This window comes from Devosia sp. XGJD_8 (genome assembly GCF_046614475.1).
Classification (GTDB): Bacteria; Pseudomonadota; Alphaproteobacteria; order Rhizobiales; family Devosiaceae; genus Devosia.
The window spans coordinates 1910532-1967533 of the sequence record NZ_JBKJHF010000001.1 but is presented as its reverse complement, the minus strand read 5'-3'; the positions used below and the strand labels follow the sequence as shown (position 1 = coordinate 1967533).

Genomic DNA, 57002 nt, shown 5'->3' with positions numbered 1-57002 from the left:
GCGACGCCCTTCCTGGCGGTGATGTGGTCGATGGGGACCGTGATCCTGTTCTTCGGGTCATTCTCCTTTCTCACCATCATCGTCACCACGCTGGTGCTGGTCATCAGCTTTGCCGAGTCCATGTTCTTCATCTTCAACTGGCTGGCCTATTGGCGCGACGGGATGGAGCCCAACAAGGCCGTCGACGCGACGGTCAAGCTGGTGGGGCCGGCCGCGGCGCTGACCATGCTCACCACCTTTGTCAGTTTTGCCTCGCTGGCGCTGACGCCAGGCCAGGGGGTGCGCGAATTCGCCATGGCGGGCGCGATGGGCACCTTCCTGCTGTTTGTCTGCCTGATGACCTTCATGCCGCTGATGCTCAAGGCGGTGATCCGGCTGGGCTTCAAACCGCCGCGCCGCAGCAGCCTGGTGCTGACGGCACCGCTGCCCCTGGCCTGGTTCATCGCCAGCCGCTTCGGCCGGCCACTATCGATCGCGGCGATTGTCGTCACGATCCTGCTGCTGATTCCCTATGGGCTGATCCAGCCGCGCTTTTCCTTCGAGGACATGCTGGCCAAGCAGTCCAACGCGCTTACCACGGCCGAGCAGATCGATGATGGCGTGGGCGGTGTGGCCCCGCTCTATATCCGCGTGCCGCTGGCCGGGACCGACCCCAATGTCGATGACGCGGATTTCGAGACGATTCGCCGGGTGCACGAAATCCTCGAGAGCCATATCGGGGAGAACAAGGTGATCTCGGCGGCCAACCTGAGCAATTATACCGAGACGGGGTTCAGCCGCGAGGAGGTGTTCGACTCCGTTGGCCCCTTCATGCGCAAGCGGTTCATCACCGATGACGGCAGCCAGGCGCTGGTGACCGGCTTCATGCCGACCATCATCAGTTCCGCCACGCTCAAGCAGCTGGTGCAGGATGTCACCACCGAGATGGAGGCGGCCGGCATTGTCGGCGCCGAAATCGGCGGGCTGCGGGTGCTGACCACATTCGGCACCGACCAGATTGTCAGCGGACTGCAGCTCGACCTGACGCTGTCGGTACTGGTCAATCTGGGCTTGATCGGCTTCGCCTTCCAGTCGTTCCGGGTGGCGCTGGCTTCGGCCATTCCCAACCTTTTTCCAGTGCTGGGCACCGAGGCCTGGCTCTATTTCACCGGCCAGGGGCTACAACTGACGACAGTGCTGGCGCTGACCATCGCCTTTGGCATTGCGGTGGACGACACGGTGCACTTCCTGTCGCATTACCTGCATTCGCGGCGCGAAGAGGGCCGCACACATATGGATGCCGTCAAGCACACGCTGGACCGGATTGGGGGCGCCATCGTCGCCACAACGATTATCCTGTGCTCGGGCGTGGTGATCGTCACCTTTTCCGAGCTGCCGCAGGTGGCGCTGTTCGGGACGCTCTTCGTCTCGACCCTGGCCTTCGCCGTGATCGGGGACCTGTTCATCCTGCCGGCTTTGCTGGCGGCGGGCGGGAAGTTCTTCCAGCCGCTGGGCCGGATCCGCGTGCGGACCGCCGATCATGACGCGACGCCGGATGATCCCACCGGCGACACCATTACCGGCACGGGTGGCACCGAGGGCCATTCCCAGCCGGGCTGAAGCGGGCGCTTGTGGACCACTCAAATTGTTGAGAAGGTTCGCGGCGAGCCGCGGGATTTGCTATCGATTTGCGGCGCCGAATCAGCCGGGGGCATGATTCGCTGGAGGCTTGATGCAATGACCTTTCTCGGAACCCTGTCGCGTGCCATTCCCATGGCGGCCCTCCTGGCTGCGGGTGCGGCCGCGCCGGCCATGGCCGCGCCGGAGGATGTCGCGCTGCTGCAATCCTATGTCGGGGACTGGCGCGGACGCGGCGTACTGATCGGCGCCAATACCGAGACGGTGGTGTGCCGGCTGTCGCTGACGCAGGGCAATCAGGACAAGGTCAACTACAGCGGCCGCTGCTCGCTGGCCGGGACGCAGCTGTCGGTGGCCGGGACAATGGCCTATGTCGAGGCCAACAAGCGCTACGAAGCCGCCATGAGCTCGAATGCGACCTTCACCGGCATTGCCGTGGGCCAGAAGCGCGGCGACGGGCTGGTGTTCAACCTGCGCGAGCGCGACGAGGACGAAGAGGGTAAGGACCTTACCATCTCGGCGCAGATCAGCCTGCGTGACGAGGCCATCGATGTGGTTTTCGAGGTGGTCTATGTGGATAGCGGCGACAGCCTGCGCGCCGAGGTTCCCTTCTCCAAATAGGGTGTTCACCGAGAATTGTTCGGCTTTGCGATGCTGCTGGCTGGTGAAGTCTTAACCCCACCCTGCTAGCCTCCCCGCTCTATACAGGAGCGCCGAATTGCGCAGCCTTGCCTACTCCATCCGGAAGCCGCCAACAGAAGTGGCGGATTCGAATGACGATACCGACTTTGGCACGCGCCTGGGGCGCTTGTGTGACCTGCTCGGCATTGCCGGCGCCCAATTGACCACGGTGGCCGACAATGGTTTGTCGGTCGTGGCGGCGGTCGGCCCCCTCGCCGACAATCTGGCACTGCTGCAGGCGCGCGTCCTGGATGGCTCCTGCCCGCTCGTGCTGGCCGACACGGGCGCTGAGGGGCCTTGCGCCGCGCGGTTCTATGTTGGCCTGACCCTGCCCGCTGCCGCCGGATGCCCGACCCTGTTGCTGAGCCTTTACGATTCCAAGCCGCGCCCGTCCCAGATGGCGGAGCGGATTGCCGGGCTGGCGCAGGAGCTGGTCACCGATGCTACGGTCGAGCAGCTACGCCAGGTCATCGAAGCGCAGGCGAAGGTCATTGCCGAGAGCGTCCGCGCGGAGGAATTGCGGCGGGAACTGTTCGAGCGCGCCTCGGCCACCGCCAAGATCGGCGTCTGGCAATGCGACCTGGCCGACAACAGCCTGCAATGGACCAATGGGGTCTATGATCTGTTCGAGATCGAGCGCGGCACCCAGGTCACCCGGGAGCTGTCGCTGTCCTGCTATACCGAGGCGTCGCGGCGGCAGATGGAAGCGGCCCGTGCCCATGCCATCGCCACCTGTACCGATTTTGCCTTGACGGTGGAGATCATCACGGCCCGCGGCAACCACCGCTGGATGCGGCTGACCGGGGCGGTGGAGAGCCGCAACGGCGTCGCCACCCGCATCTTCGGCATGAAGCAGGATGTCACCGAGGAAAAGCTGATGGCGGACCGCACCCGCTATCTGGCCGAGTTCGACGTGATGACCGGGCTTGCAAACCGCAGCCAGTTCCAGGCCCATCTAAGTGCGCTCGACGCGACTGGCGGCAATGGCCCAGGTGCGTTGCTGCTGATCGACCTGGATGGGTTCAAGCAGGTCAACGACACCTATGGGCACGTGCTGGGCGATGAGTGCCTCAAGGAGGCGGCGCTGCGGCTGACGGCAAGCTGCAGCAGCGCGCAGCTGGTGGCCCGCATTGGCGGCGACGAATTTGCCGTCTTGCTGGGACCGGACACATCGGCCGGTGCGGCCGAAGCCCTGGCCGAGGGCATTGTGGCGATGATCGGACATCCCTTTGTGCGGGGTGGACACACATTCCGGCTCGGCGCCTCGGTTGGCGTCGCCCACTATCGCGGCGGCTCGTCGCAGGACCTGTTCCGGCAGGCCGATACGGCACTCTATGCCGCCAAGGATGCGGGCCGGAATACCAGCCGGACCTATCGGGCTGAAGCCCGCTGACACCGATGCCGCAAAGCAAAAGGGAGGCCGCCTGAGCGCCCTCCCCCTCATGCGATACGTGTAAGAACGCCCTAGAACGGGATGTCGTCGTCCATGCCGCCTGGCTCGAAGGCCGGGGCATTGGCCTGCGGGCGACGGGCGCCGCCGCCGGCCGGGGCGTTGTCGCGTACGCCGCGGAAGCCGGTGTCGTTGCCGCCACCAAAGCCGCCGCCGGCACCTTCGCCCTCACCGCGGCCGTCGAGCAGCGTCAGGTTCGAATTGAAGCCCTGCAGCACGACTTCGGTCGAATACTTGTCAGCGCCGGACTGATCCTGCCACTTGCGGGTCTGCAACTGGCCCTCGAGATAGACCTTGCTGCCCTTGCGCAGATAGCTCTCGGCGACGCGGGCCAGGCCTTCCGAGAAGATCACCACACGGTGCCATTCAGTCTTTTCGCGGCGCTCGCCGGTATTCTTATCTTTCCAGTTCTCGGAGGTGGCGACACTGAGGTTGACCACCTTGCCGCCGCTGGGAAGGTTGCGCACTTCCGGATCCGCACCGAGATTGCCGACCAGGATCACCTTGTTGACACTGCCTGCCATCGTTCATTCCTTTCGATTCAGTCCCCGGCCGCAGCCGCGGGACGCTCACTTACATAGCGGCGGCATACTACTCCGCGGCGACGGTCCCCGCCCGTGCTTTGCCAAGTTGTGAACAGCTGTCTATTATGTTCCCTTTATGTTCCGTTTTGTGTTAGCCGTCAAGCGCGGCATTCCGGGCCTTTGCTCGGCCGCTGCTGACATGGCCTGTCAGCAGCCCTGCTCCAGATCAGCCGGCTTGTTTTCGACGGAATGGTCATGGACTACGCCCAGGCGCTCTGGATCTATCTCGTCCTGCTGTTCGGCATCATCGTGGTGCCGGGCATGGACATGTTTTTCGTCATCGCCAATGCGCTGACCGGCGGGCGCAAGGCGGGCTTTGCGGCGGTTGGCGGCATCATGGTGGGCGGCGCGGTGCATACGCTGTTCGGCGCACTTGCGGTCGGCGTGCTCACGCGGCTGCCCACGATGGTGTTCCAGGCAATGATCCTGGTCGGTGCGGCCTATATGGCCTGGATCGGCTATACGCTGCTGCGCAGCTCGATCACCGTGGAGGCCATCGGCAGCGCCAAGACGCGCTCGCATTGGGTGGCGTTTCGCCAGGGCATGGTCACCTGCCTGCTCAATCCCAAGGCCTATCTCTTCGTGCTGGCGGTGTTCCCGCAGTTCATGCGGCCTGAATATGGAACGATCTGGTCGCAGGCGCTGGTCATGGGGGTGATGACCGTGACCATGCAGTTCCTCATCTATGGCGCCCTGGCGCTGGCCGCCGGCAAGGGTCGTGATGCCCTGATCGGCAACCCGCAGGCGACGATCTGGATCGGTCGGGGCGCTGGCGCGTTGTTCGTCGCCGCAGCCCTGTTCACGGCCTGGCATGGAGTGACCCAGCATGTGGGCCCTTGACCGAATCTGGATTGTTCCGCTTATGTTCCAGGCAGCCAAAGGTGCTTTGGCAAGCCTTGAGGGACACGCTAAGGTGACCGCACAGCCGGGCGGCCATGCGCGGGGCCCGCTTGCGGCGGGGATGGACCGTGCCTATTTGTGTGCTCTCCCCGAAGCCCTATTCCGACTTTGCCGCCGGGCCGCCGATGGCGCACCGAGCCATGGACTGAAATGATGACGCCAAAGCCCAGCCAGAACCGTGAGATCATCGTACGCGGCGCCCGCGAACACAATCTCAAGGGGATCGATCTCAAACTGCCGCGCGACAGCCTCATCGTGATGACGGGCCTGTCCGGCTCGGGGAAATCGTCCCTCGCGTTCGACACCATCTATGCGGAAGGCCAGCGGCGCTATGTCGAGAGCCTCTCTGCCTATGCCCGGCAGTTCCTCGAAATGATGCAGAAGCCCGATGTGGAACACATCGAAGGGCTCTCCCCTGCCATTTCCATCGAGCAGAAGACCACGTCGCGCAACCCGCGCTCGACGGTTGGCACTGTCACCGAGATCTATGACTACCTGCGGCTGCTGTTCGCGCGCGTCGGCGTGCCCTATTCGCCGGCCACGGGCCTGCCCATCGAGAGCCAGACGGTCAGCCAGATGGTCGACAAGGTGCTGGAGCTACCGGAGGGCACAAGGCTCTTCCTGCTGGCGCCGATCGCGCGCGGCCGCAAGGGCGAATACAAGAAGGAACTGGCCGACCTGATGCGCAAGGGCTTCCAGCGCGTCAAGATCGACGGGGAATATCACGAGATCGAGGATGCACCGGTCCTCGACAAGAAATTCAAGCACGATATCGAAGTGGTGGTGGACCGCGTCGTGGTCGGACCCGACATTTCCGGCCGCCTGGCCGAAAGCTTCGAGACGGCGCTGAAGCTGGCCGACGGCATTGCGCTGGTGGAATATGCCGACGAGAAGAACGAGGACGGCAGCCCGCGCCAGGCCACCTTCTCGGAAAAATTCGCCTGCCCGGTTTCCGGCTTCACCATTGCCGAGATCGAGCCGCGCCTGTTCTCGTTCAACAACCCGTTCGGCGCCTGCCCGGTCTGCGATGGCCTGGGCACCGAGCAGAAGATCGACCGTGACCAGATCGTGCCGGATGTGACGCTGTCGGTACGCGACGGCGCCATCCTGCCCTGGAGCAAGACCAGCGCACCCTATTACCTGCAGACACTGCAAGCCGTGCTCAAGCACTATAATGCCTCGACCGGTACGGCCTGGAACGAGCTCAGCGACGAAGTGCAGGACGCAGTCCTGTACGGTACAGGCAAGACACCGATCAACTTCGTCTATGACGATGGCCTGCGCCAGTACAAGACCACCAAGCCCTTCGAGGGCGTCATCGGTAACCTTGAGCGTCGCTACAAGGAAACCGAAAGCGCCGGCATGCGCGAAGAGATTGAAAAGTATATGTCGGCCAAGCCCTGCATCGCCTGTGGCGGCTATCGCCTGAAGCCGGAATCGCTTGCCGTCAAGATCGACGGACTGCATGTCGGTCAGGTCACCGAGAAATCCATCCGCAGTGCGGCCGAATGGTTCGAGGCCCTGCCGGAAAAGTTCACGCCCAACCAGAAGCTGATCGGCGAGCGCATCCTCAAGGAAATCCGCGAGCGGCTGAATTTCCTCATCGATGTCGGGCTCGACTACCTGACCATGGCGCGCAATTCGGGCACGTTGTCGGGCGGCGAAAGCCAGCGTATCCGTCTCGCCAGCCAGATCGGCTCGGGCCTGACGGGTGTGCTCTACGTGCTCGACGAGCCGAGTATCGGCCTGCACCAGCGCGACAATGCGCGTCTGCTCGAGACGCTGCAGCGGCTGCGCGACATCGGCAATACGGTGATCGTGGTCGAGCATGACGAAGACGCAATCATGACGGCCGACTATGTCGTCGATATCGGGCCCGGGGCGGGTGTGCATGGCGGCCATATCGTGGCCGAGGGAACGCCACAGGACATCCTCAACCACCCCGACTCGCTGACCGGCAAATATCTGTCCGGCCGCCTGGGCATTGCCATGCCGGCCGAGCGCCGCCAGGGCAAGACCGGCAAGACCCTGAGCGTCAAGGGCGCCACCGGAAACAACCTCAAGAATGTCTCGGTGGATGTGCCGCTGGGGCTGTTCGTTGCCATTACCGGCGTGTCCGGCGGCGGCAAGTCGACGCTGATGATCGACACCATGTATCAGGCCATTGCGCGCCGGCTGAATGGCGCGCGCGTGGTCCCTGCCCCGCATGACAGCCTGACGGGGCTAGAATTCCTCGACAAGGTCATCGATATCGACCAGTCGCCGATCGGGCGCACGCCGCGATCCAATCCGGCCACCTATACCGGGGCCTTCACCCCGCTGCGCGAGTGGTTCTCCGGCCTGCCGGAAGCCAAGGCGCGCGGCTATGGACCGGGACGCTTCAGCTTTAACGTCAAAGGCGGGCGCTGCGAGAAGTGCCAGGGCGATGGCGTGCTCAAGATCGAGATGCACTTCCTGCCCGACGTCTACGTCACCTGCGACGTCTGCAAGGGCAAGCGCTACAATCGCGAGACGCTTGAAGTGCAGTTTAAGGGCAAGTCGATTTCCGACATCCTGGACATGACCATTGACGAAGGCGTCGAGTTCTTCTCTGCCGTGCCGGTGATCCGCGACAAGTTCGCGACGCTGCAGCGGGTGGGGCTGGGCTATGTGAAGGTCGGGCAACCTGCCAATACGCTCTCGGGTGGCGAGGCGCAGCGCGTCAAGCTGTCCAAGGAGCTCAGCAAGCGCGCCACCGGCCGCACGCTCTACATGCTGGACGAGCCGACCACGGGCCTGCATTTCCACGACGTGGCCAAGCTGCTCGACGTGCTGCATGAACTGGTCGAGGGCGGCAATACGGTAATCGTCATCGAGCACAATCTCGAAGTCATCAAGACCGCGGACTGGGTTATCGACCTCGGTCCTGAGGGTGGCGATGGCGGCGGCGAGATCGTGGCCATTGGTACGCCGGAAGACGTCGCGGCCAATCCGCGCTCCTATACCGGCCAATTCCTCAAGGAAGTCATGGCGCGACGCCCGCAGGTTGCCACCAAAGCGGCGGAGTAAAATCCGCCGGCGGGCTGCGACAAATACGCCAACCAGATGCCGGTGTGCCTGCAGCAAGTAATACTGCAGGCAGAAAGCACTGTTCCAAGCCCCGCTATTCGCTGGGCTTTTGGCCATATGCGACGATAGCGCGAAAATGCCATGCGTCCTGCGCATAATGCGGTTGACGCTTGCGGCATGGTGAAGTCCGCCAAATCACCCCATGTTCGCGCCGTCGCTAAATATCCCTGAAGGGAGTAGGACGATGTTCGTTCGTGCCGTGTGGCGCCTCAAGCGCCTGGTCGATATCAAGCAGACTTTGCGGGAGATGGATGTTCCCTCGACCCGTGACGCCGACCTGCTGGGGCTTACCGGCCCCGACTTCTCCAAGATGACGCGGTCGCTGTTCGACCGTTGAGCGTAATGCCATCGCCCGGGTTCAGTCGGCCGCCAGATGACCAACTGGCGGCCTTTGCTTTGGCAGCAAGCCTTAACCGAAGATGAACCATACAGGCCGAAGCCCTGCATCAGACGCATAACCCATTTGATCAATCTCCCACTGCTCATCTGGGAAGCACTGCCCTAAATATAAGCTCGTAAACGAAAGGAGACTACCAAATGGACATCCGCAAGACTTTCAAGAAGTGGGCCGCATACCAGCAGACCGTTCGTGAGCTCGCCGCTCTCGACAATCGTCAGCTCAACGACCTGGGCATTTCGCGCACTGACATCAATCGCATTGCCCGCGATCATGCCAGCCTCGTCTAAGATTTACTGCTCAGACGCCTGCGTCCCAGTAAACCGAACAGCCGCTTCTCTCTGAGATGCGGCTGTTATGCTTTTTGGCCCCCTGCCAATCAGAAGGCTAGTTTGCCGACCAGCTCGGCATAACTGACCATGACCACCTTGCGGAACGCTTCGCGCTGCTGCAGCCGCAAGTACCAGTTCTCGACTCCTGGCATTGCCGGCCGGTCGATCTCCATGGTGAACCAGCGATAAAGCGCCACGCCGGCTGCGATATCGGCATAGCTCAGCGCATCCCCCGCCAGAAAATCCCGTTCAGCCAGATTGGCGTCCAGCAGCCGCAGCGCCGCGACCGTCCGGGCATGGGCGGCGGCGATGGCCTTGGCATCCCGCTGCTCGGGAGGCGTGCGCACAAGGAGCCAGAACACCGATATCCAGGCGGGTTGGAAAGTGGTGGCGGTCCAGTCTGCCCACTGATCGACAATGGCCCGCTGGCGGGGATCGTCGCGCCAAAGGGTTTCTTGCCCGTAAGTTGCCGCCAGGTAGCGCAGGGTGGCGTGGCTTTCCCACACCGTCAAATCGCCATCCTGCAAGGTCGGGACCAGGCCATTTGGATTCAGTGCGCGATAGGCCGGATCATCGAGACCGCCATAGGAGCCGCCCACCTGACGGTGCTCATAAGGCAGGCCAAGTTCTTCCAGGGCCCAGAGCGTTTTCTGCACATTGGCAGAACTGGCACGGCCCCATAGCGTCAGATTTCGACTCAACGACATGTCCCCAATCCCGGCCGCCATGCTAACGGCCGGCCGCCGGACTGCAAGACTGGTTGCACCGCGGGGCGGCGCTTGCTATCTGCCCGCCATGTCCACATCAGAACCTATTCACATCATCGGCGGCGGCCTCGCCGGCTCGGAAGCCGCATGGCAGGCGGCGGAAGCCGGCGCCACCGTCATCGTGCATGAAATGCGCGGCGTGCGCGGCACCGACGCGCACAGCACCGACAGCTTTGCCGAGTTGGTCTGCTCCAACAGCTTTCGCTCCGACGACCACGAGCAGAATGCCGTCGGCCTGCTGCATGAGGAAATGCGGCGCCGCAATTCGCTGATCATGCGTGCAGCCGACGAGCACAAGCTGCCGGCTGGCGGCGCGCTCGCGGTGGATCGGCACGGCTTTTCCGACGCAGTGACCCGCGCGATCCACAACCATCCCAAGATTACGGTGATCCGCGAGGAAATCGCCGGCTGGCCGCCGGAAGACTGGCGCAATGTGATCATTGCCAGCGGGCCGTTGACCTCCCCTGCCCTGGCCGATGCCATCCTGGTCAAGACCGGCGAGGATGCGCTGGCCTTTTTCGACGCCATCGCGCCGATCGTCCACAAAGACAGCATCAACATGGACATTGTCTGGGCGCAGTCGCGCTATGACAAGGCAGGCCCGGGCGGCACGGGCGCCGACTATCTCAACTGCCCAATGGATAAGGAACAGTACCTGGCCTTTGTGGAGGCGCTCAAGGTGGCGCCGCTGCACGAGTTCAAGGACTGGGAAAAGGTCCCCTATTTCGACGGCTGCCTGCCCATCGAGGTGATGGCCGAGCGGGGCGTCGAAACCCTGCGCCACGGGCCGATGAAGCCGGTGGGCCTCACCAACCCGCGCAACCCGACGGTCAAGTGCTATGCCATCGTGCAGCTGCGGCAGGACAATGCCCTGGGCACGCTGTGGAACATGGTCGGCTTCCAGACCAAGATGCGCTATGGCATCCAGGCCGATATCTTCCGCATGATCCCGGGATTGGAGAATGCGCAGTTCGCCCGGCTGGGCGGGTTGCATCGCAATACCTTCCTCAATTCGCCGAAGGTGTTGGGGCCGGACCTTAAACTCAAGGCTGATCCCCGGATTCGCTTTGCCGGCCAAGTGACGGGCGTCGAGGGCTATGTGGAGAGTGCCGCGGTCGGCCTGATCACCGGGCGTCTCGCAGCAGCGGAGGCGCGCGGGGAGACAATGGCGACGCCACCGAACACCACGGCGCTGGGCGCGCTGGTGGCCCATATCACCGGCGGCCACATTGAATCCGAAAGCTATAGCGGAGCACGCAGCTTCCAGCCGATGAATGTCAATTTCGGCCTGTTTCCGCCTGTCACCATCGTCAAGCCGGAGGGCGCTGGCCGCTGGCGGGGCAATGACAAGACCATAGCCAAGCGCAAGGCGATCACGTCGCGGGCGCTGGAGGATCTGCAGGCCTGGGCATGACCGCAGCGGAACTCGAAACCTACCTGCATGACCATATTCCGCTGTCGCGGGCCATGGTGGTGCATGTGGTTTCGGTGGCCGATGACCGGATCGTGCTTGGCGCGCCGCTGGCGCCCAATATCAACCACCGGGACACGGTGTTTGGCGGCAGCGCCGCGGCGGTGGCGACGCTGGCCGCCTGGTCGCTGCTGCATCTGCGGCTGACGGCAGCAGGCCTGCCCAGCCGCGTGGTGATCCAGAGCAGCAGCATGGACTATCTGGCGCCGATGGCCGCCGATTTCATCGCCTCGGCGGTGCTGGACCCGGGGGCGGACTGGGATGGCTTTGTTCGCATGCTGGCGCGCCGGGGCCGGGCACGGATCGCGCTCCAGGCCGAGCTGACTTGTGAGGGGCAGACGGCTGGCCGGTTCCGGGGCGAGTTTGTCGCCTTCGGCAAGGATCGCCTCTAGCGGTTGCGCCACGTCCACCAGGCGAGCCGGGCAATCTTGCGCCAGTCGGCATCGTCGGGCACCGGGGCAAAGAGGCTGGACTGCCGGCGATTCAGGGCGGCGAGCTGGGCCTTCACAAGGGCAACACTGGCAAAGGCCGGCTTGAGGCGGCCGGGCAAGGCGGCGATGGCCCGTTCGGCCTTGGCCAGGTGCTCAGCGGCCATGTCGGCTATCTGGCCCAGGGCCTCCGACAGGCCCTCGCTCTCGGTGCCGGCAAAGATCTCGCCCTCGCGCACGCCATTGGCCTGGAAAACCGACCACGGGAGCATGATGCGTCCCTGGGCCGAAACGTGGCCGAAGGCACGCAAATGGCCGATCATGGCATGGGCGACGCCGAGATGGCCGGCAGCATCACCGGTTTCGATGGTCTCGCCATCGTTCAGGATCATGGCCGCCAGCTGATAGAGCGTTGAGACCGTCTCGCCGGCATAGCCCTCAAAGCTCTCAAGGTCGGGCATGGGATCGTCGTAGAGGTCAAAGCGCCGCGCGCCGATCAGGCGCAGCAAGGTGCCAGCGGGGATCTCGTAGCGCGCCATGGTGTCGAGCAAAGCGTCAGCGACGGGGTTCTGCCGCACCGCGCCATGGCCTTCCCCCTCAAGCGCATCGCTCCACCATTGCAGGCGGATTTCGCCCGGCGCCGGATCGGAGACGCGTTCGCGAATCGAGGCCACATCAGCATTGAAGGCATAGAGCGCGATGACGGCATCACGGTGCGCGCCGGTCAGGACCAAGGTCGACAAATAGCGGTCGCGGTCCCCCTGACGCAGCGCCTCGGCGGCATGGGCGAAGCTGGCCTCGGCCATCTAGCGCACCTTGTCGACGGCGATCAGCGCTGCGGCCACTGCGCGCTCCTCGGCCAGCAGGACATTGTAGGTGCGGATGGCGCTGCCGGTATTGATGGCCTCGACAATGACGCGCCGTTCCCGCAGCGCCTCGCGCAATTCGCGCGGGATGGCGGCGATGTCGGGACCCACGCCGATCAGCAGCACATCGATGTCATCGGCAACGGCAAAAACCGGCGCTAGTGATTCCATCGTGATCTCTGCGGGCACGGTGACCGGCCAGGCAAACATGCCGGTCGGCAGGCACAGCAGGGAGCCGCGATGGGACATGCCGGCAAAGCGGAAGCCGCCATTGCCATAGGCATCGATGCCTGCCTGCTCCGGATAGTGCCCGTCGCTGCCGAGATCACTCACCGGTCACACTGCCGGGCTGTCAACCGAACCGGTAGGAGTCGCCTTCTGGTCGCCGCGCTCCTTGAGGCCGAGATTGACCAGGATCGGCGCGGCGATGAAGATCGACGAATAGGTGCCAATCAGCACGCCGAAGATCATCGACAGCACGAAGCTCTGGATGATCTCACCACCGAATACCGCCAGGGCCAGAAGCGCCAGCAGCGTGGTCGGCCCGGTCAGAACCGTGCGCGAGAGCGTGGAGTTGATGGCGCGGTTAAGCAGATCGACAACCGGCACCTTGCGGTATTTGCCCATGAATTCGCGGACGCGGTCATAGACCACCACGGTATCGTTGAGCGAGTAGCCCACAATGGTGAGGATGGCCGCGATACTGGACTGGTTGAACTCTATGCCGGTGACCGCGAAGAATCCGAGCGTCATGATGACGTCGTGCAGGGTCGAGACGACCGCGCCGACGGCAAACTGCCATTCGAAGCGGAACCACAGGTAGATGAGGATGGCGAGGATGGCCAGGCTCAGACCGATGGTGCTCGACCAGGCGAGTTCGGACGACACGGTGCCGCTGACGGCCTCGGTGCGGCGGATCTCGTAGTTTTCGGCGGCCAGGGCTTCACGCACCTGTTCGACGGCGGCCTGCTGCGCCTCCGGGCCGCCCTCCTGCAGCTCGATGCGGATCAGCACGTCTTCGGGCGTGCCGAAGCCCTGGACCTGGACGTCGCCCAGATTGAGTTCACTCAGCGCGCTACGGATCAGACCCGTATCGGCCGGGCCACCCTGATGCTGGACCTCGATCGAGGTGCCGCCCTTGAAGTCGATGCCCAGATTGAGGCCGTGGATACCGAACCAGCCGATGGATGCGAGCGACAGTACGATCGAGGCCACGATCGCGATCTTGCGCCAGCTCATGAAGGGAATGGTGGTGTCGTCCGGCACCAGCCGCATGAGCTGCACCTTGAGCGTCTTGGGGCGGACCCAGTCGTACCAGCGGGTGACGATCATCAGGGTGACGAAATAGGCCGTGAACAGCGTGGTGATGATACCGATGGCCAGCGTGACCGCGAAGCCCTGTACCGGGCCTGAGCCCAGGAAGAACAGCACGACCGCCGCGATGAAGGTGGTGACGTTCGAATCCAGGATGGCGCTCATGGCGTTGCTGAAGCCGGACTGGATGGACTGGATGTTGGACCGCCCGGCGGCTTTCTCCTCGCGGATACGCTCGAAGATCAGCACGTTGGCGTCCACCGCCATGCCCATGGTCAGCACGATGCCGGCAATGCCCGGCAGGGTCAGCGTGGCGCCCAGCAATGACAGCGTGCCGATGACCATGCCGACATTGAGAATGAGGGCGATATTGGCGAAGACACCGAAGGTGCCATAGGCAATGAGCATGAAGAGGACGGTGCTGATGCCGCCGATGACGCCGGCCGTAACACCGCCGCGAACGCTGTCCGCGCCCAGGCTGGGGCCGACGGAACGCTCTTCGACGATGTCGAGCGTGGCCGGCAGCGCGCCGGCGCGCAGCAGCACGGCCAGGTCGTTGGCGCTGGCGGTGGTGAAGCTGCCGCTGATCTGACCCGAGCCACCGGTGATCGGCTGCTGGATGACCGGCGCCGTGATGACCTGGTTGTCGAGCACGATGGCGAAGCGCTGGCCGACATTGGCGGCCGTGATCTGGCCGAAAGTGATGGCGCCGCGGGTGTCGAAGCGGAAGCTCACGACGGGCATGGCACGCTGCTGGTCGTAGCTGGGCTGCGCATCGACCAGCGACTCGCCGCCAATGGCGACGTCTTCATAGAGCAGTTCCGAACCGCCATCCTGGCTGGGGACGATCATGGTGCCGGCCGGCAGGCCCTGGGCCTCGGCCTGCGTGGCGGTCATGCCGGGATAGACCATGTGGAAGGTCAGGCGCGCCGTCTGCGAAATGATGGCCTTGAGCCGGTCGGAATCCTCAAAGCCCGGCACCTGCACCAGAACGCGTGTGTCGCCCTGGCGCTGGATGGTGGGCTCGGTTGTGCCCAGCTCATCGATACGGCTGCGGATGACCTCGATGGACTGTGCCACCAGCGAACTCATGCGCTGGGAGATGCCATCTTCCGTCAGGGTGATGGTCAGCTTGCCGTCGGCGGCTTCACCGAACGAAAGCTCGTTGACGCCAATGCCGGCGAAGAGAGAGTCGCTGAGTGTATTCTGCAGCGTCTCGATAGCGGTCTGTGCCGCGGCCTTCTGCGCCGGGTCGGTGAGTTCGATGGCAATGGAGGCACTGGCCTCATCGGTGGTGATCAGGTTGCCAATGCCGTTGTCGCTGGCCAGGACATTGCGCGCATCGCGACGCAGGTCGCGCAGGCGCTCGGTCACAATGCCTTCGCGGTCCACCTCGAGCAGCAGGTGGGAACCACCCTGCAGATCGAGCCCCAGCACCATGGTCTGCTTGGGCAGCCAATCGGGGAGACTATCCACAAAATCCTTCGGCAGAAAATTCGGCGAGGCAAACAGCAGGCCGAACAGGGTCACGAGAAGGACGAGCGTGGTGCGAAGGGGCGAGAACTTCATTTAGGGTATCCTGAAAACAAGAACCGGCGCCCATGGGCGCCGGCAGCATGCGGAGCGCTGCAATCAAGCAGGCTTGTTGTCGTTCACCGGCTCTGCCTTGGAGCGCACATCCGCCACCATGCCGCGCACCAGCTTCACCTTGACGCCCGTGGCGATCTCGACCTCGAGATCTTCGCCATCGACAGCCTTGGTCACCTTGCCGACGATGCCGCCGGTGGTCACGACCGTGTCACCGCGACGGATGGCAGCCAGCATGGCCTGCTGGGCCTTCAGGCGCTTCTGCTGCGGGCGGAAGATGAGGAACCAGAAGATCACCACCAGCAGAAGGATCGGCATCAGCTGGATGAAGATGTCGGTCATGCCACCTGCGGGGGCGGCACCGGCTGCCTGGGCATAAGCGGGCGTTACAAACATAAGGCGAGGCTCCTATCGTTTCTTCTTGGCTTGTGGAGGGCGGCGCCAGAGACCAGCATCAACGTTGCGACGCTACTGGACGCATATGGGGCTCGTTGCACTTGCAGCCCGGACAAAATCGGGCGGACTATACATTTGGCCCCTAGCGATTGCAAAGGCATTCCGGGGCTGCAATTTGCCGCGCCGAGCATGAGGACGAACCACCTTGAAGAGCAAAGACTACCTCGCCGAAATCGCCGCCTCACTGGGGCAGATTGCCCGTTCGCTCGACGCCCTGGCGCCCTCTGGCGCGGACGCCGACGGGGGGCTGGGCACGGCGGACGCCTATCACTGGGACGGCGATGCCGGGCAATTGATGGCGGTGCCCAAGGTAAGCCGCGTGGCACTGAGCATGCTCAAGGGAATCGATGCCGTGCAGGACATCCTGCTGCGCAATACGGAGCAGTTCGCCCGCGGCCATGGCGCCAATAATGCGCTGCTATGGGGCGCGCGCGGCATGGGCAAGAGTTCGCTGGTCAAGGCAATCCATGGCGACATCATTGCCCGGCGGGATGAGGGCTTCCACCGGCTGGTGCTGATCGAGATCGCGCGGGAGGATCTGGAGACCCTCCCTGCCCTGATGCGGCGGATCGGCGGAGAAGACGCTCGCTTCATCGTGTTCTGCGACGATCTCAGCTTCGACAATGGCGAGACCAGTTACAAGTCGCTCAAGACCATTCTCGACGGCGGGCTTGAGGGCCGGCCGGAAAATGTCCTGTTCTACGCCACGTCCAACCGGCGCCATCTGATGCCGCGCGACATGATCGAGAACGAACGCTCGACCGCAATCAATCCCGGCGAGGCCGTAGAAGAGAAGGTGTCGCTGTCAGATCGCTTCGGGCTGTGGCTGGGCTTTCACAATTGCGACCAGCCGACCTTTCTCACCATGGTTCGCGCCTATGCCGACCATTACGGGCTGGACCTGGACGACGAGACCCTCAGGGCGCGGGCCATTGAATGGTCGGCGACACGCGGGGCCCGTTCGGGCCGTGTGGCCATCCAGCTGGTGCGGACGCTGGCTGGCGAGATGGGCAAGCCGCTGTAGAAAGCAAAACCCCCGCTTTCGCGGGGGTCTTTTTTTGGATTTGCGAGGGGCTGGATCAACTTGCCAGCAGCGGCAGCGGATCAACCGGGGTAGCACCCTTGCGGAGTTCGAAATGCAGCTGCGGCTTGGTCACCGAGCCGGTCATGCCGGCGGCGCCGATCGTGTCGCCGCGGCCGACCACGGCGCCCTTGGCGACGTTCATCGACTGCAGGTGGGCATAGGCCGAGACGTAGCCATTGGGATGGCGGATGAGCACGAGGTTGCCATAACCTTCAACGCCCGAGCCGACATAGATCACCGTGCCGTTCTCGGCTGCCTTGACTGCGGAGCCTTCGGGCACCTCGATATTGATGCCGGTGCCCTTGGACGAGGCAAAATCGACCAGGACGCGGCCGCTGGCGGGCCAGCGGAACTTGTCGCTACCCGACATTGCGGGCTCGGCGGCTGGCACGCTGGCCACCTGGACCGGCGCAGGCTGGGCCGGAGCGGCGGTGGCTGCAGGTGCTGCGGCGGCAGGCGTGGTGGCGGCCTGGAGCGTATTGGGTGCGGCGGCAAGGGTCTGCTGCGCCGGAGCGGGCGCGGCCATTGGCGTAGTGCTGGCGACCTGGGTGGCAGCCGGCGCCTTGGTGGCGAGCAGGTCGGCGCGACCAGGAATGATCACCTTCTGGCCGACGACGATCTTGTCGGGCGAGGAGAGATTGTTGGCCTGCACGAGAGCCTGGGTGGTGACTTCATAGCGGCGGGCGATCGTATAGAGCGACTCGCCGCTGGCGATGGTGTGGGTGAAGCCGCTCGTGGCGGCACCCGAGGCGGCCGGCGTCGCCGAAGCGAGCGATGGCACCGAGCTGTTGGTGGGCAGGCTGCCGAGAACGGCGGGAGACGGCATCGGGGCCGAAGCGATTGAGGGCTGGGCTTGCATGGCGGGCAGGGATCCCTGGGAAGACGGGTTACGCAGTACTGGAAGGTCTTGGGACTGGACGGAAGGAGCGGCACTGGCCGTGCCAACCGGCGCCATTGGCGCGGTATATCCGGCCTGGACCGACGGGTTCCAGGCAGGCTGGGCTGTGGGCTGGCTGTTCCAGCTGCCACCAACATTGGCGGGAGGCAGGAACTGGCTCTCTGCCGTCATGGCCTGCGGCGCGCCGAGGCTGGAGGGCATGGGCTGGCTGTAGCTTTGGGGAGCACTCTGGGGGAGCGAGCCAGTGGTCGTCGGATCGCCGAACGTCCGGCTACCGAGACTGGAACACCCAGACAGTGCTACGGCGGTGGCGACCAGGCCAACCATCGCAATGGCACCTTTGGGCGCCCGACGGGATAGGCGGATACTCATCAGCTATACTCGTACGCAGGTACTCAACACAAATTTGAGACTAGGCCGGTAAGGTAAAGACGAGTTTAAAGCCGATGCGATTTGAGCAAAATCGTCAGGGGCAGATTCCGGGTTGAGTAAGGTTAAGACACGGAGGGCCCATAATTCTCCCCGCCGGCGGGCCAGCGCAGGACGGGTCTAGACCTATCTCAGAGCAGCAGGGTACCGCGCAGGCGCTCGACCACCATGGTGTCGGTCTGTTGCAGCAGCATGGGGGTGACGGTCACATAGCCATCCTGACGCATGACCTCGAAATCGGCCCCCCGGTCGAGCGGCTTGGGCGTATCGGGGATGGCGATGAAGAACTTGCCGGCATTGTCGCTGGGATAATAGCGGAAGGGCGAGCGCGAGAAACGCTGGTGCGGCACCACGGCTATGCCCTTGGTTGTATCGGGGTCGCAAAAGGGAAAATTGACGTTGTAATAGTGCTCGCGCCCCTGGGCGGCCGCAATGATGGCGCGTGCAACGGCGACACCATGCCGGACGGAATTGGACCAGTTCACGTCGCGGCCATGCTCGTAGTTGATACCCTGGCTCATGGCGATGCCGATGGCGCCCTGCAGCGCACCTTCGCGGGCGCCGGCAGCCGTGCCCGAACAGTTGATGATATCGCCCAGATTCTGCCCGGCATTCACGCCGGACAGCACCACATCGGCGGGCCGGTCGCCCAACAGGTGGGTCATGCCGGCGACGACGCAGTCGGCGGGGGAACCGCCGACTACGGCAAAGGTGCGCTCGCTGTGCCGCTCGAACTGCAGTTCGCGGCCCAGGGTGAAGCGGTGCCCTGCCCCCGACTGGTTGCCATCGGGCGCGACGATCCAGACGTCGTCGCTCAGCGCGCTGGCAATGTCGGCCATGATGGCGATGCCAGGCGCATCCACACCATCGTCATTGGTGATGAGGATGCGCAGGCCCATCAACGACCACCGATCGACTTGAGGCCGCCCATATAGGGCTGCAGCACCTCGGGCACGAGGACGGAGCCGTCTTCCTGCTGGTAGTTTTCCATCACGGCGATCAGGCAGCGGCCGACAGCAGTGCCGGACCCATTCAGGGTGTGCACGAAGCGGGGCGCCTGTTTCTCACCGGATGGGCGATAGCGCGCATCCATGCGGCGGGCCTGGAAATCGCCGCAGACCGAGACCGAGGAAATCTCGCGATAGGTATCCTGGCCGGGAAGCCAGACTTCGAGGTCATAGGTCTTCTTGGCGCCGAAGCCGATATCGCCGGTGCAGAGGTTCATGACGCGGTAATGCAGGCCCAGGCGCTGCAGCACGGTCTCGGCGCAGGCCAGCATGCGCTCATGCTCGTCCACCGAGGTCTCGGGCGTGGTGATGGACACCATCTCGACCTTGTTGAACTGATGCTGGCGCAGCATGCCGCGGGTGTCGCGACCGGCCGAGCCGGCCTCGGAACGGAAGCATGGGGTGAGGGCGGTCAGGCGGAGCGGAAGCTCTTCCTCCGACAGGATCGATTCCCGCACGAAGTTGGTGAGCGGAACCTCGGCCGTGGGGATGAGGGCCAGCCGGCCTTCGCCATGCGGCGTGAAGAACAGGTCTTCCTCGAACTTTGGCAGCTGGTTGGTGCCGAACAGGGCATCGTCCTTCACCAGCAGCGGCGGCTGGACCTCGGTATAGCCGTTTTCATTGGTGTGCAGGTCCAGCATGAACTGGCCCAGCGCGCGTTCGAGGCGGGCCACCTGCCCTTTCAGCACAACGAAGCGGCTGCCGGAGAGTTTGGCGGCGATCTCGAAGTCCATGTCGCCACGCGCGGCAACATCGATCTCGTAATGCTCCTTCGGAGCGAACGAGAAGCTGGGCTTGGGCGCGCGGGCCTTGGCGGCGGTGGCAGCCGAGCCATTGGGGCCGAAATACTCGACATTGCCGCTCTCGTCGGCGCCGTCGGGCACGTCTTCGAACACCAGGTTTGGAATGACCGAGAGGGCATTGCGCAGCTCGAGCTCGATGGCACGCTCGTCGGCTTCGCCCTGCGGGATGGATTCCTTGAGGCGGGCGACTTCGGCCATCAGCTCGGCGGCCCTGGCTTCGTCTTTCTGCGCCTTGGCCTGGCCGATCTGCTTGGACAGCGCATTGCGCTTTTCCTGGGCGTCGTTGAGCTTGGCAATGATCTCGCGCCGACGGTCATCGATGGCAAGCAGATCGGCGGAGCGAACGGAGACGCCCTTGCGCCGCGAAACGGCGGCATCGAAGGCTTCGGCGTTGGCTCTGATCCACTTGATATCGAACATCGGTTGCTACGGGTCGCTGCCCGCCTCTGGTTGATTGCGCTAGCTTGTCTAAGGTCGATGGCGGAACGCCGCAATCCCAAACCCACCGGGTCATGCCGGCGAAGACCGGAATCGAGGCCCGTTGCGCTCACCCGGCAGCCTCATCCTGAGCCTGTCGAAGGACGACGCGTGGCACTGCAGCACGACCTCGTGGCTCGACAAGCTCACCATGAGGTCTGCTTGTCAGTCTATTCGGATGATGAGCGGGCGAGCTCGGCTTCCTGCGCGGCCAAGGCGGCTGCGCGGCGCTTTTCGATCATCCGCACGGAAATGATCGAGAGTTCGTAGAGCAGGTACATGGGCAGGGCCAGGCCGATCTGGGAGATCGGGTCGGGCGGTGTGATGAAGGCGGCAAAGATCAGGATGCCGACAATGGCGTAACGGCGCCCCTTCTTGAGCAGGTCGACATGCACAAGGTCGATCTGGGCCAGCAGCGTCAGGATGACGGGGAGCTGGAAACAGATGCCGAAGGCCAGGATGAGCAGCATGGCCAGGCCAAGATATTCGCTGACGCTGGTCAGCATCTCGATGTCGACCGTCTGCATGCTGGCGAAAAAGCTCAGCGCCATCGGCAGGACGACGAAATAGACCAGGGCGGCACCTGCCACGAAGAAGATCGGGGTCGCGACGAGATAGGGCACGAAGGCCTTGCGCTCGTGCTTGTAGAGGCCAGGCGCCACAAACATGTAGATCTGGGCGGCGATCATTGGGAAGCCGAGGAAGATGGCGCCGAACAGCGCCACGTTCAGGTAGGTGAAGAACAGCTCCTGCGGCGCCGTAAAGATCAAGTTCGCGCCGGGGACCGAGCGCTTGTAGGGGATCAACAGCCAATCATAGATCGTGCTGGCAAAGATGAAGCAGAAGGCCATGAGCACGACGATGGTGACCGCCGAATAGATCAGGCGCTTGCGCAGCTCGACCAGGTGTTCGAGCAGTGGCGCTTCGCTGCCGGCGAGTTCATCCTCGGGCGCTTTGCTCTTGTCTTCGATCTGCTTGGCGTCGGCCATGGTCTATTCGTTCCCGGCTTTCGCGGTTGCGGTCTTGCGTGGCTGGCGCGCACGCGGCGTCTTGGTGGCCGGCGAATCCGCCGGTTCGGTGGGCAGCGTCGGTACGGGCTTTTCGGCCACGACCTTGGGCGTGCGCGGCTTGCGGGCGGGCTTGGCGACCGGCTGCGTCTCGGCAGGCGCCGGAACAGCCTCGATCGGGGCAAGCTCGGCGGTGACGACCGGACGCGTGGGGGCAGCCTTGGCCGCCTTGACCGGCGCCTTCTTGACCGGGACCTTGGCAGGAGCGGGTGCCGGCTTGGCGGCCTTGACCGTGGTCGGCGCCGGACCGGCCGGCTTGAAGCCGGATTCGGCGGCGATCTGGTCGGCCGTCTTGGGCAGCGTCTTGGGCGCCGTCATGCCGGCCTTGGCCTTGATCTCGTCAACCACGCTTTCCGCATTGGGATCGCTCGGCTTGATGACGCCACTCGGCTTTGGGCCGGTGGGCGTCATGGCGTTGAATTCCTTGCGGATTTCGTCGGAGGTCTTCTTGAGCGGAGCGGTGATCGAGTTGCGCAGGTTGCGCACCTCGTCCAGCCCGGTCGTCTTGTTGATCTCGCGCTGGAACTCACTGCCCATGCGCCTGATCTGCCCGGCAACCTTGCCGATGCGGTTCATCACCACCGGCAAGTCTTTCGGCCCGATGACGATCAGCGCGATAACGCCGATCACCAGCATCTCTGTCCAGCCCAAGCCGAGCATAGTCCTATTCCTTCAAAGCAGCAGCAAGGCCGGAAGATACGTCCTCAGACGTCCTTCTTCTCCGGCTCACGGACTTCGGCATCGGCCGTGGTCGCGACGCGCTCCACCGGCTTGTCGTCGTCCTTCATGCCCTTCTGGAAGGCTTTGATACCCGAGGCGACTTCACCCATCATGCCGGAAATCTTGCCGCGACCAAACAGCAGGATGACGACGACGGCGACAACGAGAATGCCCCAAATTCCTGGCGCGTGCATTTTGATCTCCCTAATATTCTTCAGAACGCGTTACACGCGAAAGATAGGCCAGAAATAGGTTCAATCGCGTGCAAACACAAGAACGTGTTCCGGATTGAGCGTCACGAAGACATCTTGTCCCACGCTCAGACCTGCATCGGAGGGCTGGCGGATGCCCAGAGGCTGATCGAGCCCCTCGACGCTCACCTCGCAGATGTCGATGCCGATGGCGTCGCGCTTGCCCACGATGCGGCCCGGCGTCCCCGGTCCCTCGATGGCCATGCGGGCCCCGCCCGCCGGCCGGATAGCCACGGTCACCTTTGTTCCCTCCGCAAGGCCCGGTGTCGCCACCATGCCCAGGGGCGTCCGCGCCCCGCCGCCGGACACCACGCTCTCGACTTCGCTGAGCGGGGAGAAGAAGCGGGCGGCGCTCAGATCGATCGGCTGGCGGTAGATTTCCGCAGCCGTGCCGATCTGGGCGATACGGCCGTGGCGGAGCAAGGCCACGCGATCGCCGAGCACCATGGCCTCTTCGGGGTCGTGCGTGACGATCAGGCTCGTAACATGGGTCTCGCGCAGCACGGCTAGGGTTTCCTCCCGCACGGTCTCGCGCAGGCGGGCATCGAGGCTGGAGAATGGCTCATCGAGCAGCAGCACGCCGGGGCGCGGGGCGACGCTGCGCGCCAGGGCCAGGCGCTGTTGCTGCCCGCCCGAGAGCATGTGCGGATAATCGTCTTCGCGGTCGGCCAGCCCCACACGACGCAGGGCGGCGCGCGCCTGACCCAGGGCTGCCTCGCGACCGAGCCTGCGCAGGCCGAACAGCACGTTCTGCAGCACGGTCAGGTGCGGAAACAGCGCAAAGTCCTGGAACATCAGGCCGATGCCGCGACGATCGGGCGGCGTGTTGATGCCGGGCGCGGAGACGGTGGTGCCATTGATGCGCACCGCGCCGCCATGCACCGGCTGGATGCCGGCGGCGACACGGAGGGCGGTCGACTTGCCCGAGCCCGACTCGCCGAGCAGGCAGACGATCTCGCCGGGCTTGAGGGTCAGGCTGAAGTGGTCGAGCACCACCCTGCCCCCAAGCTTGACCTCGACTTCATCGAATTCGAGCGTCGCCGCGAAGCTGACGCCGGCCGTGCCGCGCAAGCCCCAGCCGGCGCTGGATGTATCAGTCATCAGTCCTGGTCCTCGTCAGTGCCGAGGTCATCGGGCTCAAGCGGATCTTCGTCGTCGCGCAGGGCGCCATCGAAGGGCAGCGGAATCTGCATGTCGGGCGGCAGGCGGCCCGACAGCAGGCCGGACCCCTTGAGTTCGTCGAGCCCCGGCAGGTCGCTGAGGCTTTCGAGCCCGAAATGGTCGAGAAACGCCTCGGTCGTTCCATAGGTCACCGGGCGGCCCGGGGTCCGGCGACGGCCGCGCATCCGGATCCAGCCCGCTTCCATCAGGAGATCGATCGTACCCTTGCCGGTGGCGACGCCGCGCACTTCCTCGATCTCGGCACGGGTGGAGGGCTGGTGATAGGCAATGATGGAGAGCGTTTCGAGCGCGGCGCGCGAGAGCGGGCGGGTCTCCTGCTCCTCGCGGCGCAGCAGGAAGCCCAGGTCTTCGGCGGTCCGGAAGGCCCATTTGTCGCCGCGCTGCACCAGATTGACGCCGCGGTCGGCATAGCGCTGCTGCAGGGTGGCGAGCAAGTCGCCGACGCGCACTCCCTCGCCCAGATAGGTCAGCAGCTGGTTGGCCGATAGCGGCTCGGATGAGGCGAACAGCAGGGCCTCCAGAATCCGCAGGTGGCGTTCGGCGACCTCGCCATGCTCGTCACGATCGGTCACTGCTGGTCGCCCTTGCGGCGGCGCATGAAGAGCGGACCAAAGGTTTCGGTCTGGCGGATGTCGATCTGGCCCTGCCGGACCAGTTCGAGGCTCGAGGCAAAGCTTGAGGCACGGATGGTGGCGCGTTCGCTCGGGGTGGCGAGATATTCAGCAAGATAGAGATCCATCGGGATCCAGTCGAAACTGTCGCCGATCAGGCGCTGGAGGATGTCGCGCGCATCCTGCAGCGACCAGACCGTGCGTTGAATGGGCGAGTAATCCGTGGAAATGCCCCGCTCGCGCTGGCCGGCATAGGCCTTGAGCAGATCGTAGAGCGAAGCCTCCCAGAGGCTGCTGCGATTGACCTCGATCGGCTCGGGCATGCCGCGGGCATAGACCTGGAAGCCCAGCCGGGGCCGGTTCATCAACTGGCTGGCGGCGCGGCGCATGGCCTCCAGACGCTTCAGCCGGAACTGCAGCATGGCCGCCAGCATCTCACCGGTAGGCTCGTCGTCCGATGGCGCCTGGGGCACCATGAGCCGGCTTTTGAGATAGGTCAGCCAGGCCGCCATCACCAGGTAGTCGGCAGCGACCTCGATGCGCTTCTCGCGCACGGTTTCGATGAAGACGAGATATTGTTCGGCCAGGGCCAGTATGGAAATGGCGGCCAGATCGACCTTCTGGCGCCGGGCCAGATCGAGCAGCAGGTCGAGCGGCCCCTCGTAGCCATCAACATCCACATACATGACGTCATCGGCCGCGGGCTGCACGGGCGTGTCAAACCAGTCGGTCTGGGCAGTCGTCATGAAATCAGCGCCGCACTGCAGGAACGTCGCGCCATCCTTGGCCGCTGGGTCGCGACGCGTCAAGCGCAGAGCCGAGGGGAATGGCGATGTGCACCGGTCGCTTGCGGACCGATGCTTACTTACATGGTGAAGCAGTCGCCGCCCGCAGCCTTGACGTTGGTGCAGATGGAGTTGGCTTCCTGCAGGGAATTGGCCGGCACACGCACGCGGTAATAGATGCCCCGCTCGCCCAGATCGACGCGCTGCACTTCGAGATTGGCGCCACCAAAGAGCGGGCCAAACCGCGTCACCATGGCCTGGGCCGAGGCACGGGCGTCCGCTTCGCTGCGCTGGGAGGCAAGCTGCACATAGGCTGGCGCGTCGTTGGGCAAGGCGTCGACCTCGATGGCCTGCGGCAGGGCGGCAGGCGCAGTGGATGCCGTTGCAGCCGCGGGCGCAGCTGCGGCCGCAGCAGGCGCAGTCACGCTGCCGAGCGTGTTATTGGCGGGCGGTGGCGGCAGGACATTGCCGCCAGAGGCTGGCGGACTGATGACGGCATTGACCGGCGAAGTCGGCGCAGCCGCGGAAATGCCCGGACCAGACAGGCCAGCCGGCCGGGTCATCGGAATCACAGCCGTCTTGCCGGCCAGAGGATTGCCGGCGGCATCGACGGCCGGAACCGTGGCACCCGGCGTTACCGGCGTGACCGCTGGCTCGGGGGTCACCGTTGCCTCGGGGACAGCGGGCGCAACGGCAGCTGCCTCGGGCTCGACGCTGGCCTGAAGTTCTGGGCTGGCAGTGGCAGCGCCGGGGACAGCAGGCACATTCGGGCGATCAACCGGTAGGATGGTGCTGCCTGCGACGCTGTCATCGCCGCTGACGATCGTGCCATCCGGACGCACCGTCACAGTCCGCACCTTGCGGTTGGCCAGGCCCTCTTCGCTCAAGTCGGTCGCTGCGGGGATCTGGGTGACCTCGTTGACGTCGGCCTGATCGCGCGAGACCAGCTGTTCTTCCGCACCGGGAACAACGCCGTCGATTTCGTTGAAGACCACAGATTGCTGTGCGGCGGTGGCCTCGGGTTGGGCGGCCGGAGTTTCCTTGACCGGGCTGGCATCTGCCGTGAGCAGCGGCGCCGGACCGGGCTCGCTGCCCAGCCCAAGCACCCAGTAGAGGCCAAAGCCAGCCGCCAGCAGCAGCGTAATCGCCACCAGGGGACCGGCGAAGGCCCGGGTCATGCCGATGCCACGGGGGCCCCGACGGCGGGGTGCGGCGGCAGTTTCAGTTTCCGCTTCGGGGGCATCGACCCAGCCGATCTGCACGCCGGTGGCCTCAGCGGCGGCCAGAATGGCCTCGTCCGCGCCGGAAAGTGCGCGGGGCGACTGTCCTGCGCTATCGGAGGGAACCAGAATGGTCGGCGTCGCAAGGCTGCGCAGTGCGGGGCTGGGTGCGGGACGTTCGGCCGCAGGAGACGGCGGCGCTGATCGATCGAGTTCAACCCGCATGGCACTGCCGATGAGGCTCTCGATCTCGTCGATCGGATCGCGGCCCATGCCGTCGTCGTCCGTTGCGGGCGCAGTATTGGTCGAGACGGCCGGCGTGGGCTGCTGCCAGGCGAAGGCTGAAGTCGACGAACTCGCGGTGGGAATCGTCACAGCCGGGCTGGTGCTGACCGTCCGGTCGATGGTGGAGGCCGGCTGCGACGCGAGGCCGAAGACCGGAGCGACCTTGAAACGATCCTGCTCAGGGCTTGCCGGGGGCTGCAGGTTGGGCTGGCGCAATGCACCGTCGGGCGTGCCCGTGCTCACGGACGGGGCAGAAACAGATGGTGCAGCCGGGCGCGGACTTGCTGCCATGGCGGGCGCAGGAGCTGGCTCGGGCGGCGTTTCAAGCACCGGCTGTTCCGCCGACAACTCGGCAGCGATCAGGTCGGCAATGCTGTCGTGATCAGCCGGAGCGTCGGAGATGTCTGGCTTGACGTCGGCCGGGGCTGAAGCCGCAGATGTTGCCTCGACGGACGACGGTTTTGCGGCATTGAGGTCAAAATCGAAATGGAAGGGCTCGGGGGCTTCCGGGATCGCGGCGGAACGGGGCACCGGCGAGGATGCTGCAACGACAGGTGCATCGCCGGAAGCGGCGGAAGAGCGCTCGAAGTCAAAGCGGGGCGCCGGCGCGACGGGGGCGTCGCCACCAGGGATGCGAACGGGCACGACAGGGCGAGACGCCTGCGCCGGACGATCGCCCTGCGCGTCCTGCGCCATGAGCTTTGCCAGTTCAGCGATCAGATCATCAGAGGCGTCGGATTGTCCGGCCATCGGCTGCGGTTTCGCTGTCATCAAGCAGCGCCCTCTCGGTTACGACTACGGTGCCCAAGCAAGAGCATTGTGCCGCGAGTCATCACAGTATTGCGCCCGAATTATGAAAGTTCCTCGGGTGCGGAAACGCCCAGAATTGCTAGTGCGTTGGCGATGACCTGGCGCACGGCATCAACCAGCGCGAGTCGCGCCAAAGTCAGCTTTGGGTCGTCAAAGTTAACAAATCGTAACTGCGGGTCATCCTTGCCCTTGGCCCAGAAGCCGTGGAAGGCCGCGGCAAGCTCATGAACATAGAAGGCAATGCGATGCGGTTCGTGGGCGACAGCCGCCGCGGTGACGGTCCGCGGCCATGCCGCGAGCACCCGGACAAGGTCCAGTTCCGCCGGCGTGACGATGCGATCGATCTCGGCATTGGCCAGCGCAGAAGGGGACACATCGAGGGTGGGCAGGTCCCGCGCAGCGGTCTTGAAGATCGAATGCGTGCGGGCATGAGCGTATTGCACGTAGAAGACCGGATTGTCCTTGGTCTGCTCCTTGACCAGGGCAAAGTCGAAATCCATCGCCGCGTCGTTGCGCCGGTACATCAGCATGAAGCGGGTGGCGTCGGCACCCACTTCCTCCACGACATCTGCCAGCGTCACCAGGTCGCCGGAGCGCTTGGACATCTTGAATGGCTCGCCGTTCTTGAGCAGGCGAACGAGCTGGCAGATACGCACATCCATGTCGGCAGCATTGAGCGAGACGGCCTTGGTGGCCGCCTGCAGGCGCTTGACGTAGCCGGAATGGTCGGCGCCTAGCACGTTGATCATGTGCTTGAAGCCGCGCAGGAACTTGTTGCGGTGATAGGCGATGTCTGCCGCGAAATAGGTGTAGGAGCCGTCCGACTTGACGAGCGGCCGATCGATATCGTCACCGAAATCGGTGGCGCGGAACAAGGTCTGCTCGCGATCTTCCCACTCCTCGGGAGTCTTGCCCTTGGGTGGATCCAGCCGGCCCTCATAGACCATGCCTTTTTCGCGCAGCCAGGCCAGGGTGGTTTCGATGTCGCCCCCTGTTCCGTGCAGCGTGCGCTCGGAGAAGAACACCTGGTGATGGATGTTGAGCCGCGCCAGGTCCTGCTTGATGAGTTCCATCATGGCGGCCAGGGCCGCTTCGCGGGCGATCAGGACGGCCTCTTCCTCCGGCTTGTCCAGCAGGCTGCGGCCGTGTTCGGCCGCCAGCGCCTGGCCGACCGGGACGAGATATTCGCCCGGATAGAAGCCGGACGGGATCTCGATGGTCTCGCCCAGGGCCTCGCGATAGCGCAGAAAGGCCGAGCGACCGAGCGTGATGGTCTGCCCGCCGGTGTCGTTGATGTAATATTCCCGCGTTACCTCGAAGCCAGAATAGGCCATGAGGGCAGCGAGCGTATCGCCGAAGACGGCGCCGCGCGTGTGGCCGACATGCATCGGGCCGGTGGGGTTGGCCGAGACATATTCGATATTGACGCGCTCGCCCTGCCCGAGCGCGGAACGGCCATAGTCTTCACCCTGCTCGGCAATGGAGCGCAGCACCTCATGCCAGATGGGGGCTTCGAGGCGGAAGTTGATGAAGCCAGGACCGGCAACCTCGACCGACTGCACGTCCTCGTCGTGGCGGAAATGTTCGACCAGGGCGGCGGCAACGTCGCGCGGATTCTTGCCCAGGGGCTTGGCGACGATCATCGCGGCATTGGTGGACAGGTCGCCATGGGACGCATCGCGCGGCGGCTCGACCACGATGCGGGCGAGCAGGTCGGCGCCGACTTCGGGGTAGAGAACCTGCATCGCATTGCCGATGCGCGCGGAAAACAGTGCAAAGACGTCCATGATATACCTGAAGGCTAAGGTGGGCCGGGGTTAACGGAATTCCGGGCGAGCGTCAAACAGCCGGGCATATTCGTCGAGTGCGTAGGGGTCGGTCATGCCGGCGATGAAGTCGGCAACGATGCGGGCGAACTGGTGATCATCGCTCGCGGCTTGAGCATAGCCGCCCCAGCGTCCGGGCAGGTCGCGCGTTGCCATGTAGCGTTCGAACAGGTCGTGCACCACGGCCTCGCTGCGGCGGACCGGCGCCATGACGGTTTCGTGGCGATAGACGCGGTCAAACAGGAAGGCCTTGAGGCCGCGCTCGCCTTCGGCAGCTTCGCGCGAGAAAGTCACCTGCATGCTGCCAGCCAAACGCACGCTTTCTGCCGACGTGACGCCTGATGCTGCGATATTAGCGGAGGTGGTGGCGATCACGTCCTCGATGGTGCGAGTAATGAGCCGGCGCTGCACTTCATGGGCCTGCCGCTTGGGGGCGACATGGGGATAGAGCTGCAGCACTTCGCGCACGATGGGACCGGCCAGTGGAACCTCGACCATATCATCCAGCCTGATCAGCCCGGCACGCAGGGCGTCATCGATGTCATGGGCATTATAGGCCACGTCATCGGCAATGGCGGCAATCTGGGCCTCCAGCGAGGGATAACTGGAGAGGCGCAGGTCGGCGACAGCGGGAATATCATCAAGCCCGGCTGGCAGCCCCTCCGCCGCATATCGGCCAGACGGCGTGCCATCGGCATGGATCAACGGCCCATTATGCTTAAGTATCCCCTCAAGCGTTTCCCAGGTCAGATTGAGCCCGTCATGCTCGGCATAGCGGTTTTCGAGGCGCGTTACGACGCGCATGGCCTGGATGTTGTGATCGAAACCGCCATAGGGTGCCATGCAGGCATGCAGCGCCCGTTCCCCGGCATGGCCGAAAGGGGTGTGGCCCAGATCGTGTGACAGGGCGACAGCCTCGGCCAGGTCTTCATCGAGCTGCAGCGCGCGCGCCATGGAGCGGGCCATCTGGCTGACTTCGAGCGTATGCGTCAGCCGGTTGCGGAAGTGATTGCCATCGTGGTGCAGGAAGACCTGAGTCTTGTGCTGCAGGCGACGGAAGGCCGTGGAGTGGATGATCCGGTCACGGTCGCGCTGAAACTCGGAGCGCGTCGGGCTCGGTCCGGTGCCGTAGAGGCGCCCAAGGGACTGCTCGGGTTTGCTGGCGTAGGGAGCGGTATCGCTCATCGTTCTGACAAAGCCCTTTTCATTCTCGGCAAGAGTTACTATTTTAGCCCTACCGTTATGACATTACGAACGGCACGGATTCCCAGATGACCGATACCGCACTCGCGCCCACCGAAGTCGTTCTCACCGATCGCGCTGCCAAGCGCGTGTCCCGTATTCTGGCCAAGGAGCCGGAGGGCACAGTGTTGCGCATCTCGGTTGCCGGCGGTGGTTGCTCCGGATTTCAGTATGAATACAACCTCGTACAGGAAAAGCCGGCCAGCGACGACATCGTTTTGAGCAAGGGCGACGCCGTCGTGCTGATCGATTCCATGAGTCTTGAATTCATGGGCGGGGCCGAGATCGACTATGTCGACGACCTGATCGGGCAGAGCTTCCAGATCCGCAATCCCAATGCGGTTGCCTCCTGCGGCTGCGGCACCAGCTTCGCGGTCTGACCGACCAACACTTCCAAACACAAATGCAGGGGCGAATATGGGCATGCATGTCGATGCAGTGATGGACGCTGCCATCGCGGGACAGAAGATCGTCGGCGCTGAGGTAATTGCCTACAAGGACGGTGCATTGGCGCTTCGCCGCGTAGCGGGCCATTTCGACCGCGAGGCCGGCACGCCAATGGTTGAGAATGCCATTTATCGCCTGGCGTCGGTCACCAAGCCCATCGTGGCGGCGACGGCGCTGGCAATGGTCGACAAGGGCCTGCTGCAACTTGACGATCCGGTCAGCCGGCACCTGCCCTATTTCACGCCCTCCCTGGCGGATGGATCGCCCGCACGCATTACCATCCATCACCTGCTGACGCATACCGGCGGGCTGGCCTACGCCTATCCGGCGGATCCATCGATCTCCACTGGCCTGGGACCCAGCGACAAGGGATTCGAGGACAATTTCAGCCGCGTCGCGCGGCAACCCCTGCTGTTCGCGCCGGGTACCGCCTGGACCTATTCGGTTGCGATCGACGTGCTGGGCGCGGCGCTTGCAGCCATTCATGGCGGTTCACTGGAAGCGGCCGTGCGCCAGCATATCAGCGGCCCACTCAGAATGGCGGAGACGGGCTTTTTTGTTGCCGACATGGGTCGCCTGGCCAAGCCCTACGCGGACGGCACACCGCCCATGCCAATGGGCGATCCGCAAATGGTGCCGAACGAAACCGGCGAAGGCCCGACATTTTCTCCGTCGCGGATTTTCAGCGCGACGGCCTTCCAGTCCGGCGGGGCCGGCATGGCGGGTACCCCCGAGGATATCGCGACCTTTCTCGAGGCCATGCGTCGCAATGGCGGCGGCGTGATCCGACCCGAGACGGCCGCGCTCGCCTTTTCCAACCGCATCGGGGACGTTCACCGCGAGGAACCCGGCCAGCGTTTCGGCTATCTCGGCGCCGTCATCGATGATCCGGTTGCCGCCAATTCGGCCTCGGCCAGAGGCACAGTCAATTGGGGTGGGGTCTATGGCCATTCCTGGCTTGTCGATCCTGCGAACGGCATTACCATAGTGTCGATGAGCAACACGGCGCTCGAAGGATGCACGGGTCGCTATCCCAAGGACCTCATCAAATCCGTCTATGCCGACCTGAGCTGAGGACATCCCATGGCACTTCGTATCGCCACCTGGAACATTGCCGGCATCAAGGCCCGAATTGAGCCGCTGCTGAAGTGGCTGGGCGAGGAAAAGCCCGACATCGTCGTGCTGCAGGAGATCAAGACGGTCGACGAGGGGTTCCCGCGGCTGGAGATCGAGGCGCTGGGCTACAATGTGGAAACACATGGGCAGAAGAGCTGGAATGGCGTTGCCATCCTTTCACTGCTGCCGTTTGACGAGGTTTCTCTGCGCCTTCCAGGCGATGACAGCGACGAGCAGGCGCGCCTGATCGAGGGGGTGTTCTCGGTCGAGACCGGCGCGATCCGGGTGTGCGGCATCTACCTGCCTAATGGCAATCCGGTCGACAGCGAGAAATTCCCCTACAAGCTGGCCTGGATGCGGCGACTGGAGACCTATGTCGAAAGCCGGCTGGCGCTCGAGGAGCCCTTCATCCTCTTGGGTGATTTCAACATCATTCCGGCTCCCATCGATGCGCATGATCCCGACGCCTGGTGGGGCGATGCGCTCTATCGGCCGGAAAGCCAGGAGCGCTGGCGCACGCTGATGAACCTGGGACTGACGGATGCGCTGCGGGCGACGACGGCGGAGCCAGCCTATACCTTCTGGGACTTCCAGGCGGGCGCCTGGCGGCGCAATGCCGGCATCCGCATCGATCATCTCCTGCTGTCGCCGCAGGCGGCGGATCGGCTTGAAGACGTCACCGTGCACAAGGATGTGCGCGGCTGGGACAAGCCGAGCGACCATGTGCCGGTCGAGGGTCGCTTCACCTTCTAGGCGTCAGAACGCTGCGAACTGGGGCGCGACGCTTTCCGCCAGGGCGAAGGCTTCGGCACGCTGCTCAGGAGCCGCGACGGAAACCGCGCGGTTGAGCAATTCACCTATCCAGGCGGCGTCGCCGGTGGCGGCGCAGCGCTGCTGGGCGATCACCATCCACATCAGGCCTTCGACCGGCTGCGCCTCGATGCCTTCGACACCGTTGAACAGCAAATCCCCAAGCTGGGCCTGGGCCGGGCAGTGACCCTTGCGAGCGGCCAGGGAGAACCAGCGGGCACTCTGCAGCGGATTTACGCCCATGCCGCTCTCGTTCATGTAGAGCAGGCCAACGCGGTATTGTGCGTCCGCATCGCCGAAATAGGTGGCGGCATGCAGCAGCAGGGCATGCGAACGATCGGCGTCAGCGGGAATGCCGGCATCGGGCAGACCCTCGCGGTAGTAATCGCCAACCTTGACGAAGGACTGCGCCACGATATCAGCCTCGACACCCTTGGGTGCGGCGTCGGCATGCTGATTGGCGATCTGGGCAAAATAGCCGAAAGCCTTGACCGGATCCCGGTCCACGCCCTCGCCATTCTCGTACATGGTTCCCAGCTGCCACATGGCCATGGGCTGACCGGCCTCGGCTGCATCTTCGAGCGCCGCGAGCAAATCATCACCCGACACGCCACCCCCTGCCCCGTCGAGCATGTTGGCCATGTTGAGCGCGGCATCGGCTGCCGTCTGGGCGTGCACAGGCAGAGCCGACGCCATCAGGGCGAAGAGCGCTGCCGTTGTCACGGAAATCAGGGAGTGGTCCCTAATGGTCCGCATCATACTCCTTCTTGCCCGCTGGGCAGCGGGCCAATTTGCTTCCCGGACCCGGTATCCGGGTTCCGTAACGGCGCGCCGACATGATCGGCAGCACCTGCGATTGCCTTGTCCGATCTGCCTGCCGCGAATGCGAAGGCCGGACGTTAAGCAATCAGTAACCTCCGTTTGTGACCGCATTTCAGCCGGACCCATCACAAGATGGCGTTCGGTCAATTTGCCTGCCGGACCGCGTTTTGCGGCTTGCCGACAGAGCGGGCGGACACGTCGTCGATCTACCTCCAACTTCGGCCAAACCCGCATGCCAGCAGCTCTTGCGAGACTTTGGCGCACCTGTCTGACCGACGGCTTTGTATCCGGGGTTGAAAAACAGCAGGCACGCGGACCTTGCCGCGGTGCTTGCAGGCCATCCGCCCCCGAATGCCTATGCCGTCTGGTTTAGGGTGAGATTGTGGCGACAAACATCGCCAAATCGTTGCCAGAGCCCGGCGCGAAATCGAATCCGGAACGCTGTTGCGGAATCAGCACAGAGTCCGCGGTGGAGAGGCGTCAGCGCGGCGTCAACCGTTGTGCCACGGCGGCGCCAGACGCATAGTGACGCAAGACCGCGAACCGAGGAGCGAAGAGATGAAGACCCTGTCCACAGCGAAAGGAGACAAGTTTCAACAGGACATGACCATCCATGCATTCTCAAAATCCGCGGCCGGAGCAGCGCAGCGACGCAGGCCGTAACCACGCCCTTCCAGAATTCATCGCCAGACTGATTGCGGGCCGGAACGGCGATCTGGACCGCACGCTCTCGCGTGCCCGCAAGTTCCTTGGCTACTACAGGCCCTATGTACCGTTGCTGCTGGCCGACCTGGCCTGCGCCGTGCTCGTTGCGGCCAGCGCGATAGCCCTGCCGCTCTGCGCCAGCTACATCACCTCCCGCCTACCAGAACTGGCCGCAGCTGACGACGCGCTACTGCAAATCCTCAGCATGGGCGGGATCATGCTGGGTGTGTTCCTCGTGCAGTCGCTGGCGACCTATTTCGTCGACTATCAGGGCCACGTGATGGGTGCACGCATCGAGGCGGATGTGCGCCAGGAGCTGTTCGAGCACTGCCAGAAGCTCAGCTTCGGCTTTTATGACCGGCAGCGCGTGGGCCAGTTGATGAGCCGGATCAGCAATGACTCGCTGTGGCTGGGCGAGCTGTTCCACCATGGCCCGGAAGACATCGCCATCAGCCTGCTCAAGTTCGGTGGGGCCATGGCAGTGCTGACCATCATCGATCCTGTACTGGCGGGGCTGATTGCCCTGCTGGTGCCGTTTGCCATCGTCTATGCCCGGCATTTCAACGGCAAGATGAATGTGGCGCTGCGCTCCAGCAAGGAGCGGATCGCGGCGGTCAACGAGCGGGTGGAGGACGCGCTGGGCGGGGTGCGGGTCGTGCAGTCCTTTGCCAATGAAGCGGTCGAGATGCGGCGCTTTGCGGTCGAGAACCAACGCTTCCTGCAGAGCCGCCGGGATGGCTATCGCAGCGAGGCCCTGCTGTGGGTGGGCATGGATGGCTTTGCGCAACTGGTGACGATCATGGTGATCGTTGCGGGCGCCATCCGTATCCTGACTGCCGACCTCACCGTGGCGGACATGCTCACCTTCCTGCTCTGTGTGGGCGTGCTGGTGGATCCGGTACGGCGGCTGGATAACTTCATCCGGCTCTGGCAGGAGGGTGCCACCGGCTTTGTGCGGGCCATGGAGCTGCTGGAGGAGGAACCCGATATTGCCGACCGGCCGGGCGCCGTGGATATCGGCCCGGTGGCGGGTGCTGTCCGTTTCCGTGATGTGAGCTTCGGCTATGGCGAAGGCCATGGGCCTGTCTTCAACGGGCTGTCCTTCGACATTGCGCCGGGTGAATTCGTGGCGCTGGTGGGACCGTCGGGCGTTGGCAAGAGTACGTTGTGCGCGCTCATTCCGCGCTTCTACGACGTGACCTCGGGGGCAATCACCATCGACGGCAAGGATGTCCGCGACGTGACGCTGGCGTCGCTGCGGCGCAGCGTGGGGGTGGTGCAGCAGGATGTGTACCTGTTCAGCGGTACCGTGGAAGAAAACCTGCGCTATGGAAGACCCGATGCCAGCCATGATGAGCTCATTGCAGCAGCCAAAGCTGCCAATGCACATGATTTTATCATGGCCCTGCCGGACGGGTATAAGTCGAATATCGGGCAACGCGGGGTGAAGCTGTCGGGCGGTCAGAAGCAGCGGCTGACCATTGCAAGGGCGTTTCTCAAGGACCCGGCAATCGTGATCTTCGACGAGGCGACCAGTGCGCTCGACAATGAGAGCGAACGGGCGGTGCAGCAGGCACTGCTGAGCCTGGCCAGGGGCCGGACCACGATCGTGATCGCGCATCGACTTTCGACCGTGCGCCATGCCGACCGCATCCTGGTGCTCACGGCTGACGGCATCGGCGAAGAAGGCACCCATGACACGCTGATGGCGGCCGACGGGCTCTATGCCGGGCTGCACCGGGTGTCGGCCAGCATCTAGGCCACTGCGGCCGCTGCTAGAGCCAGCGGCGGCCGCGCATCCACCAGATAATGCCGAGCGAGAGCAGGAAAAGCGCGGCACAGACGGTCCAGAAGGCGTGGGGGTTGTCGGCGAAGGGAATGCCCGAGACATTCATGCCCAACGCGCCGGTCAGCAGGGTCAACGGCATGAAGACCACTGTCACGGCCGCCAGGATCAGCATGGTGCGGTTCATCTGCTCGGCGCGGGCGTCGATGATCTGTTCGTGGACCAGCACGGCGCGTTCGGACAACGCCTGCAATTCATCCCCCAGGCGCGCCGAGCGAGCCGAGGCTTCGCGCAGGCGCAGGCGGTCGCGGGCAGTGAAATGGGAGAGATCTTCAATCTCGAGAGTGTTCAGCACGTCGCGCTGCGGCCAGACGAGGCGACGGAAGCTGATCAGCGTCCGCCGCAGGTGGCTCAGCTTGCCCTGCGCCCGCGAGGTGTTCTGGACGATGAGGGATTCCTCGATTTCATCCAGCCGGTCCCCCAGGCGTTCGACCAGCGGCTCCAGCCGGTCCGCAGCACGCAGACCCAGACGGGCGACCAGGTCGGCCGGCGAAACCGGCGCATGGTGGGAGCTTTCCCATTTGCTGAGACCGAGAAAATCGAGAATGTTGAGTTCGGACGCGATGATGACGCGACCCTTTTCGATCCACAGCGACAGCAATTGCCGGCCGATGTCCTCGGGCTCCGCACCGGGGCGGGCGACGCGCAGTACAATCATGGCCTTGTCGTCGATCACGGTGCAGCGCGAGCGCGTGCTGGGCACGGTCAACAGGTCGGCGTTGAAGACGCCGAGCTCTGCCTTCAGCCAGACCTTGAACTCGGGCGACCTTGAATTGCCGCAGACCAGCTTGAACCCGCGGGCAGGCACGGCGGGCATTCCGTCACCAGGCTCATGGCGAACAACTCCGCCCTTGCCGTCGAAGACCAGAACGGCGCCCACGCCCACCATGCCGTTTTCTACGGCACGAGTCGGCGGTTTGCGCGGGGTATCATCCATCGGTGCCGGACCATCCATGATGAATCAACTCAAGCGCTTGAGCGCCTCCAGGATGTGATGGCGGCGTTCAATGGCGGCTTCGCGACGGGCCTTCTGCTCTTCGATGACTTCCTCGGGCGCCTTGGCGACGAATTGCTCGTTGCCGAGCTTCTTGTCGATCTGGGCGATCTCGGCGTCGAGCTTGGTCACTTCCTTTTCGAGGCGGACCTGTTCGGCGGCGATGTCGATGACACCCGCCAGCGGCAGGGCCCAGGTGGCTTCGCCAACCACGAACTGGGCGGATTCGCCCGGGACGGTGGCCTGGGGCGAGATTTCCTCGAGGCGGGCAAGGCGCGTGATCAGCGACGTGCCGGCCACGAGGCGGCGGAGGGTTGTGTCCCCTGCCCCGACCACAACCATCTGCAGCTTGGCGCCGGCCGGCACGTTCATTTCGCTGCGGACCGAACGCACATTGGTGATGACGTCGATGAGCCAGTTGAGATCGGCATCGGCTTCCGGGTCTTCGAGACCTGCGAGGTCAGGCCATTCGGTGAGAATCAGCATGTTCTGGCGCGGGGCACCGAACTTGCCGGTCTCGGCCCAGAGCTCTTCGGTGACGAAGGGCATGAAGGGATGCAGGATGGTGAGGATCTGATCGAGCGCCCATGCGGCGGTGGCGCGGGTTTCGGCCTTGGCGGCCTCGTCCTCGCCCATGAGCACGGGCTTGGCGAATTCGACATACCAGTCGCAGAAGGTGCCCCAGACAAAGTCATAGGCGCTGTTGGCGGCTTCGTTGAACTTGTAGTCGACGATGCCCTGGGTGACGGCGGCGGCGCCGCGTGCGGTGGCGCCGACAATCCAGCGATTGAGCGGGAGGGTGTTGGCCCTGGGATCGTAGCCCTCGACGCGGCGGCATTCGTTCATTTCGAGGAAGCGGGCGGCGTTCCAGATCTTGGTGACGAAGTTGCGATAGCCCTCGACGCGCTGGATCGAGAGCTTGAGATCGCGGCCCTGCGCTGCCATGGCGGCGAGCGTGAAGCGGGTGGCGTCGGCGCCGTATTGATCGATGAGTTCGAGCGGGTCGATGACATTGCCCTTGGTCTTGCTCATCTTCTGGCCCTTCTCGTCGCGGACCAGGGCATGCATGTAGACCGTGTGGAACGGCTCTTCATGCAGGAACTCAAGACCCATCATCATCATCCTGGCAACCCAGAAGAAAATGATGTCGAAGCCGGTGACCAGAACGTCTGTCGGGTAGTAGCGACGCAGCTCGGCAGTGTCGTCCGGCCAGCCCAGGGTGGAGAAAGGCCAGAGGGCGGAGGAAAACCAGGTGTCGAGGACGTCTTCGTCGCGCTTGATGGCGGTCGGCTTGCCATAATGGGCGTCGGCCTGGGCCTGGGCCTCGGCCTCGCTATAGGCCACGAAGGCGTGGTTGTCCGGGCCATACCAGGCCGGGATCTGGTGACCCCACCAGAGCTGGCGGGAAATGCACCATGGCTTGATGTTCTCGAGCCAGGCGAAATAGGTGTTCTCGTATTGCTGGGGCACGAACTTCGTGCGGCCCTCGCGGACGGCGGCCAGCGCTGGCTGGGCGAGGACGTCGGCCTTGACCCACCACTGGTCGGTGAGGAAGGGCTCGATGACGACGAGCTTGGACTTCTCGTCATGGGGGACCATGATCTTCTTGTCCTCGATATGGTCGAGGCCACGGGTGGGTTCGGCTTCGGCAAGCGTGGTCAGGTCGGCGACGATGGCCTTGCGGGCAACGAAGCGATCGAGGCCGCGATAAGCGGCCGGGATGAAGTCAGCCGAGATGATCGAGCCGCCGGTGGTGAAGACGTTGATCTGCTCGAGATTGTTGCGGACGCCGACTTCGAAGTCGTTGAAATCGTGCGCAGGGGTGACCTTGACCGCACCGGTGCCGAGCGCCGGATCGGCATATTCGTCGGCGACGATGGGAATGCGGCGGCCGACCAGCGGCAGCTCGACGAACTTGCCGACCAGCGAGGCGTAGCGCTCGTCGGTCGGGTGAACGGCGACGCCGCTATCGCCCAGCATGGTTTCCGGGCGGGTGGTAGCGACGATGATGTAGTCGCGAGTTTCCCACTCGGTGGGCTTGCCATCCTCGTCATGGGCAATGGGGCACTGGTAGGTGACGCCATCGGCCAGGGGATAGCGCAGGTGCCACATATGGCCCTTGATCTCGATATTCTCGACTTCGAGATCGGAAATGGCGGTTTCGAGGCCCGGATGCCAATTGACCAGGCGCTTGGCGCGATAGATCAGGCCGCGCTGGTGCAGCTCGACGAAGACCTTGGTGACGGCACGAACCATCTGGTCGTCGGCGACGCCATTTTCGCCCATGGTGAAGCGTTCGCGGCTGAAATCAGCCGAAGCGCCGAGGCGCTTGAGCTGGTTCATGATGGTGCCGCCGCTCTCGGCCTTCCATTCCCAGATGCGCTCGACGAACTTTTCGCGACCCATTTCGCGACGGCCAGGCTGCTGGCGCTCCATCAGCTGGCGCTCGACGATCATCTGGGTGGCGATGCCGGCATGGTCGGTGCCGGGCTGCCAGAGCACGTCCTTTTTCAGCATGCGGTTGAAGCGGACCAGGATGTCCTGGATCGTGTTGTTCAGCGCATGGCCGATATGGAGCGAGCCGGTGACGTTGGGCGGCGGAATGACAATGGTGAAGGTCTCGGCGCCGGGCGCGGCGCCGGCCCCGGCGGCAAAGGCATTGGCCTTGAGCCAATCGGCATAGACGCGGTCTTCGACGGCGCCGGGCTCATAGGACTTTTCAAGCATTGGTCACTCGCAACAGCAGCGACCCGCCCAGGTGGACATTCCCGGGTTGAGAAAGACCTGGCGGGCCGGACAAGAGGTTGGGCTGACTTCAATCAAATGCCGGCTACGGGGTCAACTGGAAGTGCGCATGGCTGCCCCCCGGCCGGCAGAAACCGGTCGGTTGAACTGGATAGACGGACCCCGAGGCGGATGCCGCCTCTGGTAATTTAAAAACGAGACGACAACCGCCTCGGGGTGCCGGTTTTTGGAACAGTCCCGGTTATCGCGCCGCATGATCGCTCGCCATGCTGCGGCCGGATCTCGAACCTGCGCGAGAGGCAAAGCCCGCGCCCGGCTCACCCCGCCACTGTTCGCCTGCAGGCCGCCCATGCGGGGTGATGGGCAGGAGTGTGCCACAGGTTTTGGGGACGGGGAAAAGTTGGGGATGAAGCTCGAAGAACCCAGCAAACGCGGTCGTCACCCTCGGGCCTGACCCGAGGGGACTGCACTTGACCGAGGCTCGGCAAGGGAAGAGCCCTCGGGTCAAGCCCGAGGGTGACGATCTGTGGGTGGCTCCGGCCGGCATCTTCTTCTCCACATCCAGTCAGGCATGGGCAAGCTGCGGCATGCAGCGACCAGCTGCGGCCGACTCCGGGGCAAAATGCAAACGGCCCCCGGAACCTGTCCGAAGGCCGCTGATAAAACTGGGTGCGGGAAGAACTATTCGCCGCGAGAGACGCGGGCGATTTCCTTTTCGACCATGCGCTCGACGACGGCTGGCAGGTTTTCGTCCAGCCATTCCTTGAGCATGGGGCGCAGCATGTCGCGCATCAGCGACTCGATGGTGGCGCCGGCATTGCCGAGGCCAAGGCCATTGAGCTTGGTGATCGAGCTACGCACGGCCGCCTGGGTGGCGGGTTCGAGCAGCTGATCGGCCATGTCACTGGACAGCGTCGGATCGGGCAGCGGCGCGGCCTGGGCCACGGAGGCCTGGGCGCGCGGGGCGGGCGCAGGTTCCGGCGCGGGCTCGGGTTCCGGCTCGGGCTGGAAGCGCGCCATGGCCATGGGCGGCGGATCGAAGGCGGGCAGGTCTTCTTCCGGCTCGCTCACGTCGAAGGCGATATCTTCCGGCTCGACCAGCTGCGGCGCGGCGGCGGCAACGGGTTCCTCTTCGACGGCAGTATCGGCGAGAATGGAATCGAAGCTGAAGCCGCCGACATCATCGTCACCCTCGACGATCTGCGCGGCCGACAGGGCCAGCGGCTCGATATCGTCAAGCATGTCGCTGAGGTCGCGATCGAGCGAATCCGTCGGACGGGCGGGCGTTGCCTGCATGGGCGGGGGCGCGGCCTGGATGCTGGGCCGCCGCGGCACTCCGGCGGCATCGTCGTCGGCGATAATCTGCCGGATGGACGACAGGATCTCGTCCATCGAGGGTTCTTTGGGTGCCGGCTTGTTCATAGGTGCCTCTTACTCGTGCGCGCCCGAACCAGCCTGCAGCCTCCGCCAATGCGACTGACCTGATTCGTTACCAACACCTTAGCGCCCGCGGCCGCAATTAGGAATCGCCAAGCAAGCCGCAACGACTTCTTCCACTAAAACTTGTGGCCGGGCATTGCCCGGCCACCAGAACTGGATAGCGCTGCTGGAAAGCCTATTCGGCGACGGTGCGCAATTCCTGCCAGACGTCTTCGACAGCCTGATTGTAGCGCACGGCCGACTTGATCTCGACGGCAAGGCCCAGATCGGCCGCCGTCAGGCGCCCCATGGCCGAGAGCAGGGAGAAGGTGGCAATGACCTTGTTGGTCGAGGCATTGATCAGCCCTTCGCGGGCAGTGGTCAGCTCGGCCTGGGAATTGAGCACGTCAAGCGTGGTACGGGTGCCGAGGTCACGCTCCTGGATCACGCCGTCAAGCACGGTGCGGCCAGCCGAAACGGCGGAGTTGGCTGCGGAGATCTGTGCGTCGGCGCTCTGCATGCCGGCCCAGGCGGAAATCACCGCCTCGCGAATCTGGTCATAAGCGGACATGGCATCCACCTCCGACTTGATCTGCTCGATATTGGCCTTGCGTACGCCAGCGCCCAGGGCGCCGCCGGAATAGAGCGGGACCGTGATGGTGAAGCCCAGCCGGCCGCTGAGGCCCTGCGAGCCACCGGGATTGCTGAAGCCGGTGCCCACCGAGCCATTGACCGAAGCCGAGGGGCCGAACGCGGCCTGGGCCGCATCGGTGCTGGCCTGGGCGGCGCGAATGGCGGCCTTGGACAGCAGGATGGCCGGATGGCCGACTTCTGCCTCGGAAATTGCGGCCTGCAGGCTGGCCGGCACGAGGCGGCCGTAATTGTGGGAACTGTCGAGATTTTGCGGGGCTACACCGACATAGCGCTGGAAGGTGGCCTGGCTGATCTCGAGGCTGCTGACTGCGGCACGGTAGGTGGCCTGGCCCTGGGCCAGGCGCGCTTCGGCCTGGGCGACGTCGATTCGGGTGCCCTCGCCCACATCGAGCCGGTCCTGCGCCGATTGCAGCTGGGCCTGGAAGAAGTTCACGTTCTCCTGGCGCAGCGCCACCAGCTGGCGGCCGCTCAGCACGGACATATAGGCCTGGACGACAGCGAGCAGCACGTTCTGCTCGGTATTGCGAATCTGGTGCTCGGCAGCCTCGGCCCCGGCGCGCGCCGCTTCAATCTGCGCATCGGTCTTGTGGTTGTCGAAGATGGTCTGCTCGTAGGAGAGGCCGGCGGTGTAGCTGGTGCTGTCGGTGAAATTGCCGTTGGGATTGCCCTGCGTGGCCTGCCCGGCCGACCAGGCATAGGTGCCGCCGACACTGGCGCCGATCCTGGGGCGCATGCCGGCATTGGCCAGCGCGATGTTTTCCGCCGAGGCCTTTGCCTCAAGCAAGGCGGCCTGCAGCTCGGGCGCGTGATCGTAGGCAATGGTCAAGGCCTGACTGATCGACTGTGCCTGTGCACCACCCACTGACGTGGCAGCCAGACCCAGTGCCAGTATGCTGGCGACCAAATTCACGCGAAAGTCCATTGCCCGACTCCAAACCCCGAAACCTTATGCGCGGCACATGGGGGATACAACCTGCCGCAACAATCCCTTTGGGACTTCAATGTTCGAATCGTGCGGTCAAGTGCCCATCGTGCAACACAGGCTGCAACAATTCATTAAAAGACGAACTCTTCGTGACGTGTGCTGGCCTGCAGCGGCGGCAGGAAGGCATTGAACTCGGCTCGTGCGGTTAGTTTTCCACCAGCCTTGACGAAGACATGGGCAATGCCGACCGTGCCGGTCCGCAACAGCGCGACAAGGCGGCCGCCATCCTTCAGTGCGGCGATAAAGTTGTCGGGCACGCTATCGAGCATACCTTGCGCCAACATTACGTCGAAGCGCCCGACGCCGAACTGGGTGATATCGCCCGTGACGACGCTGGCATTGGCCAGACCAAGACTCGCGAGATTGGCGGCCGCCGCCGCAGCGAGCGCGGCATCCTGTTCGAGCCCGGTGACAGAGCGGGCCATGCCGGCCATGATGGCCGTGGCATAGCCGGTGCCAGCGCCGATATCGAGCACGGTATCATCAGCGGCGATCTCGGCGAGCTGCAGCAGACGGCCCAGAGTGGCGGGCGCGGGCATGAATCGGTTGGCGCCGGGCTTGCCAAACCACTGGATGTCATCGACGTAAGCCAGGTCGCGGCGGGACTGCGGCACGAAGACTTCGCGGGGCACGAGGCGGATGCGCGACAGCAGCCTCGCCTCGGTGACGCCGCCGGCGCGCAGCTGATTGTCGATCATCACCTGCCTTGCGCGATCGAAATCCACCATCAAGCCACCCTGCCCCAGTCATATGCCGGACGTGAATATCCGCCACATGCCGAACTGGCAAGCGGGCACGGCAAGGTCAGATCGATATGGGCTGCATGGCACCCATGCGAACCCCGGCCGTGTGCATCAGCCGGGGTCCATCATTGGGAGTGTTGGAGGTCGCAGGGGCAAACCTGCAAGCTATTAACGCGGGTTAATACTTCTGGTTCCCGGCCGGGGAACAGGCGCAGCGATGGATTGTGTCGCGGCGTGCTGGTTACCAAGAGGTCTGAAACGCAGTGAACCAGTGAGGCCGGTCTACGCCAGGCCGAAGGACCGCTGCACGGTGTCCAGCACCCTGTCGAGCAGCGGCGGATTGTTCCACAGCATGTATCCGCCCACGGCGATGGCGGCCAGAAAGACGAGGCCAACAACTTTCTTCAGAACTGAAAAAACCAGCCAGACGACCAGCAGGGCGACGAAGCCCAGTCCAATCATCGTGTAGGTATCGCCTTCCATAAGGTCTCCTGGTCATTAGACGCTGAAGGAATTGCCGCCGGGCATTCCCTGAAAATAACGGTGATGTCGGCATTTTGTCGGGGGTGCCAAAAAGGCCCGGGGAGCCAATGCTCACGGGCAGGCGCGCTTCCATGCGCCCGCCTCGCCACGACGAATTGAAGATGCTGGAGGCCACGTCCGGAATTGAACCGGAGTACGCGGATTTGCAATCCGCTGCGTAACCACTCCGCCACGTGGCCTCACGTCCGCAGTAACTATTGGACGGCAATCTCTTATGCAAGAGCCTGGCTAGCGGACCGTGAATTTTCTGAACAGACAGACGAGCGGGCGCGTCAGCCGTCTTCGCGCAATCGATCCGCGGGCCTTGCGGACATGGCGGACCAGGTCGTCGCGGCGCCCGTTGCCGTGGTGACGATGATGATTCCGGCGGCAAGCAGAGCAAGTTGCAGCGGCTGAACGGCGAAGTCGATCTCAAGCAGGAAGGTCGATGCTGCCCAGGCGCCGACAAGGGCAATGAGGCCGGCCAGGATGGCGGCGATTGCGCCCAGCAGGGCATATTCAATCAGAAATGCCAGGATGACGAAGGCGCGCCGGGCCCCCAGCACCTTCATGACGACCGCATCGGCCTCGCGCTGCTGGCGGCCGACACTGAGCGCGCCGGCCAGGACCAGGACGCCGGCAATGACGGCGGTGCCGCTGACGAGGGCTATGGCGCTGATCAGTCCGTCGAATACGGACTGCACGCGCGCCAGGGCATCCCCCACCGGCACGAATGCCAGCTGCGGCAGCGCCGCGATCAGGCGCGTCTCGACAGCGGATGCCTCGTCCGGAACCGCCTTTATGGTGCCGAAATAGGATTGCGGCGCGCTCTCGATCAGGCCGGGTGAGGCGATGATGCGGAAATTGAAGTCCGGGCTGCGCCAGTCGATGGCCCGGAAGCTGGTGATGGTCAGTCTCAGTGGCCGCCCCGCGATCGACAGGGTGATGGTGTCGCCCAGTTCAAGATCGAGCGCGTCGCGCATATCGGTGCTGAGGGAGGCCTGGGGCTCGCCGGCATAATCAGCCGGCCACCAGGAACCTTCGTCGATCGGTGTCCCCGCCGGAAGCTCCGAGGACCAGGTCAGCGCCGTGTCGCCGCGGAACAGTTCGGCGACCTCGCGGGGAACGTCGTCACTCGATGGCGCCGGGGAGCCGTCCAGCTCAGTGATGATGCCCCGCAGCATGGGAATGGTTGTCAGCGTTTCGACCTGCGACGTCCCGGCGATGAAGGCCTCAAGGGAAGCCAGTTCGCCACGATCCATGTCCAGCAGCACAAAATCGGGCGCTTCGGCGCTGACCTCCGTGGCGATCTGGTTGTTGATGTTGGACTGGGTGGTCACGATGAGCAGGAGCAGAGAAAGCCCCATGCCCATCGACACCAAGACGGTTGTGGTCGGCGCGCCGGGGCGGATGATTGCCGAGACCGCCTGGCGGAGAAGCCGCTGGCGCGGCGCGGCGACCCTGATCAGGAAACGCCGCAACAGGGCGGCTGCGAGGCGCAGCAGGGCAAAAGCGACCAGCGTGCCGGCAAAGTAGATGGCCACGAGTCGAAGATCACTGGCGATGAGCAGGGTCAGGCCGAAGACGATGGCAAAGCCGGCCAGGAGCGGCGTGACGGCGCCCGGCATGAGCAAGGCCCGCCAATCGAGGCCCTCCATCGCGCTGGTCGAGCCGGCACGGAAGAGCAGGGCCGGCCGGATGGCGCGGGCCTGCAACAAGGGCACCCAAGAGAAGATGAGCGCGGTGACCAGGCCAATGGCGCCCGCGACCAGCATGGACCGAACATGCAGTACAGGCGGCAGGTCGATACCGATCAGGCCCGACAGCAAGGGCAGCAGCGCCAGGGTCGCCGCAGCGACGATCACCAGACCGATGACGACGGCGATAAGGGAGAGAAGAGCGATCTGCACCAGAAAATGGAACAGCACGCGCCCGCCCTTGGCGCCCAGCGAACGCATGGTGGCGATGGCGCCCTGGCGCTCGCCGACATAGGCAGCGACCGCATTGGCCGCACCCAGGCCGCCGACCACCATGGAGGAGAGCGCCACGAGCAGCATGAAATTGCCGAAGACGCCAATGAAGCGCGCAATGGTTGCCGTTGCCTGACGGGGCGACCTGATCTGCCAGTCCCGCTCCGGGAAAGCCTCATCCAATGCGGCGCGCGCGGCCTCGAAGTCGCCCCTGGCCAGCAGGACCTTGTAGCGGAACTGGCTCAGCACCCCTTCTTCGCGCAGCCCGGCGGGAGCCAGTGCCTGGGCCGAAATCAGCGCGGGGGCGCCAAGCTGGAAACCGGCAGTCGCCTGATCCGGCAGCGCTTCGATAATGCCGCGCAACTCGACATCAAGCGCCCCGATGCGAACGGTTTCGCCGACCTGCGCATCGAGGCGCAAAGCCGCCTGCTGGGAGAGCAGCACCCCGAAAGTTCCGCTCCGTTCAGCAAGCAGAGCGCCAATGCTGCCATCCTCGGCGCCGGCAGCAAGGATAACGCTTCCCACCAGCGGGTAGGCGTCGCTCACCGCCCGAAGCGCGAGAAAGGCGCTCCTGCCGTTGGCGGAGGCCTGGGAGTTGATCTCGACCTCGCGGCTGACGCGGCCCAGTGCATCGAGCGCTGCCACCACTGCATCGTCGACATCGCTGCGCTGGGACCGCAGCTCCAGATCACCCCCCAGGATGAGCCCGGCATCGCGTTCGATGGCGGCCTCGACGCTGCTGCGTACCGCACTGACGGTGCCAATGGCGGCCACGCCCAGGGCGAGGCAGGCAATCAGGATGACGAACCGCCGGGCGCTGCCCCGCAGATCGATCAGCGACACGCGCAACCAGGCTTGCAGACGCCTCATGACAATGCGGCTTCCCGTTCCAGCTCGCGCAGTTCCCCACGGTCCATGCGCATGCGGCGATCGGCCCGCACGGCCAGACCATTGTCATGGGTGATCAGCAGGACAGCCATGGTGTTGCGTCGCGCCAGGCTGAACAACAGGTCGATGGCCGATGCGGCGGTTTCCTGGTCAAGATTGCCGGTCGGCTCGTCAGCCAGCAGAAGCCTCGGCCGCGTGACAATGGCCCGCGCCAATCCCACGCGCTGCTGCTCGCCGCCAGAAAGCGCAGAGGGCAGATGGGTCTCGCGCTCGGCCAGCCCCACCTCGGCCAGCGCAGCCCTGGCGCGGGAGCGTATCTCGGACAGCGGCAGGTCATCGAAGGCAATCTCGAGCGCCAGAGCCACATTCTCGAGCGCGGTCATGGAGGGAATGAGATGAAAGTTCTGGAACAGAATGCCGATATTCTGCCGCCGCACATCGGCGAGCTGATCTTCGTCCAGCCCCGTGAGATCCGAGCGGCCGACGGACACCAGGCCATCACTGACCTTTTCCAGACCCCCAAGCACCATCAGCAGGCTGGTCTTGCCACTGCCCGACGGGCCGACCACGGACACCACCTCGCCCGGGTTTATCGCAAACGTGATGGATTTGAGGATATGAAGTGCGCTGCCGCCCGACTTAAGGTGCAGGTTCATGTCCCGCGTGCGGGCGATGTTTTCGATCATAGGAGTTGGCCGGAAATTGGTCGGAACGGGTGGGATTGGTGCACTGGTGGTGAGGACAAGATGGTGGCAGCGCATGGCCGGCGCAATGGCCCTGACCGGCACGATTGCGGCATTGGCACAGCCGGTTATGGCCGAAGAGCCCACAATCCTGCTCTATGGCGACTCGCTGCTGGCCGGTCTGGGACTGTCGGCTGACGAGAGCCTGATGGGCCAGTTGCAGGCGGCCATGGACGCCAGGGGGATAGAGGCCACCCTGGTGAATGCCAGCGTCTCCGGCGACACGACGGCAGATGGGTTGGCGCGGCTCGACTGGACCCTGGGCGATGCCCCCGATGCGGTCATGCTTGGACTGGGCGCGAACGATATGTTGCAGGGCCTGCCGGCGGCTGATGCCCGGGCAAACCTGGAAGCGATACTGGCTCGGCTGGAGGCGCTCGACCTGCCGGTGCTGCTCCTGGGCATGAAGGCCAATCGCGGGCTGGGGGCGGGCTATGTGGACGCGTTCGACGCCATCTATCCCGAGCTGGCCCGGGAGCATGGCGCCCTGCTCTACCCGTTCTTCCTTGAGGGCGTGGCGCTTGATCCCGCTCTCAACCAGCCCGACAGGCTCCACCCCAATGCCAAGGGCGTGGCCACCATTGTGGCCGGCATGATGCCGCTAGTGGAGCAACTGGTTCAAAGTATCGGGCCGTGAGGGCCCCAGCCCGGAGTCACCGTGCCGAAGCGATGAGTTGCTGGTGGCGCTGCGGAACTATTTGGGGTCCATGAAGACCTGCCTGCCGCCCTGGGGCGGCAGGCTGCGCAAGTTGCGGACCTATCCAGGCTCGCCAAAGAGGTCGACCTCGATCCCGGCCTGCTCGAAGATATAGTCGCGACTGGCCGCCAGTTCGGAGGTCAAACGTTCGATATCAAAGCCGACGAGCTGGCCGCGCCATTTCTTGACCTGGCCGTTGACGAGCACTGTATCGACATTGCTGCGTTCCATCAGCGTGACCACGGCGCCGGCAACATTGTTGAGCGGCGCAACATTGATCGCCTGGGCATCCAGCAGCACGATATCGGCGGCTTTACCCGGCGTAAGGCTGCCGGTGACCTTGCCCAGCTTGAGGCCCTCGGCACCGGCAATGGTGGCGTGGCGAATGGCGTCCATGGGCTGCATCAGATCGGGAAAATCCGCTACGCCTTCCAGCGCGGCGGCGTTGGCGAACATGCGCTGCAGGGTAATCAGGCCGCGCATCTGAGTGAACATGTCGGCGGACATGGTGCATTCGACATCAGAGGAAAGCGACAGGCCCATGCCCTTGTCGATGGCCTTCTGGATGGGTGGCGTGCCGTGCCGCATATGCATTTCGATCGGCACCGCAAGTGAGACATGGGCGCCGGCATCGGCCGCATAGTTCCAGCCCTGTTCGGACATGCCGGTCATATGGATGAAGATATTGTCGTCGGCGAAGCGACCGGCGGCCCCAAGCTCGTCAAAGGTCGGCTACATGCCGAAGGTGCCGACGACGTGCAAGGCGATGGGCAGGCCGAGTTCCCGGCCGATCTCCCAGGCCTTCTCATAGCCCGGCAGATAGATTTCCCCACCCATCACCATGGTGGTCAGCTGATCGTCGGAGGCAAAGTACTGCTCCCTGATGCGGCGTGCATCATCGGGGTAGCGCGCGCCCTCCCCCCAGCCCTCGAAATAGCCGAATACTCCGCGGCGACCGGCGTCGCGCAGGCCTTCGATGGCCGCGTCGGAGTGTTCCGGGCTGTGGTGGATCTGGCTGACATCCATCACGGTGGTGACGCCGGCGTCCAGCTGGGCAATGCCGCCGAACAGCTCGTTGATGTAGACATCGCGCGGGCGATAGACCATCGAGAATTTCTGCAGAACTGTGTCGTAATAGTTGGTGGCGTTTACCGCGCGCCCGTCATTGATCAGGATGCCGTGTGCCAGCTGGCTGCGCAGCGCCGTTTCGAACTGGTGATGATGAGTGTCGATGAAGCCGGGCATGACGATCTTGCCGGTAGCGTCGATCACCGCGGCGTCGGGTGCATCGATACTGGCTGCAACCTCAAGGATGCGACCATTCTCGATCAGCACATCGCCAACGGGGAAATTGCCGACGGCGTCATCCACCGACAGCACGATGCCACCCTTGATGAGCGTTCTGCGCCCTGGGGCGCCCACCCCTTCTGGCAGCGTCGAAAGGGCCGTCTGCTGTGCCGCAGCACCACCGGTCAGCAGCACGTTGGCCAGCAATGCGGCACCGCCCGCCGCGGTCGTCGTCAGGATATCCCGACGGGTCGGGCATGGCAGATCAGGCTGGGTTGAGTCACAAAGTCTGCACATGGTTTCCTCCCTGTGTGCGCAGCACCTCAGACGCCCGAAAGCTCCTACCCCCGGACGTTCGTCTTCGTTCGAGCGCGCGCTGTGTTCAGCGTCACGCCCCCACCATCAGCTTTCGACGCTGGGATAGTCCTTGCCGGTCCAGTGGCCGACCTTTTTGGCAAACTCGCGCTGGAAGGCGAGCGGGCCGTTTTCCTTCATGTAGGGCTCGTCATAGATGCCGATGAACAGCGTCAGGTTGAGGAAGAAATGCGCACCCATCTCGAACAGGGCGACGAAATCGTGCTCGACGAGAGCGCGGCGCTCAGCCTCGGTCAGGCTGTGCACGGTGGAAAGCTCCACCTCGTTGAGCCGCGGCCCGATCGACTGCTCCCAGGTGGCCACGAAATTCTTGGGATCCTCGGCATAGCGCTTGAGGTAATCGGGATTGCGATCAACCTGATAGAGGAATTTGTTGACGTAATATCGGCTCATGCTGCCTGCTCCTCTGCACCGTGCCGCGGATACCAGGTGACATAGGCTTCCATGGTGTGGAACAGGTCGAGGAAGTCGACATAGTCGGCCGGCTGCGGTCCGGCGACGCCCATCATCAGAATGAAATTGAGGAAGCCATGCGTGGCATTGCCGCTCCTGGCCATGGTCTCATGCGTGACGCTGTCGAGGATGGCGTCGATGTCGCCGGTTCGGAACCATTCCAGCGCCTGGCGATCGAACACCGGGTCGGGGCCGGTTTCCATGAACTGCCGTGGCCCGCCCAGTTCGAGCGACAGATGGCCGGTGCCGATCGCGGCCACTCGCTTGCCGGACGGAAAGGCGTCGATGGCTTTGCGGATCGCCCGGCCCAGGTCGTAGAAGCGGCGCGGTGACGGCAAGGGTGGCGCAAAGATATTGGTGTAGATCGGCACCACGGGCAGATCATTGTCCGGGCGAACGGTGATGATCGGGCAGATGATGGAATGGTCGATCTTGAGTTCGTTGGAGAACGCCAGGTCGAACCCCTGATCCATCAGGTCGCGATGCATGAAGCGCGACATTTCCACATCGCCCTCCAGCACATATTTGGGAATGCCGAATTCGCGCTCTTCATTCCAGAAGGTCGCGTCGTAGCGCTCGGCCTTGCCGATCAGGAATTGCGGGCAGTTATCGAGGAATATCTGATGGAAATGGTCCGAGCCGATCATCACCAGGATGTCCGGCTTGGCCTTGGTCAGGGTCTCGCGATAGGCCTCGACCTTGCGCTTCCATTCCGGCGCCTGCGGCATCTGCTGCTCGGGCGGGGCCGTGGTGGCGCGCAGGTAGAATGGGTGGTGCGTTGATGCCAGGGTGGCGACGAGTTCAGCCAATATGCGTCCTCCTCAGATTTGTGTCACCGCCCTGCCGGGCCAGAGCGCCATCGGCAGAGTCGCAGTGACCACCGTGTTCAAAGCGGACCCTAGGGGCCCATGATCGATTGCAGGATGGGGTAGCGAATGATCGCCTGCCCGATGCGCGCGGCGGCGGCCTGCAGCGTCGGCAGGCGCTCTGCGATGAGCTGCTCCGGCGTGACCATGCCGGAATAGCCCGAGGTATTGAGCGCGGCCACGGTCCGTCCGTCCGGACCCTTGATGGCCACGCCGAGTGCGGTAATGCCGTAATCGAGCTGGTCGACCGTGGTCGAATACCCGTCGGCGCGCACCGCCAGGATGAGTTTGCGCAGTTCCTTGACGTCGGTGACGGTCTTGGAGGTCAGTGCCTCGGGTTGCACCCGCGCCAGATAGGCGTCCAGTGCATTGTCGGGAAGGCCTGCCAGCAGGACGCGGCCCAGCGACGTCGCATAGGCCGGATAGTGCGCGCCGATGGTCGCGGTTGCGCGACGGGCCCGCTGCACCGAGCTGTGCGCGATATAGATGACGTCTTCGCCATTGAGCGTGCCGATCGACGAGGCATCGCCGAACTGCTCGACCAGCTCACGCAGGTCGGGCTGCAACACTTCACCGATCCCTGCCGAGAAAAACAGTGCCGAGCCCAGGGTCAGGACCTTTGGGCGCAGGTGAAAGCGGCGGCCAGTCTGCCCGACATAGCCCAGCGCCTGCAGGGTGATCAGGCTGCGCCGGGCGGCGGCCGGGCTCAGCCCGACCCGGCGGGCGATGTCGCTCAGCGTCATCTCGGGATGCGCCGCGTCGAAACTTTCCAGGATGCCAATGCCCTTGGCCAGTGCCTCGACGAATTCGGGCGGCCTTGCTGCGGACTGGTCATGCTGGAGCGCGGGGGCCGGGGCCGAAGCCATTCTCACCTCGAACAGGATCATAACTTGACGTCAGCCTAAGTCAGGTCTAGGTTTTCGGCAAGAGCAATTATTTTCGGTATGCGAAAACTTTGGAGCGACGATGCGGATCGGCAAGCAGGACAATGCCCACACGGCCATCGCCACCTCGGACGCTGATTCCATCACCATCCGTGGCGAGGACCTGTGCGCCGACCTGATCGGCAAGATCAATTTCACCGACTATTTCTGGCTGCTGGTGCTGGGCGAGCGCTGCACCCCCACGCAGCGCCAGATCCTCGATGCATGCCTTGTCGCCATTGCCGAACATGGCCTCGTCCCCTCGGTACAGGCGGCCCGCATGACGCTGGCCGCCGGCCCCGAGGCCTGGCAGGGCGCCATGGCAGCCGGCCTGCTGGGCATGGGGAGCGTTGTCGCCGGCAGTTCGGAGACTGCCGGCCTCTATCTCGATGAGGTGCTGCAGCAGGCGGCGCGCGATGGCACGGACGTCGAAACGGCGGCCAAGGCCAGCCTTGCCGCGCTGAAAGCCGCGCGCAAGAAGGTGCCCGGCCTGGGTCATCCCCAGCACAGCGAGGGCGATCCGCGCGCAAACCGGTTGCTGGCGATTGCCGATGAACTGGGCGTGTCCGGCCGCTATGTCAGCGCCCTGCGGATCCTCGCCGAGCATGCTCCGGGCATCATCGAGCGTCCGCTGCCGATCAACGTGTCCGGTGCCATTCCTGCGGTCATGCTCGACGCCGGCTGGCCGCTGGGCGCGCTCAAGGCCGTGCCCCTGCTGGCTCGCACCGCCGGCCTTTCCGCGCATCTGTTCGAGGAATCCATGCGCTCGATCGGCTTCATCATGAGCAACCAGGCCGACCTTGCCATTGCCTATGACGGCAAGCTGTCCGGCAAAGAAAGCAAGACCCGCTAAGCGGGCCAGGGAGAATTGCGGTGAAGATACTCAAAAGTGTGCGCGTCATCGAACTGGGCACCTATATCACCGGCCCCGCCGCCGGCATGCACCTGGCCGATCTGGGCGCCGATGTCATTAAGGTGGAGCGGCCAGGCACGGGCGACCCGTTCCGCGCCTTCAAAGGCGGGCTTTATTCGCCGCATTACCAGACCTACAACCGCAACAAGCGTTCGATCGCCCTCGATACCAGGCAGGACGACGACCTGGCAGTATTTCACGAGCTGATCCGCACCGCCGATGTCTTCATCCAGAACTTCCGGCCCGGCGTGGCCGAAAAGCTGGGCGCCGGCGAGGACGCGCTGCGCCAGATCAATCCGTCACTGGTCTATTGCGCCATTTCCGGCCTCGGCAATACCGGGCCGGCCAGCCACAGGCCGGTCTATGACACCGTCGCCCAGGCCGCCAGCGGCTACCTGCGCCTGCTGACGCCGCCGGAGCAGCCGCGCGTCATCGGCCCGGCCATCGCCGATTCCATCACCGGGCAATATGCCGCCATGGCCATTCTGGCGGCGCTGCTCGAGCGCGGCAAGGACAGCCCCGGCCGCCGCATCGACATCTCGATGCTCGAGGCCATGACGCATTTCAACCTCGACAGCTTCACACATTACTACTCTGCCGGCGAAATCATGGGGCCGCTGTCCCGGCCGGTCGTGTCCCAATCCTATACCTTTGAGTGTGCCGACGGGACCTGGATCGCCTTCCACCTGTCCTCGCCGACCAAGTTCTGGGACGCGCTGCTGGCCGCGACGGGCCAGCAGCAGCTCAATGACGACCCGCGCTTTGCCGAGCGGCTGGCCCGCATCCAGCACCAGGACGAGCTGATCGCTGTCTTTGCGCCGGTCTTCAAGCAAAAGAGCCGCGCCGAATGGTGCCAGTTGCTCGATGCGCACGAAGTGCCGTTCTCGCCGGCCTATGACGCCAACGAGGCGCTCGAGGATCCACAGGCGCAGCATCTGCAGATCAAGGTCTCCGCCGAGCACCCAACGATGGGAACGTTTACCACCGTGCGCGCGCCCTACAATTTCGACGGACAGCCCGAACTCGACGTCGTGCCTCCGCCGGTGCTGGACGAGCATGGCGCCGAAATCCGCGCCGAGCTGGCGATGGGAAAGTCGGGCCAGACTGCCCGCCACGGGAGGAATTCATGACTGACGAGCAGGTGCTCAAAGCCGTGCCGGCGGGAGATGTCCGCGAAGCATCGAGCGGCATGCTGCAAAAGCAGCTGTTTGCGATCTTCACCACCCCGACCAACGGGCTTGGCCCGGTGTTCGCCCAGATGGAAGACCATCTGAAGTTCCAGATGAGCCTCGAAAAGCAGGGGATCATGTTTGCCGCCGGCCCGCTCTGGACCGACGACGAACGCTTCTGGGAGGGCGAGGGCATGGTCATCATCCGCGCGGCATCTGCGCAGGCAGCCATGGCCATTGCCGAGCAGGACCCCATGCACAGATCCGGCGCCCGCACATTCCGGGTCCGGCCCTGGATGGTCAATGAGGGCTCGATCACGGTGCGCGTCGACTTCTCGTCGCAGACTTTCGAAATCAACTAATCGCTTCAAAGGGAGGAATACAATGAAAGCGTTTCTAGCCGTCCTGACCACTGCAGCCCTGGTGCTGCCGGCCGGTGTTTCCGCACAGGAACAGATCGACCTGACCGTGGCCTCGAGCCATCCCACCGTGGTGCCATGGGTGGGCATGATCCAGACCCATTTCATGGCGCGGACCGATGAGCTGCTGGCCGAAACCGGCACCTATCAGATCAACTGGAACGAGGCCTTCGGCGGCCAGCTCTACAAGGCCAACGCAACGCTGTCCTCGGTCGAGGATGGCATCACCGATATCGGCTGGGTGTTCTCCTTCCTTGAGCCGGCACAGCTGCCGCTCAGCCAGGTGTCGACCAATACGCCCTTCGCCGTGACCGATGTACCGGCGCTGCTCGAAGTCATCGACGAGCTGCTGGTCAGCAACGAGGCGTTCAAGGCGGAGTGGGAAGACCACAACGTCAAGGTGCTGGGCCTGACCGCCACCGATCTCTACGACATCTACACCAAGGAGCCACTCGAGGGGATCGCGGACATTGCCGGCATGAAACTGTCGGCGCCTGGCGTGCTCGGCAGCTGGCTGCGCGGCACCGGTGCCAATGCGGTCGATGGCGCGCTGACCACGTTCTATACCGACGTACAGACCGGCGTTTCCGATGGTGCACTGAGCCTGGCGCTCGGCGTGCTGCCGATCAAGCTCTATGAAGTGGCCCCCTATATCAACCGCTTTGACGCTGCCGCCGCCTTCTCGGGCGCCATCGCGATCAACATGGACACCTGGGATACGCTGCCCGAAGAAGTACAGGCGGCCATGATCGAGGCCGGCAAGTACTACACGGAAAGCCATGGCCAGCAGATGGTAGAGTTGCACGAGGTTGCGCTCAACACGATGGTCGAACAGGGGGCCAACCAGAACCCAAAGGTGACCATCGTCAACATGCCGGCGGAAGAGCGCCAGAAGTGGGTCGACATGCTGCCCAACCTGGCAGCCGAGTGGGCCACGCCCCTCGAGGCCCAGGGTGTTCCTGCCGTCGAGTTCGTGAAGCAGTACATGGCGGCCCTCCGCGCCAAGGGTGTAGAGCCCTCGCGCGCATGGGACGAAGAACTCTAGGACCACCCGAACCATGTCAGACAAGCCCGCAATCGGTGTCCCCCCAGGGGGACACCACCATCCCGTCTATCGGGCATGGACCATGGTGGTGGATGGGCTTGCCGCCCTCGCCACTGCCTTCATCGCCGTACTGATGGCCGTGATCTGTGCCGATATCGTCGTGCGCAACGGTTTTGGCGGCTCGCTGCCGCTGGTCTCGGAACTGGGGGCGATGATGGTGGTGCTGATCGTCGCGCTGCAACTGCCCAGCGCTATCCGCGCGGGGCGTCTTGCCCAGGTTGAAATGGTGATCGGGGCACTGGAAATCAGCCGGCCGCGCCTGGCCGGACTGCTCAACGCCTTGTTCTGCCTGGCCGGCAGCATCATCCTGGGCATTGTCGCCTGGGCATCGTTCGGCATTCTGGGTGGCGACTGGGCTTCGGGCGACTTCATCGGCATTCCCGGCCTCGGCACGTTGCCCACCTGGCCGTTCCGCACGCTGATCACGCTCGGCATGAGCGTTGCCGCCGCCGAGTTTCTATTCAAGGCGCTGCGCCATCTCCATGCATCCTTCTTTTCCGGGAAAGGGCCGTCATGAGCCCCATCGACATTGGCTGGATCTCCATCGGCGCACTGATCGTGCTGATCGTGGTCGGCATGCCCATCGGCGTCAGCATGCTGGTGACGTCCTTTGTCAGCGTGATGTTCATCCGCAGCGACATGGTTGCCATCCGCATGCTCGGCCAGGTCGCCAATGACTCGCTGGAGGAGTATCTCTACGCCGTCGTGCCACTCTTCGTGCTGATGGGCCT

At 64.1% G+C, this 57002-nt stretch carries 53 protein-coding genes and 1 tRNA gene (2 of these 54 cut by a window edge); 21 read left to right on the top strand and 33 right to left on the bottom strand.

From position 1 onward, the window contains the following. The 3 genes from ACLI1C_RS09220 to ACLI1C_RS09210 all read left to right on the top strand — a co-directional run. On the top strand, positions 1-1599 hold the 3' portion of the coding sequence (locus tag ACLI1C_RS09220) for an efflux RND transporter permease subunit (RefSeq protein ID WP_411396567.1). Its footprint begins 792 nt before the window's first position; 1599 of the gene's 2391 nt are visible here — the last part of the coding sequence; the start codon falls outside the window, past its left edge; the stop codon is at positions 1597-1599. A 117-nt stretch (positions 1600-1716) separates the two neighbouring features. After that, positions 1717-2238: a hypothetical protein gene (locus ACLI1C_RS09215; RefSeq protein ID WP_411396566.1), complete on the top strand. Its 522-nt coding sequence runs from the start codon at positions 1717-1719 to the stop codon at positions 2236-2238. A 139-nt stretch (positions 2239-2377) separates the two neighbouring features. After that, positions 2378-3691, top strand: coding sequence for a diguanylate cyclase domain-containing protein (locus tag ACLI1C_RS09210; RefSeq protein WP_411396565.1), 1314 nt, complete (start codon positions 2378-2380; stop codon positions 3689-3691). Positions 3692-3762: 71 nt separating this feature from the next. On the opposite strand, the gene ssb is transcribed toward ACLI1C_RS09210, so the two are convergent. Continuing rightward, entirely contained in the window at positions 3763-4272 is a 510-nt protein-coding gene (gene ssb / locus ACLI1C_RS09205) for a single-stranded DNA-binding protein (RefSeq protein ID WP_411396564.1), read from the bottom strand. Between the two features lie 255 nt (positions 4273-4527). Between ssb and ACLI1C_RS09200 the strand changes: the two genes are divergently transcribed. The 4 genes from ACLI1C_RS09200 (at position 4528) to ACLI1C_RS09185 (ending at position 9027) form a co-directional block, all read left to right on the top strand. Continuing rightward, the gene (locus ACLI1C_RS09200) at positions 4528-5172 is read left to right on the top strand and encodes a LysE family translocator (RefSeq protein ID WP_411396563.1); all 645 of its coding nucleotides are present in this window, start codon (positions 4528-4530) and stop codon (positions 5170-5172) included. A 210-nt stretch (positions 5173-5382) separates the two neighbouring features. After that, positions 5383-8280, top strand: coding sequence for an excinuclease ABC subunit UvrA (uvrA, locus tag ACLI1C_RS09195; protein WP_411396562.1), 2898 nt, complete (start codon positions 5383-5385; stop codon positions 8278-8280). A gap of 244 nt (positions 8281-8524) precedes the next feature. Then, entirely contained in the window at positions 8525-8677 is a 153-nt protein-coding gene (locus ACLI1C_RS09190) for a hypothetical protein (protein WP_411396561.1), read from the top strand. Positions 8678-8877: 200 nt separating this feature from the next. Next, positions 8878-9027 (top strand): DUF1127 domain-containing protein, encoded by a 150-nt coding sequence (locus tag ACLI1C_RS09185; RefSeq protein WP_411396560.1) that lies wholly within the window; start codon positions 8878-8880, stop codon positions 9025-9027. A gap of 89 nt (positions 9028-9116) precedes the next feature. Here ACLI1C_RS09185 and ACLI1C_RS09180 read toward each other — a convergent pair whose 3' ends face one another. After that, positions 9117-9776, bottom strand: coding sequence for a glutathione S-transferase family protein (locus ACLI1C_RS09180; protein ID WP_411396559.1), 660 nt, complete (start codon positions 9774-9776; stop codon positions 9117-9119). A gap of 88 nt (positions 9777-9864) precedes the next feature. On the opposite strand from ACLI1C_RS09180, the gene trmFO reads away from it, so the two are divergent. Beyond that, on the top strand, positions 9865-11250 hold the full coding sequence (trmFO, locus tag ACLI1C_RS09175) for a methylenetetrahydrofolate--tRNA-(uracil(54)-C(5))-methyltransferase (FADH(2)-oxidizing) TrmFO (RefSeq protein ID WP_411396558.1): 1386 nt from the start codon (positions 9865-9867) through the stop codon (positions 11248-11250). Then, the gene (locus ACLI1C_RS09170; RefSeq protein ID WP_411396557.1) at positions 11247-11699 is read left to right on the top strand and encodes a YiiD C-terminal domain-containing protein; all 453 of its coding nucleotides are present in this window, start codon (positions 11247-11249) and stop codon (positions 11697-11699) included. Before trmFO ends, ACLI1C_RS09170 begins: the two co-directional genes overlap by 4 nt. Here the strand turns inward: ACLI1C_RS09170 and ACLI1C_RS09165 are convergent. From ACLI1C_RS09165 to yajC, 4 genes are all read right to left on the bottom strand, one after another. Then, the gene (locus tag ACLI1C_RS09165; RefSeq protein ID WP_411396556.1) at positions 11696-12541 is read right to left on the bottom strand and encodes a phytoene/squalene synthase family protein; all 846 of its coding nucleotides are present in this window, start codon (positions 12539-12541) and stop codon (positions 11696-11698) included. The genes ACLI1C_RS09170 and ACLI1C_RS09165 overlap by 4 nt on opposite strands. Then, the gene (locus ACLI1C_RS09160) at positions 12542-12934 is read right to left on the bottom strand and encodes an Mth938-like domain-containing protein (protein WP_411396555.1); all 393 of its coding nucleotides are present in this window, start codon (positions 12932-12934) and stop codon (positions 12542-12544) included. 3 nt (positions 12935-12937) lie between these two features. Then, positions 12938-15484 carry a protein translocase subunit SecD gene (gene secD / locus ACLI1C_RS09155; protein ID WP_411396554.1) on the bottom strand — a complete coding sequence of 849 codons (2547 nt, stop codon included), beginning with the start codon at positions 15482-15484 and terminating at the stop codon, positions 12938-12940. A 63-nt stretch (positions 15485-15547) separates the two neighbouring features. After that, positions 15548-15898, bottom strand: coding sequence for a preprotein translocase subunit YajC (gene yajC, locus ACLI1C_RS09150; RefSeq protein WP_411396553.1), 351 nt, complete (start codon positions 15896-15898; stop codon positions 15548-15550). A 205-nt stretch (positions 15899-16103) separates the two neighbouring features. On the opposite strand from yajC, the gene ACLI1C_RS09145 reads away from it, so the two are divergent. Continuing rightward, entirely contained in the window at positions 16104-16982 is an 879-nt protein-coding gene (locus tag ACLI1C_RS09145) for an ATP-binding protein (RefSeq protein WP_411396552.1), read from the top strand. A 55-nt stretch (positions 16983-17037) separates the two neighbouring features. On the opposite strand, the gene ACLI1C_RS09140 is transcribed toward ACLI1C_RS09145, so the two are convergent. The 12 genes from ACLI1C_RS09140 to ACLI1C_RS09085 form a co-directional block, all read right to left on the bottom strand. Further along, complete coding sequence (locus tag ACLI1C_RS09140) at positions 17038-18141, bottom strand: peptidoglycan DD-metalloendopeptidase family protein (RefSeq protein ID WP_411396551.1); 1104 nt, start codon at positions 18139-18141, stop codon at positions 17038-17040. A 359-nt stretch (positions 18142-18500) separates the two neighbouring features. Continuing rightward, a complete protein-coding gene (surE, locus tag ACLI1C_RS09135; protein WP_411396550.1) occupies positions 18501-19268 on the bottom strand; it encodes a 5'/3'-nucleotidase SurE in 768 nt (255 codons plus the stop codon). Beyond that, on the bottom strand, positions 19268-20599 hold the full coding sequence (gene serS, locus ACLI1C_RS09130; RefSeq protein ID WP_411396549.1) for a serine--tRNA ligase: 1332 nt from the start codon (positions 20597-20599) through the stop codon (positions 19268-19270). The genes surE and serS overlap by 1 nt, the downstream gene beginning before the upstream one ends. A 227-nt stretch (positions 20600-20826) precedes the next feature. Then, complete coding sequence (gene tatC / locus ACLI1C_RS09125; RefSeq protein ID WP_411396548.1) at positions 20827-21645, bottom strand: twin-arginine translocase subunit TatC; 819 nt, start codon at positions 21643-21645, stop codon at positions 20827-20829. A gap of 3 nt (positions 21646-21648) precedes the next feature. After that, positions 21649-22383 (bottom strand): Sec-independent protein translocase protein TatB, encoded by a 735-nt coding sequence (gene tatB, locus ACLI1C_RS09120; RefSeq protein ID WP_411396547.1) that lies wholly within the window; start codon positions 22381-22383, stop codon positions 21649-21651. A 44-nt stretch (positions 22384-22427) separates the two neighbouring features. Then, positions 22428-22637: a twin-arginine translocase TatA/TatE family subunit gene (gene tatA / locus ACLI1C_RS09115; protein WP_411396546.1), complete on the bottom strand. Its 210-nt coding sequence runs from the start codon at positions 22635-22637 to the stop codon at positions 22428-22430. A 60-nt stretch (positions 22638-22697) separates the two neighbouring features. Further along, entirely contained in the window at positions 22698-23795 is a 1098-nt protein-coding gene (locus ACLI1C_RS09110; RefSeq protein ID WP_411396545.1) for an ABC transporter ATP-binding protein, read from the bottom strand. After that, positions 23795-24448, bottom strand: a complete 654-nt coding sequence (gene scpB, locus ACLI1C_RS09105) for an SMC-Scp complex subunit ScpB (RefSeq protein WP_411396544.1) — start codon at positions 24446-24448, stop codon at positions 23795-23797. Before scpB ends, ACLI1C_RS09110 begins: the two co-directional genes overlap by 1 nt. After that, positions 24445-25233, bottom strand: coding sequence for a segregation and condensation protein A (locus ACLI1C_RS09100; RefSeq protein ID WP_411398281.1), 789 nt, complete (start codon positions 25231-25233; stop codon positions 24445-24447). Before ACLI1C_RS09100 ends, scpB begins: the two co-directional genes overlap by 4 nt. 119 nt (positions 25234-25352) lie before the next feature. Next, a complete protein-coding gene (locus ACLI1C_RS09095) occupies positions 25353-27548 on the bottom strand; it encodes an SPOR domain-containing protein (RefSeq protein ID WP_411396543.1) in 2196 nt (731 codons plus the stop codon). A gap of 80 nt (positions 27549-27628) precedes the next feature. Continuing rightward, the gene (gene argS, locus ACLI1C_RS09090) at positions 27629-29374 is read right to left on the bottom strand and encodes an arginine--tRNA ligase (protein WP_411396542.1); all 1746 of its coding nucleotides are present in this window, start codon (positions 29372-29374) and stop codon (positions 27629-27631) included. Between the two features lie 30 nt (positions 29375-29404). After that, entirely contained in the window at positions 29405-30598 is a 1194-nt protein-coding gene (locus tag ACLI1C_RS09085) for a deoxyguanosinetriphosphate triphosphohydrolase (RefSeq protein WP_411396541.1), read from the bottom strand. 86 nt (positions 30599-30684) lie between these two features. Between ACLI1C_RS09085 and erpA the strand changes: the two genes are divergently transcribed. Genes erpA through xth form a run of 3 tightly spaced genes read left to right on the top strand, consistent with a single transcriptional unit; the run spans position 30685 to position 32971 of the window. Further along, on the top strand, positions 30685-31035 hold the full coding sequence (gene erpA / locus ACLI1C_RS09080) for an iron-sulfur cluster insertion protein ErpA (RefSeq protein ID WP_411396540.1): 351 nt from the start codon (positions 30685-30687) through the stop codon (positions 31033-31035). Positions 31036-31078: 43 nt separating this feature from the next. Next, positions 31079-32176, top strand: a complete 1098-nt coding sequence (locus tag ACLI1C_RS09075; RefSeq protein ID WP_411396539.1) for a serine hydrolase domain-containing protein — start codon at positions 31079-31081, stop codon at positions 32174-32176. Positions 32177-32185: 9 nt separating this feature from the next. Continuing rightward, a complete protein-coding gene (gene xth / locus ACLI1C_RS09070; protein WP_411396538.1) occupies positions 32186-32971 on the top strand; it encodes an exodeoxyribonuclease III in 786 nt (261 codons plus the stop codon). 3 nt (positions 32972-32974) lie between these two features. Here the strand turns inward: xth and ACLI1C_RS09065 are convergent, their stop codons facing one another. Beyond that, a complete protein-coding gene (locus ACLI1C_RS09065) occupies positions 32975-33787 on the bottom strand; it encodes a tetratricopeptide repeat protein (RefSeq protein WP_411396537.1) in 813 nt (270 codons plus the stop codon). 676 nt (positions 33788-34463) lie between these two features. Between ACLI1C_RS09065 and ACLI1C_RS09060 the strand changes: the two genes are divergently transcribed. Continuing rightward, complete coding sequence (locus ACLI1C_RS09060) at positions 34464-36314, top strand: ABC transporter ATP-binding protein (RefSeq protein ID WP_411396536.1); 1851 nt, start codon at positions 34464-34466, stop codon at positions 36312-36314. 16 nt (positions 36315-36330) lie between these two features. Here ACLI1C_RS09060 and ACLI1C_RS09055 read toward each other — a convergent pair whose 3' ends face one another. The 9 genes from ACLI1C_RS09055 to ACLI1C_RS09015 form a co-directional block, all read right to left on the bottom strand. Then, the gene (locus tag ACLI1C_RS09055) at positions 36331-37338 is read right to left on the bottom strand and encodes a CorA family divalent cation transporter (protein ID WP_411396535.1); all 1008 of its coding nucleotides are present in this window, start codon (positions 37336-37338) and stop codon (positions 36331-36333) included. A gap of 24 nt (positions 37339-37362) precedes the next feature. Beyond that, positions 37363-40122, bottom strand: coding sequence for a valine--tRNA ligase (locus ACLI1C_RS09050; RefSeq protein WP_411396534.1), 2760 nt, complete (start codon positions 40120-40122; stop codon positions 37363-37365). Between the two features lie 699 nt (positions 40123-40821). Further along, positions 40822-41562, bottom strand: coding sequence for a PopZ family protein (locus tag ACLI1C_RS09045; protein ID WP_411396533.1), 741 nt, complete (start codon positions 41560-41562; stop codon positions 40822-40824). 193 nt (positions 41563-41755) lie between these two features. Beyond that, positions 41756-43135, bottom strand: coding sequence for a TolC family outer membrane protein (locus ACLI1C_RS09040; protein WP_411396532.1), 1380 nt, complete (start codon positions 43133-43135; stop codon positions 41756-41758). A 134-nt stretch (positions 43136-43269) separates the two neighbouring features. Next, on the bottom strand, positions 43270-43926 hold the full coding sequence (locus ACLI1C_RS09035; RefSeq protein ID WP_411396531.1) for a protein-L-isoaspartate O-methyltransferase family protein: 657 nt from the start codon (positions 43924-43926) through the stop codon (positions 43270-43272). A gap of 297 nt (positions 43927-44223) precedes the next feature. Beyond that, a complete protein-coding gene (locus tag ACLI1C_RS09030; RefSeq protein WP_411396530.1) occupies positions 44224-44424 on the bottom strand; it encodes a hypothetical protein in 201 nt (66 codons plus the stop codon). Positions 44425-44589: 165 nt separating this feature from the next. Then, a tRNA-Cys gene (locus tag ACLI1C_RS09025) sits at positions 44590-44663 on the bottom strand. Positions 44664-44756: 93 nt separating this feature from the next. Next, entirely contained in the window at positions 44757-47303 is a 2547-nt protein-coding gene (locus ACLI1C_RS09020; protein WP_411396529.1) for an ABC transporter permease, read from the bottom strand. After that, complete coding sequence (locus ACLI1C_RS09015) at positions 47300-48007, bottom strand: ABC transporter ATP-binding protein (RefSeq protein WP_411396528.1); 708 nt, start codon at positions 48005-48007, stop codon at positions 47300-47302. The genes ACLI1C_RS09020 and ACLI1C_RS09015 overlap by 4 nt, the downstream gene beginning before the upstream one ends. Before the next feature lie 73 nt (positions 48008-48080). On the opposite strand from ACLI1C_RS09015, the gene ACLI1C_RS09010 reads away from it, so the two are divergent. Then, complete coding sequence (locus ACLI1C_RS09010; protein ID WP_411396527.1) at positions 48081-48701, top strand: arylesterase; 621 nt, start codon at positions 48081-48083, stop codon at positions 48699-48701. 120 nt (positions 48702-48821) lie between these two features. On the opposite strand, the gene ACLI1C_RS09005 is transcribed toward ACLI1C_RS09010, so the two are convergent. From ACLI1C_RS09005 to ACLI1C_RS08985, 5 genes are all read right to left on the bottom strand, one after another. Beyond that, positions 48822-49439, bottom strand: a complete 618-nt coding sequence (locus tag ACLI1C_RS09005; protein WP_411398280.1) for an amidohydrolase family protein — start codon at positions 49437-49439, stop codon at positions 48822-48824. A gap of 54 nt (positions 49440-49493) precedes the next feature. Further along, a complete protein-coding gene (locus tag ACLI1C_RS09000; protein WP_411396526.1) occupies positions 49494-50345 on the bottom strand; it encodes an amidohydrolase family protein in 852 nt (283 codons plus the stop codon). 105 nt (positions 50346-50450) lie between these two features. Further along, positions 50451-50816 (bottom strand): hypothetical protein, encoded by a 366-nt coding sequence (locus ACLI1C_RS08995; protein WP_411396525.1) that lies wholly within the window; start codon positions 50814-50816, stop codon positions 50451-50453. After that, on the bottom strand, positions 50813-51685 hold the full coding sequence (locus ACLI1C_RS08990; protein ID WP_411396524.1) for an extradiol ring-cleavage dioxygenase: 873 nt from the start codon (positions 51683-51685) through the stop codon (positions 50813-50815). The genes ACLI1C_RS08995 and ACLI1C_RS08990 overlap by 4 nt, the downstream gene beginning before the upstream one ends. Positions 51686-51774: 89 nt before the next feature. Beyond that, positions 51775-52608, bottom strand: coding sequence for an IclR family transcriptional regulator C-terminal domain-containing protein (locus tag ACLI1C_RS08985; RefSeq protein ID WP_411396523.1), 834 nt, complete (start codon positions 52606-52608; stop codon positions 51775-51777). Between the two features lie 100 nt (positions 52609-52708). Between ACLI1C_RS08985 and ACLI1C_RS08980 the strand changes: the two genes are divergently transcribed. The 6 genes in view from ACLI1C_RS08980 to ACLI1C_RS08955 are tightly spaced (at most 22 nt apart) and all read left to right on the top strand, a layout consistent with a single transcriptional unit that may run on beyond the window. Then, positions 52709-53518, top strand: a complete 810-nt coding sequence (locus ACLI1C_RS08980) for a citryl-CoA lyase (RefSeq protein ID WP_411396522.1) — start codon at positions 52709-52711, stop codon at positions 53516-53518. 20 nt (positions 53519-53538) lie between these two features. After that, positions 53539-54708: a CaiB/BaiF CoA transferase family protein gene (locus tag ACLI1C_RS08975; protein ID WP_411396521.1), complete on the top strand. Its 1170-nt coding sequence runs from the start codon at positions 53539-53541 to the stop codon at positions 54706-54708. Then, positions 54705-55109: a YciI family protein gene (locus tag ACLI1C_RS08970; protein ID WP_411396520.1), complete on the top strand. Its 405-nt coding sequence runs from the start codon at positions 54705-54707 to the stop codon at positions 55107-55109. Before ACLI1C_RS08975 ends, ACLI1C_RS08970 begins: the two co-directional genes overlap by 4 nt. A 22-nt stretch (positions 55110-55131) precedes the next feature. Then, a complete protein-coding gene (locus tag ACLI1C_RS08965; protein ID WP_411396519.1) occupies positions 55132-56211 on the top strand; it encodes a C4-dicarboxylate TRAP transporter substrate-binding protein in 1080 nt (359 codons plus the stop codon). Positions 56212-56224: 13 nt separating this feature from the next. Continuing rightward, on the top strand, positions 56225-56788 hold the full coding sequence (locus ACLI1C_RS08960; RefSeq protein WP_411396518.1) for a TRAP transporter small permease subunit: 564 nt from the start codon (positions 56225-56227) through the stop codon (positions 56786-56788). Then, positions 56785-57002, top strand: partial view of a TRAP transporter large permease gene (locus ACLI1C_RS08955; protein WP_411396517.1) — the beginning only. Its footprint extends 1096 nt past the window's final position; the window shows 218 of its 1314 coding nt (coding positions 1-218); it begins with the start codon at positions 56785-56787; its stop codon lies off the right edge, out of view. Before ACLI1C_RS08960 ends, ACLI1C_RS08955 begins: the two co-directional genes overlap by 4 nt.

Coding starts and splice junctions, on each gene's coding strand:
- ACLI1C_RS09215 (WP_411396566.1), top strand. CDS start 1,717: ATGACCTTTCTCGGAACCCTGTCGCGTGCCATTCCCATGGCGGCCCTC.
- ssb (WP_411396564.1), bottom strand. CDS start 4,272: ATGGCAGGCAGTGTCAACAAGGTGATCCTGGTCGGCAATCTCGGTGCG.
- ACLI1C_RS09200 (WP_411396563.1), top strand. CDS start 4,528: ATGGACTACGCCCAGGCGCTCTGGATCTATCTCGTCCTGCTGTTCGGC.
- uvrA (WP_411396562.1), top strand. CDS start 5,383: ATGATGACGCCAAAGCCCAGCCAGAACCGTGAGATCATCGTACGCGGC.
- ACLI1C_RS09190 (WP_411396561.1), top strand. CDS start 8,525: ATGTTCGTTCGTGCCGTGTGGCGCCTCAAGCGCCTGGTCGATATCAAG.
- ACLI1C_RS09185 (WP_411396560.1), top strand. CDS start 8,878: ATGGACATCCGCAAGACTTTCAAGAAGTGGGCCGCATACCAGCAGACC.
- ACLI1C_RS09180 (WP_411396559.1), bottom strand. CDS start 9,776: ATGTCGTTGAGTCGAAATCTGACGCTATGGGGCCGTGCCAGTTCTGCC.
- trmFO (WP_411396558.1), top strand. CDS start 9,865: ATGTCCACATCAGAACCTATTCACATCATCGGCGGCGGCCTCGCCGGC.
- ACLI1C_RS09170 (WP_411396557.1), top strand. CDS start 11,247: ATGACCGCAGCGGAACTCGAAACCTACCTGCATGACCATATTCCGCTG.
- ACLI1C_RS09165 (WP_411396556.1), bottom strand. CDS start 12,541: ATGGCCGAGGCCAGCTTCGCCCATGCCGCCGAGGCGCTGCGTCAGGGG.
- secD (WP_411396554.1), bottom strand. CDS start 15,484: ATGAAGTTCTCGCCCCTTCGCACCACGCTCGTCCTTCTCGTGACCCTG.
- yajC (WP_411396553.1), bottom strand. CDS start 15,898: ATGTTTGTAACGCCCGCTTATGCCCAGGCAGCCGGTGCCGCCCCCGCA.
- ACLI1C_RS09140 (WP_411396551.1), bottom strand. CDS start 18,141: ATGCCCTCCAGCCTCGGCGCGCCGCAGGCCATGACGGCAGAGAGCCAG.
- surE (WP_411396550.1), bottom strand. CDS start 19,268: ATGGGCCTGCGCATCCTCATCACCAATGACGATGGTGTGGATGCGCCT.
- serS (WP_411396549.1), bottom strand. CDS start 20,599: ATGTTCGATATCAAGTGGATCAGAGCCAACGCCGAAGCCTTCGATGCC.
- tatC (WP_411396548.1), bottom strand. CDS start 21,645: ATGGCCGACGCCAAGCAGATCGAAGACAAGAGCAAAGCGCCCGAGGAT.
- tatB (WP_411396547.1), bottom strand. CDS start 22,383: ATGCTCGGCTTGGGCTGGACAGAGATGCTGGTGATCGGCGTTATCGCG.
- tatA (WP_411396546.1), bottom strand. CDS start 22,637: ATGCACGCGCCAGGAATTTGGGGCATTCTCGTTGTCGCCGTCGTCGTC.
- ACLI1C_RS09110 (WP_411396545.1), bottom strand. CDS start 23,795: ATGACTGATACATCCAGCGCCGGCTGGGGCTTGCGCGGCACGGCCGGC.
- ACLI1C_RS09100 (WP_411398281.1), bottom strand. CDS start 25,233: ATGACGACTGCCCAGACCGACTGGTTTGACACGCCCGTGCAGCCCGCG.
- ACLI1C_RS09095 (WP_411396543.1), bottom strand. CDS start 27,548: ATGACAGCGAAACCGCAGCCGATGGCCGGACAATCCGACGCCTCTGAT.
- argS (WP_411396542.1), bottom strand. CDS start 29,374: ATGGACGTCTTTGCACTGTTTTCCGCGCGCATCGGCAATGCGATGCAG.
- ACLI1C_RS09085 (WP_411396541.1), bottom strand. CDS start 30,598: ATGAGCGATACCGCTCCCTACGCCAGCAAACCCGAGCAGTCCCTTGGG.
- erpA (WP_411396540.1), top strand. CDS start 30,685: ATGACCGATACCGCACTCGCGCCCACCGAAGTCGTTCTCACCGATCGC.
- ACLI1C_RS09075 (WP_411396539.1), top strand. CDS start 31,079: ATGCATGTCGATGCAGTGATGGACGCTGCCATCGCGGGACAGAAGATC.
- xth (WP_411396538.1), top strand. CDS start 32,186: ATGGCACTTCGTATCGCCACCTGGAACATTGCCGGCATCAAGGCCCGA.
- ACLI1C_RS09065 (WP_411396537.1), bottom strand. CDS start 33,787: ATGATGCGGACCATTAGGGACCACTCCCTGATTTCCGTGACAACGGCA.
- ACLI1C_RS09060 (WP_411396536.1), top strand. CDS start 34,464: ATGCATTCTCAAAATCCGCGGCCGGAGCAGCGCAGCGACGCAGGCCGT.
- ACLI1C_RS09055 (WP_411396535.1), bottom strand. CDS start 37,338: ATGGATGATACCCCGCGCAAACCGCCGACTCGTGCCGTAGAAAACGGC.
- ACLI1C_RS09050 (WP_411396534.1), bottom strand. CDS start 40,122: ATGCTTGAAAAGTCCTATGAGCCCGGCGCCGTCGAAGACCGCGTCTAT.
- ACLI1C_RS09045 (WP_411396533.1), bottom strand. CDS start 41,562: ATGAACAAGCCGGCACCCAAAGAACCCTCGATGGACGAGATCCTGTCG.
- ACLI1C_RS09040 (WP_411396532.1), bottom strand. CDS start 43,135: ATGGACTTTCGCGTGAATTTGGTCGCCAGCATACTGGCACTGGGTCTG.
- ACLI1C_RS09035 (WP_411396531.1), bottom strand. CDS start 43,926: ATGGTGGATTTCGATCGCGCAAGGCAGGTGATGATCGACAATCAGCTG.
- ACLI1C_RS09030 (WP_411396530.1), bottom strand. CDS start 44,424: ATGGAAGGCGATACCTACACGATGATTGGACTGGGCTTCGTCGCCCTG.
- ACLI1C_RS09020 (WP_411396529.1), bottom strand. CDS start 47,303: ATGAGGCGTCTGCAAGCCTGGTTGCGCGTGTCGCTGATCGATCTGCGG.
- ACLI1C_RS09015 (WP_411396528.1), bottom strand. CDS start 48,007: ATGATCGAAAACATCGCCCGCACGCGGGACATGAACCTGCACCTTAAG.
- ACLI1C_RS09010 (WP_411396527.1), top strand. CDS start 48,081: ATGGCCGGCGCAATGGCCCTGACCGGCACGATTGCGGCATTGGCACAG.
- ACLI1C_RS09000 (WP_411396526.1), bottom strand. CDS start 50,345: ATGTGCAGACTTTGTGACTCAACCCAGCCTGATCTGCCATGCCCGACC.
- ACLI1C_RS08995 (WP_411396525.1), bottom strand. CDS start 50,816: ATGAGCCGATATTACGTCAACAAATTCCTCTATCAGGTTGATCGCAAT.
- ACLI1C_RS08985 (WP_411396523.1), bottom strand. CDS start 52,608: ATGGCTTCGGCCCCGGCCCCCGCGCTCCAGCATGACCAGTCCGCAGCA.
- ACLI1C_RS08980 (WP_411396522.1), top strand. CDS start 52,709: ATGCGGATCGGCAAGCAGGACAATGCCCACACGGCCATCGCCACCTCG.
- ACLI1C_RS08970 (WP_411396520.1), top strand. CDS start 54,705: ATGACTGACGAGCAGGTGCTCAAAGCCGTGCCGGCGGGAGATGTCCGC.
- ACLI1C_RS08965 (WP_411396519.1), top strand. CDS start 55,132: ATGAAAGCGTTTCTAGCCGTCCTGACCACTGCAGCCCTGGTGCTGCCG.
- ACLI1C_RS08960 (WP_411396518.1), top strand. CDS start 56,225: ATGTCAGACAAGCCCGCAATCGGTGTCCCCCCAGGGGGACACCACCAT.